At 63.1% G+C, this 57042-nt stretch carries 51 protein-coding genes and 1 pseudogene (2 of these 52 only partly in view); 27 read left to right on the top strand and 25 right to left on the bottom strand.

Translation table 11 applies throughout. From position 1 onward, the window contains the following. The 5 genes from JQ600_RS14655 to hpaR all read right to left on the bottom strand — a co-directional run. A protein-coding gene (locus JQ600_RS14655; RefSeq protein ID WP_212489965.1) for a DUF2126 domain-containing protein crosses the window boundary here: on the bottom strand, positions 1-1864 show its 5' portion. It extends 1412 nt beyond the left edge of the window; 1864 of the gene's 3276 nt are visible here — the first part of the coding sequence; it begins with the start codon at positions 1862-1864; the stop codon falls past the left edge of the window. 238 nt (positions 1865-2102) lie between these two features. Further along, a complete protein-coding gene (locus JQ600_RS14650; RefSeq protein ID WP_212385726.1) occupies positions 2103-3626 on the bottom strand; it encodes a UxaA family hydrolase in 1524 nt (507 codons plus the stop codon). Positions 3627-3765: 139 nt separating this feature from the next. Then, positions 3766-4545: an HpcH/HpaI aldolase/citrate lyase family protein gene (locus JQ600_RS14645; protein ID WP_192737343.1), complete on the bottom strand. Its 780-nt coding sequence runs from the start codon at positions 4543-4545 to the stop codon at positions 3766-3768. A gap of 40 nt (positions 4546-4585) precedes the next feature. After that, the gene (locus JQ600_RS14640) at positions 4586-5683 is read right to left on the bottom strand and encodes a malate/lactate/ureidoglycolate dehydrogenase (RefSeq protein ID WP_212385727.1); all 1098 of its coding nucleotides are present in this window, start codon (positions 5681-5683) and stop codon (positions 4586-4588) included. Positions 5684-5896: 213 nt separating this feature from the next. Next, positions 5897-6427: a homoprotocatechuate degradation operon regulator HpaR gene (gene hpaR, locus JQ600_RS14635; protein ID WP_212265495.1), complete on the bottom strand. Its 531-nt coding sequence runs from the start codon at positions 6425-6427 to the stop codon at positions 5897-5899. 134 nt (positions 6428-6561) lie between these two features. On the opposite strand from hpaR, the gene hpaH reads away from it, so the two are divergent. The 6 genes from hpaH (at position 6562) to JQ600_RS14605 (ending at position 12955) form a co-directional block, all read left to right on the top strand. Further along, positions 6562-7368, top strand: a complete 807-nt coding sequence (gene hpaH, locus JQ600_RS14630) for a 2-oxo-hept-4-ene-1,7-dioate hydratase (protein ID WP_212265496.1) — start codon at positions 6562-6564, stop codon at positions 7366-7368. Between the two features lie 30 nt (positions 7369-7398). Beyond that, on the top strand, positions 7399-7797 hold the full coding sequence (locus JQ600_RS14625; RefSeq protein ID WP_212385728.1) for a 5-carboxymethyl-2-hydroxymuconate Delta-isomerase: 399 nt from the start codon (positions 7399-7401) through the stop codon (positions 7795-7797). Further along, on the top strand, positions 7790-9325 hold the full coding sequence (gene hpaE, locus JQ600_RS14620) for a 5-carboxymethyl-2-hydroxymuconate semialdehyde dehydrogenase (RefSeq protein ID WP_212489964.1): 1536 nt from the start codon (positions 7790-7792) through the stop codon (positions 9323-9325). Before JQ600_RS14625 ends, hpaE begins: the two co-directional genes overlap by 8 nt. A 110-nt stretch (positions 9326-9435) precedes the next feature. Then, a complete protein-coding gene (gene hpaD / locus JQ600_RS14615; protein WP_212385730.1) occupies positions 9436-10419 on the top strand; it encodes a 3,4-dihydroxyphenylacetate 2,3-dioxygenase in 984 nt (327 codons plus the stop codon). A gap of 9 nt (positions 10420-10428) precedes the next feature. Next, on the top strand, positions 10429-11298 hold the full coding sequence (locus tag JQ600_RS14610) for a fumarylacetoacetate hydrolase family protein (protein ID WP_212385731.1): 870 nt from the start codon (positions 10429-10431) through the stop codon (positions 11296-11298). Between the two features lie 28 nt (positions 11299-11326). Next, positions 11327-12955 carry a thiamine pyrophosphate-dependent enzyme gene (locus JQ600_RS14605; protein ID WP_212385732.1) on the top strand — a complete coding sequence of 543 codons (1629 nt, stop codon included), beginning with the start codon at positions 11327-11329 and terminating at the stop codon, positions 12953-12955. An 86-nt stretch (positions 12956-13041) separates the two neighbouring features. Here the strand turns inward: JQ600_RS14605 and JQ600_RS14600 are convergent, their stop codons facing one another. The 3 genes from JQ600_RS14600 to JQ600_RS14590 form a co-directional block, all read right to left on the bottom strand. Further along, the gene (locus tag JQ600_RS14600; protein ID WP_212385733.1) at positions 13042-14280 is read right to left on the bottom strand and encodes an MFS transporter; all 1239 of its coding nucleotides are present in this window, start codon (positions 14278-14280) and stop codon (positions 13042-13044) included. Positions 14281-14348: 68 nt separating this feature from the next. Continuing rightward, on the bottom strand, positions 14349-15002 hold the full coding sequence (gene alkB / locus JQ600_RS14595) for a DNA oxidative demethylase AlkB (protein WP_212385734.1): 654 nt from the start codon (positions 15000-15002) through the stop codon (positions 14349-14351). 29 nt (positions 15003-15031) lie between these two features. After that, positions 15032-15778 (bottom strand): 2OG-Fe(II) oxygenase, encoded by a 747-nt coding sequence (locus JQ600_RS14590; protein WP_212385735.1) that lies wholly within the window; start codon positions 15776-15778, stop codon positions 15032-15034. Positions 15779-15939: 161 nt separating this feature from the next. On the opposite strand from JQ600_RS14590, the gene JQ600_RS14585 reads away from it, so the two are divergent. Then, positions 15940-16713, top strand: a complete 774-nt coding sequence (locus JQ600_RS14585) for a transglycosylase domain-containing protein (protein WP_212385736.1) — start codon at positions 15940-15942, stop codon at positions 16711-16713. Positions 16714-16715: 2 nt separating this feature from the next. Here the strand turns inward: JQ600_RS14585 and JQ600_RS14580 are convergent, their stop codons facing one another. The 4 genes from JQ600_RS14580 to JQ600_RS14565 are packed head-to-tail and all read right to left on the bottom strand — an operon-like array spanning position 16716 to position 20443. Continuing rightward, positions 16716-17402, bottom strand: a complete 687-nt coding sequence (locus JQ600_RS14580) for a DUF2848 domain-containing protein (RefSeq protein WP_212385993.1) — start codon at positions 17400-17402, stop codon at positions 16716-16718. Continuing rightward, the gene (locus JQ600_RS14575) at positions 17395-18750 is read right to left on the bottom strand and encodes an amidase (protein ID WP_212385737.1); all 1356 of its coding nucleotides are present in this window, start codon (positions 18748-18750) and stop codon (positions 17395-17397) included. The genes JQ600_RS14580 and JQ600_RS14575 overlap by 8 nt, the downstream gene beginning before the upstream one ends. 30 nt (positions 18751-18780) lie before the next feature. Next, positions 18781-19101: a hypothetical protein gene (locus JQ600_RS14570; RefSeq protein ID WP_212385738.1), complete on the bottom strand. Its 321-nt coding sequence runs from the start codon at positions 19099-19101 to the stop codon at positions 18781-18783. Position 19102: 1 nt separating this feature from the next. Beyond that, positions 19103-20443, bottom strand: coding sequence for an acyclic terpene utilization AtuA family protein (locus tag JQ600_RS14565; RefSeq protein WP_212385739.1), 1341 nt, complete (start codon positions 20441-20443; stop codon positions 19103-19105). 201 nt (positions 20444-20644) lie between these two features. Between JQ600_RS14565 and JQ600_RS14560 the strand changes: the two genes are divergently transcribed. The 4 genes from JQ600_RS14560 to JQ600_RS14545 all read left to right on the top strand — a co-directional run bounded on the left by JQ600_RS14560 (position 20645) and on the right by JQ600_RS14545 (position 24680). After that, a complete protein-coding gene (locus JQ600_RS14560; RefSeq protein WP_192737329.1) occupies positions 20645-21058 on the top strand; it encodes a Zn-ribbon domain-containing OB-fold protein in 414 nt (137 codons plus the stop codon). Positions 21059-21063: 5 nt separating this feature from the next. Then, positions 21064-22203, top strand: coding sequence for a thiolase C-terminal domain-containing protein (locus JQ600_RS14555; RefSeq protein WP_212385740.1), 1140 nt, complete (start codon positions 21064-21066; stop codon positions 22201-22203). 135 nt (positions 22204-22338) lie between these two features. Further along, the gene (locus JQ600_RS14550) at positions 22339-23253 is read left to right on the top strand and encodes an SDR family oxidoreductase (RefSeq protein ID WP_212000628.1); all 915 of its coding nucleotides are present in this window, start codon (positions 22339-22341) and stop codon (positions 23251-23253) included. A gap of 491 nt (positions 23254-23744) precedes the next feature. Further along, entirely contained in the window at positions 23745-24680 is a 936-nt protein-coding gene (locus JQ600_RS14545) for an SMP-30/gluconolactonase/LRE family protein (RefSeq protein WP_212385741.1), read from the top strand. Between the two features lie 124 nt (positions 24681-24804). Here JQ600_RS14545 and ppc read toward each other — a convergent pair whose 3' ends face one another. From ppc to JQ600_RS14530, 3 genes are all read right to left on the bottom strand, one after another. After that, positions 24805-27588: a phosphoenolpyruvate carboxylase gene (gene ppc / locus JQ600_RS14540; RefSeq protein WP_212385742.1), complete on the bottom strand. Its 2784-nt coding sequence runs from the start codon at positions 27586-27588 to the stop codon at positions 24805-24807. 122 nt (positions 27589-27710) lie between these two features. Continuing rightward, positions 27711-29255, bottom strand: a complete 1545-nt coding sequence (locus JQ600_RS14535; RefSeq protein ID WP_212385743.1) for an acyl-CoA synthetase — start codon at positions 29253-29255, stop codon at positions 27711-27713. A 145-nt stretch (positions 29256-29400) separates the two neighbouring features. Next, the gene (locus tag JQ600_RS14530) at positions 29401-30216 is read right to left on the bottom strand and encodes a crotonase/enoyl-CoA hydratase family protein (protein WP_212385744.1); all 816 of its coding nucleotides are present in this window, start codon (positions 30214-30216) and stop codon (positions 29401-29403) included. Between the two features lie 104 nt (positions 30217-30320). Here JQ600_RS14530 and JQ600_RS14525 point away from each other — a divergent pair, with 104 nt between their 5' ends. Together JQ600_RS14525 and JQ600_RS14520 are read left to right on the top strand one after the other, a co-directional pair. Continuing rightward, positions 30321-31193 carry an SDR family oxidoreductase gene (locus JQ600_RS14525; protein ID WP_212385745.1) on the top strand — a complete coding sequence of 291 codons (873 nt, stop codon included), beginning with the start codon at positions 30321-30323 and terminating at the stop codon, positions 31191-31193. Positions 31194-31394: 201 nt separating this feature from the next. Continuing rightward, positions 31395-32975: a fatty acid--CoA ligase gene (locus JQ600_RS14520; protein ID WP_212385746.1), complete on the top strand. Its 1581-nt coding sequence runs from the start codon at positions 31395-31397 to the stop codon at positions 32973-32975. A 185-nt stretch (positions 32976-33160) separates the two neighbouring features. Here JQ600_RS14520 and JQ600_RS14515 read toward each other — a convergent pair whose 3' ends face one another. Then, entirely contained in the window at positions 33161-34435 is a 1275-nt protein-coding gene (locus JQ600_RS14515; protein ID WP_212000641.1) for an acyl-CoA dehydrogenase family protein, read from the bottom strand. 205 nt (positions 34436-34640) lie between these two features. Between JQ600_RS14515 and JQ600_RS14510 the strand changes: the two genes are divergently transcribed. Continuing rightward, a complete protein-coding gene (locus JQ600_RS14510; RefSeq protein WP_212385747.1) occupies positions 34641-35420 on the top strand; it encodes an enoyl-CoA hydratase-related protein in 780 nt (259 codons plus the stop codon). Positions 35421-35535: 115 nt separating this feature from the next. Here the strand turns inward: JQ600_RS14510 and JQ600_RS14505 are convergent, their stop codons facing one another. Genes JQ600_RS14505 through JQ600_RS14495 form a run of 3 tightly spaced genes read right to left on the bottom strand, consistent with a single transcriptional unit; the run spans position 35536 to position 37686 of the window. Further along, the gene (locus tag JQ600_RS14505; RefSeq protein ID WP_212385748.1) at positions 35536-35910 is read right to left on the bottom strand and encodes a DUF6285 domain-containing protein; all 375 of its coding nucleotides are present in this window, start codon (positions 35908-35910) and stop codon (positions 35536-35538) included. A 1-nt stretch (position 35911) separates the two neighbouring features. Next, positions 35912-36898 carry a phosphotransferase family protein gene (locus tag JQ600_RS14500; protein ID WP_212385749.1) on the bottom strand — a complete coding sequence of 329 codons (987 nt, stop codon included), beginning with the start codon at positions 36896-36898 and terminating at the stop codon, positions 35912-35914. Further along, positions 36895-37686 (bottom strand): enoyl-CoA hydratase/isomerase, encoded by a 792-nt coding sequence (locus JQ600_RS14495; RefSeq protein ID WP_212268328.1) that lies wholly within the window; start codon positions 37684-37686, stop codon positions 36895-36897. The genes JQ600_RS14500 and JQ600_RS14495 overlap by 4 nt, the downstream gene beginning before the upstream one ends. A gap of 241 nt (positions 37687-37927) precedes the next feature. Between JQ600_RS14495 and JQ600_RS14490 the strand changes: the two genes are divergently transcribed. Beyond that, positions 37928-38707, top strand: a complete 780-nt coding sequence (locus tag JQ600_RS14490; RefSeq protein WP_192737315.1) for an SDR family NAD(P)-dependent oxidoreductase — start codon at positions 37928-37930, stop codon at positions 38705-38707. Between the two features lie 512 nt (positions 38708-39219). Beyond that, entirely contained in the window at positions 39220-40425 is a 1206-nt protein-coding gene (locus JQ600_RS14485) for a tyrosine-type recombinase/integrase (protein ID WP_212489963.1), read from the top strand. Between the two features lie 152 nt (positions 40426-40577). On the opposite strand, the gene JQ600_RS14480 is transcribed toward JQ600_RS14485, so the two are convergent. The 3 genes from JQ600_RS14480 to JQ600_RS14470 form a co-directional block, all read right to left on the bottom strand. Then, on the bottom strand, positions 40578-40946 hold the full coding sequence (locus JQ600_RS14480; RefSeq protein ID WP_212489962.1) for a Rap1a/Tai family immunity protein: 369 nt from the start codon (positions 40944-40946) through the stop codon (positions 40578-40580). A 623-nt stretch (positions 40947-41569) separates the two neighbouring features. Further along, positions 41570-42508 carry a zinc metalloprotease HtpX gene (htpX, locus tag JQ600_RS14475; protein WP_212268332.1) on the bottom strand — a complete coding sequence of 313 codons (939 nt, stop codon included), beginning with the start codon at positions 42506-42508 and terminating at the stop codon, positions 41570-41572. Positions 42509-42774: 266 nt separating this feature from the next. Next, positions 42775-43614 carry an outer membrane protein gene (locus tag JQ600_RS14470; RefSeq protein ID WP_212385750.1) on the bottom strand — a complete coding sequence of 280 codons (840 nt, stop codon included), beginning with the start codon at positions 43612-43614 and terminating at the stop codon, positions 42775-42777. 318 nt (positions 43615-43932) lie between these two features. Between JQ600_RS14470 and JQ600_RS14465 the strand changes: the two genes are divergently transcribed. The 9 genes from JQ600_RS14465 (at position 43933) to JQ600_RS14425 (ending at position 53445) form a co-directional block, all read left to right on the top strand. Further along, positions 43933-44304: a hypothetical protein gene (locus JQ600_RS14465; RefSeq protein WP_212489961.1), complete on the top strand. Its 372-nt coding sequence runs from the start codon at positions 43933-43935 to the stop codon at positions 44302-44304. 83 nt (positions 44305-44387) lie between these two features. Then, positions 44388-44795, top strand: coding sequence for a FixH family protein (locus JQ600_RS14460; protein WP_212385752.1), 408 nt, complete (start codon positions 44388-44390; stop codon positions 44793-44795). Continuing rightward, positions 44792-46204 (top strand): efflux RND transporter periplasmic adaptor subunit, encoded by a 1413-nt coding sequence (locus JQ600_RS14455; protein ID WP_212385753.1) that lies wholly within the window; start codon positions 44792-44794, stop codon positions 46202-46204. Before JQ600_RS14460 ends, JQ600_RS14455 begins: the two co-directional genes overlap by 4 nt. Then, the gene (locus JQ600_RS14450) at positions 46201-49365 is read left to right on the top strand and encodes an efflux RND transporter permease subunit (protein ID WP_212385754.1); all 3165 of its coding nucleotides are present in this window, start codon (positions 46201-46203) and stop codon (positions 49363-49365) included. The genes JQ600_RS14455 and JQ600_RS14450 overlap by 4 nt, the downstream gene beginning before the upstream one ends. A 31-nt stretch (positions 49366-49396) precedes the next feature. Then, a complete protein-coding gene (locus tag JQ600_RS14445) occupies positions 49397-50020 on the top strand; it encodes a trans-aconitate 2-methyltransferase (RefSeq protein ID WP_212385755.1) in 624 nt (207 codons plus the stop codon). 173 nt (positions 50021-50193) lie between these two features. Then, positions 50194-50727, top strand: a complete 534-nt coding sequence (locus JQ600_RS14440; RefSeq protein ID WP_212385994.1) for a Spy/CpxP family protein refolding chaperone — start codon at positions 50194-50196, stop codon at positions 50725-50727. A 125-nt stretch (positions 50728-50852) separates the two neighbouring features. Next, on the top strand, positions 50853-52130 hold the full coding sequence (locus JQ600_RS14435; RefSeq protein ID WP_192737444.1) for an acyl-CoA dehydrogenase family protein: 1278 nt from the start codon (positions 50853-50855) through the stop codon (positions 52128-52130). 289 nt (positions 52131-52419) lie between these two features. Then, positions 52420-53037, top strand: coding sequence for a flavin reductase family protein (locus tag JQ600_RS14430; protein WP_212385756.1), 618 nt, complete (start codon positions 52420-52422; stop codon positions 53035-53037). Between the two features lie 126 nt (positions 53038-53163). Continuing rightward, the gene (locus JQ600_RS14425) at positions 53164-53445 is read left to right on the top strand and encodes a GNAT family N-acetyltransferase (RefSeq protein WP_212385757.1); all 282 of its coding nucleotides are present in this window, start codon (positions 53164-53166) and stop codon (positions 53443-53445) included. A gap of 92 nt (positions 53446-53537) precedes the next feature. On the opposite strand, the gene JQ600_RS14420 is transcribed toward JQ600_RS14425, so the two are convergent. Continuing rightward, the gene (locus JQ600_RS14420; RefSeq protein WP_212385758.1) at positions 53538-54293 is read right to left on the bottom strand and encodes an alpha/beta fold hydrolase; all 756 of its coding nucleotides are present in this window, start codon (positions 54291-54293) and stop codon (positions 53538-53540) included. Between the two features lie 126 nt (positions 54294-54419). Next, positions 54420-55316, bottom strand: coding sequence for a glutathione-dependent disulfide-bond oxidoreductase (yghU, locus tag JQ600_RS14415; RefSeq protein ID WP_212268350.1), 897 nt, complete (start codon positions 55314-55316; stop codon positions 54420-54422). Positions 55317-55483: 167 nt separating this feature from the next. On the opposite strand from yghU, the pseudogene JQ600_RS14410 reads away from it, so the two are divergent. Further along, a pseudogene (locus JQ600_RS14410) lies at positions 55484-55720 on the top strand (ABC transporter ATP-binding protein); the annotation flags it as partial. A 19-nt stretch (positions 55721-55739) separates the two neighbouring features. Here JQ600_RS14410 and JQ600_RS14405 read toward each other — a convergent pair. Next, on the bottom strand, positions 55740-56102 hold the full coding sequence (locus JQ600_RS14405; RefSeq protein ID WP_212385759.1) for a hypothetical protein: 363 nt from the start codon (positions 56100-56102) through the stop codon (positions 55740-55742). 185 nt (positions 56103-56287) lie between these two features. Here JQ600_RS14405 and JQ600_RS14400 point away from each other — a divergent pair, with 185 nt between their 5' ends. Next, positions 56288-57042, top strand: partial view of an aminotransferase class V-fold PLP-dependent enzyme gene (locus tag JQ600_RS14400; protein ID WP_212385760.1) — the 5' portion only. The gene runs 397 nt beyond the window's last position; the window shows 755 of its 1152 coding nt (coding positions 1-755); the start codon lies at positions 56288-56290; its stop codon lies beyond the right edge, outside the window.

The raw sequence follows: 57042 nt of genomic DNA, 5'->3' as shown, positions 1-57042 counted from the left end.
CCGCCGTGATCAGCTCCAGATAATCTTCCAGTTTCTCGACCGGCGGCATGAAGGCGCACAAAACGCCGTCGCGGATTTCGATCGACATCGCCGTGCGCACGGGCTCGAGTTTTGGCTTCTCCTTGGCCTTCGCGTCCTTGGCTTTGGTCCCCGTGTCGGAAGCTGCCAGTTCGTCGCGTGGCTCCATCGGATCCTGCTCGACGATGTAGGGATATTCTTCCGGCGGAATGTGTTCCAGCGAAGCGATCGGCAGCCGCAGGCCCAGCGGGGAATCGCCTGGAAACAGGAACAGATAGCCGCGCCGGATCTTCCAGCGTTCGCTGCGCCAGTGCCCGGGCGGGTGCTTGAAGGCCTCGTTCCAGCGCTGGATGGGCAGCACAAATCCCTTGGGCTTGTTGAGCCCGGAATCGAACACCCGCGCCATCCGTGAGCGCTCTTCCGGATCGGCCAATTTGGAGTCGGTCGGATCGACATTCGCCGGCAGCGCCGCTTCCTTCTGCAGCCAATGCGCGGTGTCTTCGAAGGCGGGCAGCACGTAGTCGGTTGTGAGTCCGAGCTTTTGTGCGACGCCTTCGGCAAAATGTTCGGCGTCGGCGATTTCGGCCTTGCGCGGATTTTCGATGTTCGCGATCAGTTCGGCGTTCTTCCAGATCGGCACGCCATCCTTGCGCCAATAGAGCCCGAACGCCCAGCGCGGCAGGCTCTCGCCCGGATACCATTTGCCCTGCCCGTAATGCAGCAGGCCGCCGGATGCAAAGCGCGCCCGCAACTTGCGGATCAGATCGTCGGCCAGCGCGCGCTTGGTCGGGCCGACGGCGGCGATATTCCATTCCGGCGATTCCAGATCGTCGACCGAAACGAAGGTCGGCTCGCCGCCCATCGTCAGCCGCACGTCGTCTTTCTTCAAATCGGCATCGACCGCCTCGCCGAGCTTGTCGAGACGCGACCAGGATTCGTCCGAGAACGGCCGCGTGATCCGCGGCGCCTCGCGGATGCGCTTGACGCTCATCTCGAAGCCGAACTCGACATTGGCAAAGCCGGCGCTGCCCGAGATCGGCGCCGCCGAACGATAATGCGGCGTGGCGGCGACGGGAATGTGCCCCTCGCCCGTCAGCATGCCCGAGGTGACGTCGAAGCCGATCCAGCCCGCGCCCGGCAGATAAACCTCGGCCCAGGCGTGCAGGTCGGTGAAATCGCTCTCGACCTCGCGCGAGCCTTCGACCGGATCGATGTCGGGGCGGAGTTGAATGAGGTAGCCGGAGACAAAACGCGCCGCGAGCCCGAGGTGCCTGAAAATCTGGATCAGGAGCCAGGCGGAGTCGCGGCACGAGCCGGAGCCGGTGGCGAGCGTCTCCTCCGGCGTCTGGATGCCCGGCTCCATGCGGATGACGTAACCGATTTTCTTCTGCAGCTGCGCGTTGAGGTCGACCAGGAAATTGACGGTGCTGTCGGCCTGGCGCGGGATGTCCTTCAGATAAGCGGCAAATAGCGGCCCCTCGTCCGATGTCGCCAGATATGGCGCCAGCTCGGTCTTGAGATCGTCGGTATATTGAAACGGCAAACTGGTGGCATAGGGCTCGACGAAGAAGTCAAACGGATTGACCACGGTCATCTGCGTCGAGAAATCGACCTCGATCTTCAGCTCGGTCGCCTTCTCCGGGAAAACGAATCGCGCCAGCCAGTTGCCTTGCGGATCCTGCTGCCAGTTCACGAAATGATTTGAAGGCGTGACCTTGAGCGAATAGCTCAGGATCGGCGTGCGCGTGTGCGGCGCCGGCCGCAGGCGTACGGTTTGAGGCCCGATGTCGATCGGTCGGTCGTATTTGTAGTGCGTAACGTGATGTAGTGCGACGAAGATCGACACGGACGGGCTACTCCAGCAGCTTTTTTAAGCAGAACACTGGTTCCGGCCGACATCAAGCACTAACAACGGGCACGGGGTGCCTAGGAACTATCCGCGCGTCGTCCCGGCGAAGGCCGGGACCCATACCGCGTGATTTTTCAGTGAGGCAAGATGGCTGACGTCTTCCGCCAAACCAAGGCCGGTGGCTATGGGTCCCGGCCTTCGCCGGGACGACGGAAGAGAGAGCGCGACGCCGAACCTACATCGTCGCCCCAATCACCCACGGCGCAAACTCGGCGCTGCCGAAATCAAAACTCTCGCTCTTGGTCGGCTGGCCCGATGCGGTTTTCAGCATCAGCTCGAAGATGCGCTGGCCGCATTCCTGCACGGTCTCCTGGCCGTCGAGGATGGTGCCGCAATTGACGTCCATGTCCTCTTCCATGCGGGTGTACATCGGCGTGTTGGTCGCAAGCTTGATCGAGGGCGCGGGCTTGCAGCCGAACACGCTGCCGCGGCCGGTGGTGAAGCAGACCAGATTAGCGCCGCCCGCCACCTGCCCGGTCGCCGCGACCGGGTCGTAGCCGGGCGTATCCATGAACACAAAACCCTTCTTGGTGACGGGCTCGGCGTAGTTGAGCACGTCGACCAGATTGGTGGTGCCGGCCTTGGCCATCGCGCCCAGTGACTTTTCCAGAATCGTCGTGAGGCCGCCGGCCTTGTTGCCGGGGCTCGGATTGGCGTTCATCTCGGCGCCTTCCCGCGCCGTGTATTCATCCCACCAGCGCATCAGGCCGACGAGTTTTTCGCCGACCTCACGGCTGACTGCGCGGCGCGTCAACAGATGTTCGGCGCCGTAGGTTTCCGGCGTCTCCGACAGGATCACGGTGCCGCCATGGCGCACCAGAAGATCGCTCGCAGCGCCCAGCGCCGGATTGGCTGACACGCCTGAATAGCCGTCGGAGCCGCCACATTGCAGGGCCACGGTCAGTTCGCTGGCGGGTACCGGCTCGCGCTTCACCTTATTCGCGTCGATCAACGCCTCGCGCACAAAGGCGACGCCGGCTTCCACTGTCTTGCGGGTGCCGCCGACTTCCTGGATGTCCATCGCGCGCAGACGGCCCGCGAGCTTCTGCTCCTGCATCAGCCCGCCGATCTGGTTGACCTCGCAGCCGAGGCCGAGCACCACGACCGCCGAAAAATTCGCATGCCGCGCGTAACCGCCGAGCGTCCGCCGCAGCAGCGCCAGCGGCTCGTCCTGCGTCATGCCGCAGCCGGTCTTGTGGGTCAGCGCCACCACGCCGTCGACATTGGGGAAATCCGCGAGCGGATTGTCGCCGGTGAACGGATTTTTCTTGAAGATGTCGGCGACCATGCCCGCGACATGCGCGCTGCAATTCACCGAGGTGAGGATGCCGATGTAGTTGCGGGTCGCGACCCGCCCGTCGGAACGGCGAATGCCGTCGAAGGTCGCGGGCAGATCGAAATTCGGCGTCGGGGTAACGTCGACGCCGAACGCATAATCCTTGGCGAAATCGCCCATGCCGCAATTCTGGGTGTGGACGTGCTGGCCCGGCGCGATGGGAATCGTCGCAAAGCCGATAATCTGGCCGTAGCGCCGCACCGGCTCGCCGGCCGCGATCGGCTTGATCGCCACCTTGTGGCCGGCGGGAATCCGCTCGACCGTGGTGACGCCGTCGGCCACCACCATGCCCGCCGGCAGGCTGGAGCGTGCAATCAGCACGCCATCATCGGGGTGCAAGCGGATCACTGGGGCTGGGGCCATGACAGGTCTCCTGGCTATCTCAAAACGATCGAGCCCCGGATGCTGGTGATCCGGGGCCCATGTCTTACCACAACAAATCGGTCCCGGCTCTGCGATGCACCGCTAAAGCGGCGCTGCACTGCGTCCGGAAGACCGGAGCTTACGCCTTGCCGGCTGAGTCCTTGCGGGTCTGGTTCACCTGCATCTTGGCGTAGGTCATCATCAGGCCGCTCTCGTTCGACAGCGTCACCAGCTTGAAGCCCATGTTGATCGCGCGGACGGCGCCTTCGGCGCCCGAGCAGTGGATGCCAGCGTGCAGACCGCGCTTGCCGCATTCCTTGATGATCTTCTCGTAGATCTTGAGGATTTCCGGCTCCTCGCGGTCGAGCTTCGGCACCAGGCCATAGGAGAAGCCGAGATCGGAGGGGCCGATATAGACGCCGTTGATGCCCTCGACGTCGAGGATTGCTTCCATGTTCTCGACCGCGGTCTTGGTCTCCATCATCGGCAGCAGCACGATCTCGTCATTTGCGGTCTGCTGATAGGTGCCGGCGGAACCGTACATGCCGGAGCGGATAGGGCCGTTCGAACGCGTGCCCTTCGGCGGATATTTCGCGTACTGAACCAGGTTCTTCGCTTCCTCCGGCGTGTTGATCATCGGGCAGATCACGCCATAGGCGCCGCCGTCGAGCACCTTGCCGATGATGCCGGGCTCGTTCCAGGGAACGCGGACCATCGGCGTCACCGGGTGACCGTTCATCGCCTGGAAACACTGCACCATCGACTGATAGTCCTGCACACCGTGCTGCATATCCACGGTGACGCTGTCGAAGCCGCATTGCGCGATCACTTCGGCCGAAAACCCTGACGGGATGGCCAGCCAGGCGTTGACGACGGCCTTGCCCGAAGCCCAGACTTTCTTGACGTTGTTTGTAGTCATTGATCGCGTTTCCTTTTGTGATCGTTGCAATCGGTGGATTTCACTGAACAGCCTGGCTCACGGCCCGCTGGATACTGACCTCGCTGACACCGACCTCGCGGGCGGTATTGACGATCGCTGCCCAGGTGTCATCAGGCAGCGGCACACCGTTGTTGGTGCGGTCGGCACGCATTTTCTTCTCGGGATCGCCGGGGATCAGCACGGCGTCAACGCCTGAGATCGGCTTGGTGTCCCGGATGAAGTCGACATAGCGCGAGATTTCGCCGTCGAAGAAATTGCTGGTGTCGATCACTTTGGGATCAACATAGATCGCGAGCATGCCGTTGGCGAATTGCCGGTCCGCCGAAGTAGCACCAGTGCCGGTCAATGCGCCGCCGAGCAGTTCGCAGATGAAGGCGAGCCCTGAGCCCTTGTGCTCGCCGAACGCGCGGATCGCGCCGGTACCCTTGGTGTGATCGCGCGGGCCTTCCGCGCTGTGCGGCCCATAGAGCACTGCCGGGTCTTCATTCAGTGTGCCGTCGGCATCAACCAACGCACCCTCAGGCAATTTCTTGCCGCCGCGGCTCGCGACCAGCACCTTGCCTTCGGCGACGACCGAGGTCGCAAAATCGAGCACGATCGGATCCTGGCCCATTCGCGGAATGCCGACGCAATAGGGCGCGGTCGACAGCCGCTTCTCGACGCCGCCATAGGGCGCAACCAGCAGCGAGCCGGCGGCGTTGACGAAATGCACCGACACCAGGCCTTCGGCCGCGGCCATTTCCGCCCAGTCGCCGACGCGGCCGATATGGCCGGCGTTGCGCAGCGCGATCGCGGCCAGCCCCGCCTTCTTGCATTTCTCGATGCCGATCCGCACCGCTTGCGGCGTCACGGTCTGTCCGTACCCGAACTTGCCATCGACGACCGCAAGCGAAGGCGTATCGACCACGATTTCGACGGTCTGATCGGGAACCACCCTTCCCGTTTTCTTCCAGCTGACATAGAGCGGCACCCGGATCACGCCGTGGCTGTCATGGCCGGTGAGATTGGCTGTTGTCAGGTAGGTCGCGATGCGCCTTGCTTCTTCGGCGGAGGATTCCGAACGGGAAAAGACCTCGGCAACGAAATCGATCAAATTGCTGACTTGGATCGTGACCATGTCTGGAGTTCAGCCTGTTCTTCGTCTTTCGGTCCAGCCGCATCATCCCGCGACGAAACCGCTAGCTCCCGCACCGGTTTTCACGACCAGCTTGGCTGCACTTTGAGCGAAAAATGGCGTGCGTGTCTATGGCCTCAGTCGCGCTCGGGCAATGATTGCAATCATTTGCCTGGCCGCTATGCGTGGCGCCGGTAGCATCATGCAAATTTGTGCTCACTCCTCGATCTCGCCGCTTTCCTCGCCTGCCACTTCCATGGCCACGAGGCTGCGTTCCAGCACGCCCAGCATGTCCTGCAATTCGGCAAGTTTGCGGGCACCATATCGGCTGGTGATTTCGGCGTAGATCGCTTCCGAGGTCGGTGCCACCGCCTCGATCAGTTTCAATCCCTTGGCTGATATCGACACCACGGCGCGGCGCAGATCGGCCTTGGCCGTACGGCGCTCGATCAACTGGCGCGCTTCGAGGTCGCGCAGGATGCGCGACAGGCTTGGTCCCAGCAGAAACGCGACACGCGCCAGCTCGGTTACTTCAATGGCATCCACGGTCGTGAGCGCGCGCAGGATCCGCCATTGCTGTTCGGTCAGGCCGTGATTGCGCAAGGAGGGCCGGAACTGCCGCATCACGGCTTCGCGAGCGCGCAGCAGCGACATCGGCAGCGAACGCGAAAAGTCGCGCATCGGCGCGCGCCGCACCGTCTCGGCCGTTTCCGTGCTGGATTCCGTCTGCGATTTCTTCCGTGCCATCCGCCAATCGTCCGCCATCAGTAATGCTGATCAAAGGGAATAAAGTTTTGCGGTGCAGCAAGCGCTAATTCGGTTTGATCGATTTCACTTAACATGTTAATCATCTGCCGGCACCATCTTTTTGCTGAGAGCAAATGGCCCTTTCCACCGACCAGATTCGCGCCGCCGCCGAGCGGCTGGACCATGCGGAAAAGACCCGCACGCAGATCCGGCAGATTTCGCTCGAGCACCCCGCCATCACCATCGCGGACGCCTACGCCATCCAGAAGGCGTGGGTCGAGATGAAGATCGCGCAGGGCCGCATTGTCAAAGGCCACAAGATCGGCCTGACCTCGAAGGCGATGCAGAGCGCGCTCAATATCAACGAGCCGGATTCCGGCATCCTGCTCGACGACATGTTCTTTGCCGATGGGGGTCTCGTGCCATCGGACCGGTTCATCGCGACCCGCGTCGAGGCCGAACTTGCGTTCGTGATGAAGACGCGGCTTTCGGGCCCCGACTGCACGATGTTCGACGTGCTCAACGCCACCGATTTTGTGGTGCCGGCGCTGGAAATTCTCGATACCCGCGTTGAACGCGTCGATCCGCAAACCAAAGCGACACGAAAGATCTTCGACACCATCGCCGACAACGCCGCCAATGCCGGCATCGTGCTCGGCGGCCGGCCGATCCGCCCGATGGACGCCGATCTGCGCTGGATCGGCGCGCTGTGCTTTCGCAACGGCCAGCTGGAAGAGACCGGGCTTGCCGCGGGCGTGCTCAACCATCCCGCAACCTCCGTGGCCTGGCTCGCCAACAAGATCGCGCCCAATGGATTGGCGCTGGAAGCGGGGCAAGTGGTGCTGGCGGGATCCTTCATTCGCCCGATCGAGACCCGCAAAGGCGACACGATCCAGGCCGACTATGGTCCCTACGGCTCGGTGAGCTGTTACTTCGCTTGATATGTTTGCGATAAACGCTGGAGTACCGACATGCCGCATTTCACGATCGAATACTCCGCCAATCTCGATGCGCGCGTCGATATGGGTGCGGTAGTGGAACTGGTGCGCAAGGCCGCGGTTGAAACCGGCATCTTTCCGCTCGGCGGCATCCGGGTCCGCGCGATCAGATGCGAGCACTACGCGATCGCCGACAACAGGCAAAATTACGGCTTCCTCGACATGGTGCTGCGACTCGGTGAAGGCCGCGATCTTGCCACGCGAAAGAAGGCCGGCGAGCACATTTTCAAGACGCTGTCCGCCCACCTCGATCCGGTGTTCAAGGAAACAAAATTCGCGTTGTCGTTCGACATGCAGATCAACGACAAGGAAGCCAGTTGGAAGCGCAACAACATCCACGAAGCTTTGAAGGTGGAGACGGTCAATGGATAAGGTCACCCCGAAAGACGTGTTTCAGGCCAATCGCGACCGCGCAGCTCCCCTGCTCGCGAAACTGAAGGCCGAGGGCATCGGGCACATGATCGATGGCAAGGTGGTGCCGTCGACATCAGGGCAAACTTTCGAGACCAAATCGCCGGTCGATGGCGCGGTGCTGGCCTCCGTTGCGCGTGGCAATCCTGATGATATCGACCGCGCCGCCACGGCGGCGTCGCAGGCGTTCAAATCCTGGCGCGACATGCCGGCGACGACGCGCAAGAAGCTGCTGCATCGCGTCGCCGACGCCATCGAAGACCGCGCCGACGATATCGCCGTGCTCGAATGCATCGATACCGGGCAGGCCCACCGCTTCATGGCCAAGGCGGCGATCCGCGCCGCGGAGAATTTCCGCTTCTTCGCCGATAAATGCGCGGAGGCTCGCGACGGGCTCAACACGCCGAGCGAGGAACATTGGAACATCTCGACCCGGGTGCCGATCGGTCCGGTCGGCGTCATCACGCCGTGGAACACGCCGTTCATGCTGTCGACCTGGAAAATCGCGCCGGCGCTCGCCGCCGGCTGCACCGTCGTGCACAAGCCCGCGGAATGGTCGCCGGTGACGGCTGACCTCCTTGCAAAACTGGTAAAACAGGCCGGCGTGCCCGATGGCGTGCTCAACACCGTGCACGGCATCGGCGAAGAGGCGGGCAAGGCGCTGACCGAACATCCCGCGATCAAGGCGATTGGGTTCGTCGGCGAGAGTTCGACGGGTTCGGCGATCATGGCGCAGGGCGCGCCGACGTTGAAGCGCGTGCATTTCGAGCTCGGCGGCAAGAACCCCGTGATCGTGTTCGACGACGCTGATCTGGACCGTGCGCTCGATGCGGTGGTCTTCATGATCTACTCGCTCAATGGCGAGCGCTGCACCTCGTCGAGCCGACTGCTGGTCCAGCAGGGCATCGCGGGAAAATTCATCGAAAAGCTGACGACGCGCGTGCAGGCTTTGAAGATCGGTCACCCGCTCGATCCCGTGACCGAAATCGGTCCCCTGATCCACGAGCGGCATCTCGCAAAGGTCTGCAGCTATTTCGAGGTCGCACAGAAGGACGGCGCGACCATCGCGGTCGGCGGCAAGCCGCATGACGGCCCCGGCGGCGGGCATTACGTGCAGCCGACGCTGGTCACAGGTGCGCACGCCAAAATGCGTGTCGCGCAGGAAGAGGTGTTCGGCCCGTTCCTGACCGTGATTCCGTTCAAGGACGAGAATGACGCGATCGAAATCGCCAATGGCGTACAGTACGGCCTCACCGGCTACGTCTGGACCGGCGACATGGGCCGCGCGCTGCGCGTCGCGGATTCGCTGGAAGCCGGCATGATCTGGCTCAACTCCGAAAACGTCCGCCATCTGCCCACCCCGTTCGGCGGCATGAAATCGTCCGGCATCGGCCGCGACGGCGGCGATTATTCGTTCGACTTCTACATGGAAACCAAACACGTCTCGCTGGCGCGCGGGACGCACAAGATTCAGAGACTGGGGATTTAACAGTCATCGTCGTTCCGGGATGGTCCGAAGGACCGGACCCGGAACCTCGAGATTCCGGGTCTGGTGCTAGCGCACCATCCCGGAATGACGAAGCCAATCAGGGAAACGCCATGCCGGTACCTACACACATCTTCGATCCGCCGTTCAACATCATCCGCTCCAGCCACGCCGTGCTCGACGTGACGGATTTGAACGCCAGCAGCGATTTTTACGAGAAGACCGTCGGCCTCCATGTCGAGGACCGCGACGACAAGGCGGTCTATTTGCGCGGCGCCGAAGAGCATCAGCATCACTCGCTGGTGCTGCGCAAGGCACAGGCGGCGGCGTGCAACCGGCTCGGCTTCAAGGTCGGCAATGACGGCGATCTCGACAAGGCCGCGAGCTTCTTCTCCGAGAACGGCATCACCTACGCCTTCGCCGAGCAGCCGTTCCAGGGCCGCACGCTGCACTTCACCGATCCTTTCGGCTTCCAGATCGAACTCTATGCGACAATGGAGAAGCGCCCGCACCTGCTGCGGCGCTACGACCTCTACAAGGGCTGCCATCCGCAGCGGCTCGATCACTTCAACGTCTTCGCCGCCGAGGTGCAGGGCACCGTCGATTTCTACGCGCGGCTCGGTTTTCGGCTGACCGAATATGGCGAGGAGGACGGGCCGAACGGACGCATCGCGGCAGCCTGGATGCACCGCAAGGGCAACGTGCACGATTTTGCCATCACCAACGGCAAGGGCCCTCGCCTGCACCATTTCGCTTACTGGGTGCCGACGGCGATGAACGTGCTGCATCTCTGCGACGTGATGGCTTCCAGCGGCTTCCTCAAGAATATCGAGCGCGGCCCCGGCCGCCACGGCATTTCGAACGCCTTTTTCCTCTATATCCGCGACCCCGACGGCCACCGCCTCGAGCTCTATACCAGCGACTATTTTACCGGCGATCACGACCATGAGCCGCTGCGCTGGTCGCTCAGGGATCCGCGCCGGCAAACGCTGTGGGGCGCACCGGCGCCGCGCTCCTGGTTCGAGCAGGGCTCGCCGTTCACGGGGCAAGCCGTGCGCGAACCGGCATTCGTCGCCGACGTCACGATTGCGGATTAGGACACCCAGATGACCTCACCTCGCCTCGCGACCTATTCGATCGGCGGCGTCACCAAATACGGTGCCGTCACCGACACCGGCATCATCGATCTCTCCGCGCGCTTCGGACAAGAATATCCGACGCTGCGTGAAGCCATCGCCGCCGGCGCGCTGATGAAATTGGCCGAGGACGCCGCAAAGCGCTCACCGGATCATGCGCTCGACGCCATCGCTTGGCAGCCGCCGATCCCGGCGCCGGAAAAGATCATCTGCATCGGCGTGAACTACCCGGACCGCAACGCCGAATACAAGGACGGCCAGGACGCACCGAAATTCCCCAGCATGTTCATGCGCACGCCGCGCTCCTTTGTCGGCCACAACGCGCCGCTGGTGCGTCCGCGCGCGTCAGCGCAGCTCGATTACGAGGGCGAACTGGTGCTGGTGATCGGCAAGGCCGGCCGTCATATCAAGGAGAGCGACGCGCTGGATCACATCGCCGCCGTCACGCTGTGCAATGAAGGCACCATCCGCGACTGGGTGCGGCACGCCAAGTTCAATGTCACCCAGGGCAAGAACTTTGATTCCACCGGCAGCCTTGGCCCGTGGCTGGTTCCCTACACCAGTGAATCGCAGATCGCAGATGTCCGCCTGACCACAAAGGTCAACGGCGAGACGCGACAGGACGACCGCACCTCGCGGCTGATTTTCGGCTTCAGTTATCTCCTCAACTACATCTCGACCTTCACCACGCTGGTGCCCGGCGACGTCATCGTGACGGGAACGCCGACGGGGGCCGGCGCACGGTTCGATCCGCCGCGCTACCTCAAGCCCGGCGACGTCATCGAGGTCGAAGCCGAAGGCGTCGGCATGCTGCGCAATGGCGTTGCCGACGAGGCCTGAACAATCTCTGCAATGATGGAACAGTGACATGACTTCAACATCCGGCGGCGAAGCGATCGTCAACGGCCTCCTCGCGCACGGCGTCGATACCGTGTTCGGCCTGCCCGGCGCGCAGGTCTACGGGCTGTTCGACGCCTTCCATCAGGCACAGTTGAAAGTGATCGGCGCGCGGCACGAGCAGGCCTGCGGCTATATGGCCTTTGGCTATGCGCGCGCCAGCGGCAAGCCCGGCGTCTTTAGCGTGGTGCCCGGCCCCGGCGTGCTCAACGCCGGTGCGGCGCTGCTGACGGCGTTCGGTTGTAACGAGCCGGTGCTATGCCTGACCGGCCAGGTGCCGACGGCGTTTCTCGGCAAGGGCCGTGGCCATCTGCACGAGATGCCGGACCAGCTCGCGACGCTGCGCACCTTCGTCAAATGGGCTGATAGAATCGAATATCCGGACGACGCCCCGGCAAAGGTCTCGCGCGCATTCCAGGAAATGCAGTCGGGACGACGCGGCCCGGTGTCGCTGGAAATGCCGTGGGACGTGTTCACGCAGCGTGCGCAGGTCGGCAGTTCAGAACCGTTCAATCCCTTCCCGGCCCCGCAGCCTGACCCTGACCGCATCAAAGCGGCAGCGGCGCTGGTATCCGGCAGCAAGCGGCCGATGATCTTTGTCGGCAGCGGCGCGATCCACGCGCGCGAGGAAATCCTCGAGCTTGCCGAAATGATCGATGCGCCCGTGGTGGCGTTCCGCAGCGGCCGCGGCATCGTCTCCAACGCGCACGAACTCGGGCTAACGATGGCGGCGGCCTACAAATTGTGGCCGCAGACCGATTTGATGATCGGAATCGGGACGCGCATGGAATTGCCAGCTTCGGGATTCCGATGGCCGTTCCAGCCGGCCGGCCTGAAGTCGATCCGTATCGATATCGATCCGTCGGAAATGCGGCGGCTGACGCCGGACGCCGCCGTGGTCGCCGACGCCAAGGCCGGCACCGCCGATCTGGTCGCGGCGGTGAAAAAAGCCGGTTACAGCAGGACCAACGGACGGCGATCCGCGATCCGCGAAGCCACCGCTGCGGCACATCAGGAGATCCAGAAGGTACAGCCGCAGATGGCCTATCTGAACATCCTGCGCGAGGTGCTGCCGCCGAATGCCATCGTCACCGACGAACTGTCGCAGGTCGGCTTCGCCTCCTGGTACGGCTTTCCGATCTATGAGCCGCGCACCTTCATTACTTCGGGCTATCAGGGCACGCTCGGTTCGGGATTCCCGACCGCGCTCGGCGCCAAGGTCGCGCATCCGGACCGGCCGGTGGTCGCGATAACCGGCGACGGCGGCTTCATGTTCGGCGTGCAGGAACTGTCAACCGCCGTGCAGTTCAAGATCGGCGTGGTGACGCTGGTCTTCAACAACAACGCCTACGGCAATGTACGGCGCGACCAGCGCGAACGCTTCGACGGCCGCGTGGTGGCGTCCGATCTGGTCAATCCGGATTTCGTCAAGCTCGCGGAATCCTTCGGCGTCGGTGCCGCGCGCGTTACCTCGCCCGATCATTTTCGTGCGGCGCTGGAAAAGGCGCTGGCCGATGGCGGGCCGTATGTGATTTCGGTGGAAGTGCCGACCGATTCGGAAGTCAGCCCGTGGACGTTCATTCATCCGGCGATGCCGTAAGTGTCGTCATTCCGGGGCGGCGCGAAGCGACGAACCCGGAATCTCGAGATTCCGGGTTCGCGCTAACGCGCGCCCCGGAATGACTGTTAAACTCTCCGCTCCTGCAGGCCGCGCTGCATTCGCGACGCCGCGATCACCAACAGGCCCGCACCCGCGGCCGCCCAGCAGGCGACCGGCGCCCAGTGCAACAGTGGCGCGTATTCCGGCAGCTTTTGCAGGCCGCCAGCGACCGCCGCCATCCGCGCAAAGGTCGCCAGTGCCAACGCTGAAAACATCAGCCCGATCACCTTGCCCTCGGCGCCGGTGTCCCCGATCGCCAGCGCCGCCGATACCGCGCTCATCAGCATGCAACCCCAGGCAGCGCCGGCCACGAACTGCGCAACGATAAGGACGTTGAGGCTGTTAGACAGCTCAGCAGTGAGCACCGCCAGCGCACCGAGCAGGCCGGCCGCTCCCATCACGACCAGCCCGCCGCGGTGCTTGACCACGACGCTTGCGGGAAACATCGCGATGTTGAAGCCGATCCAGAACACCGGCAGCAGCCACTGCAACTGATCTTGCGTCGTGAAACGTAGGAAGAACGACGAACTGTTGAGGCTGAAGTGCAGTTGATAGCCGAGCGACAGGATCACCATCGACGCGATGAAGAACATCGGGATCGTGCCGAGCGCTTTGGCCGGAACCGCCGTCTCGCTCGGGGCAGGCGCTTGCGCCGCAGCATCGCGCTCGACCTTCGACAGCGCCAGCGTGGTGAGCAGCAGGACGACGCCCGAAATCAGGAACGGCAGCCGTGGATCATGGTTGCGCAGCACCGTGCCGAGATAGGGCGAGATCGCGCCGGCCAGGCCATAACCCAGCATCGCCAGCGCCGCCAGCAACGGCACCTGTGACCGCGCGCGATGCTTGCCAAGCAGCGTCAGCGGTGGTGCACGCAACGCGGAGGAGGTCACGACCCAGATCACGATCAGCACGATGAACCAGGCTTGCGCGCCCGGACCCGTGCCGGCCACGAACGGCAACGCTACGAACGCCGCGCAGGAGATCGCGGTCAGGATGCCGACGAAGACACCGAGCCGGCCGATAAAGGGTGCGATCTTGTCGGCCGCAATTCCCATCGCGGTGTCGGTGATGGTGAAGATCGCCTGATCGAGCATCAGGATGAAGATCACCATGCCGGGTGCGATCCCGACCTGCGCTGCGAGCTTCGGCAGGTAGATGACGTAGGTCGTCCAACCCAGCGTGAAGATCAGTTGCAGCACGGCAAGATAAATGCCGGTGCGGCTGGCGCCCGCGCCGCTGTCGGCCTTCGCCTCGATGGTCGTCATATTTCGCTCCCCGCCCGGGGAGAGCATAGACCAGACGAAACTTCGATGGAAAGCGGTTAGCCTATCGTTCAGCGCGCTTTTCGAAAAGTCAGGTTGATGCGCTGGCGGCCGATGGCGGCGTGTTCTCCGTCGGCCAGCGGCGCCACGCCGTGAAAGAACAGCCGCGACGGCCCGCCCCAGACCACGACGTCGCCATGCACCAGCCGAAACCGGGCCGGCTTGTCGCTGCGTTTCAATCCGCCGAACAGGAAGATCGCCGGCAGCCCCAGCGACACCGAGACGATCGGCGCGGCAAAATCCTGCTCGTCCTTGTCCTGATGCAGCGACATGCGAGCGCCCGGCTCGTAGCGGTTGATCAGGCAGGCATCGGGTGAAAAGTGTTCGAAGCCGCCCTCGGTCGCCGCTTCGGCGGCCAGTTCGCGAAACACCGCGGGCATCGCCGGCCACGGCTGGCCGGACTCGGGATCGACGCCGTCATAGCGATAACCGGTGCGATCGGTGACCCATCCGGCATTGCCGCAATTGGTCATCGCCACCGACATCTGATGACCGCCCGGCGTCGACATATGACGAAACGGCGCCTCGGCCACGATCCCGCGCAGCGCCGGAATCAGATCGGCTTCAAAGCGCAGCGCGAAGCCGCGCAGCAGCACGGCACCATCGGCCATCGCTTCCCGCGACGGCTGCACATCGGCGATGGCGTCGAACAAATCTGCAGTCAATTCGCTTCGCACTCACTTGGCGTGGTGAATTACTTGGCGTCGTGAAAGATCACGCCGACGGTATGACGGTGGCCGGAGCGGATCTGGCTGACGCCATGGCGCAGATTAACGCGATAGAACCCGCGCGTCCCCTGCACCGGGCGGTGATGCACAGCAAATGCCACCGCGTCGCCCTGCATGAGCGGCACCACCTCGGGCCGCGACTGCATCCGCGGCCGCTGCTCGGTCAGCACGAATTCACCGCCGGTGAAATCGCGCCCCGGTTCCGAGAGCAGGATCGCAACCTGCAGCGGGAACACATGCTCGCCATAGAGATCCTGATGCAGGCAATTGTAGTCGCCAGTACCGTACTGCAGCAGCAGCGGCGTCGGCCGCACCTGCCCCGCGTCGTGGCAGCGCTTCAGGAACGCCTGATGCGCCAAGGGATAGCGGATATCGATGCCCATCGTCTGGTTCCAGCGATTGGCAATGCCGCACAGCCGCGCATACAGCGCCGCGCGCAGTTCCGCGATCAGATCGGGCAGCGGATAGGAAAAATACTTGTATTCGCCGCGCCCAAATCCGTGACGCCCCATCACGATGCGGCTGCGGAATTTTGTGTCATCGGGATAGAGGGCGGCAAGCGCCTGGCATTCGTCCGGCGCCAGCAATCCCTTCAGCACGGCGCTGCCCTGCCCGTCGAGATCGGCCGTCACCTGCGTCCAGTCGACGGCATCGACCCGGGCGGCGATGTCGGGGAAGGCGTGGTGCTCGGTGGCTTTTGCGGTGGCTTTCATGGCGGGCAGTTTCGCAAAGCGGCGGGCCTTCAGCCACCCGATTTCCGAACAGGGCTGAGCCTGCGGCAATTACAACTACCAGGCTTCAGACGGCCCAATTTCGACGTTTTCCACCATAACAATGTAACCTATGCGGGTAGCACCTCCGCTATTCATGAGCGATGCGCAAGCCATTTATCATCATCGGCAAGTTGGTTGTGGCGCTGCTTTCGGTAGCCGGGACGGGGCTGTTGATACTCGAAGGCTTGCTGATCTGGCACTATGAATACCGCATCGGCCTTCCGGACAAGGACAAACTCGCTACGCTTTCATCGACTGCACCAGCTTGCTCGGTTAGTGACCGGCGAACCTATGTTCCGCTCGCTGAGATACCTCCGCTCGTCCGCCAAGCCGCCATCGCTTACGAGGAGCCCGAGTTTTATGAACGGCTGTCGTTAAATCCGTTAATCGAATTCGGCGCTGCCATGGCCTTCAATCGCCGTCCTCAACCGTCGGGCATAACGACGTCGGTCACAATGTGCCTCATTTCGCTTAGTCCAGAGTGTTGCAGAGGAATCGACTGGCACATCGGGAACATCGTGCTCATGGGCCGCATTGCCCAAATCTTGTCGCGCGACCGCATCCTCGAAATTTATTTGAATGAGAGCTATTTGGGGCGCGCCAGCTATGGCGTCGGTGCTGCTTCGATGGCGTATTTTGATAAGCCGCTCGGACTATTGAGCGTCGACGAAATCGCACTGATCACAGCTTTGCCTAGAGCGCCAGCGCTGCTCGGCCGAAGGAATGACATCGCCCGAGACCGGCGAAACGTTGTCATAGATCGGCTGTCGAAGGCCAACATCATTAGCGAGACCGAGGCCACGACTGCACGCGCACGTCCGCTGCAGTTTCGCGAACCTTCGCCAGACAACGAATCGCAGCAGCGGAAGCTATGAGATCAACCCAGCACCGGCAACGCGATCACATCATACCCGTGGCCGATCTTTCGCTTCAGCACCGGGTCTTCCAGTTCGAACTCGAACCGGCTTGCCGGGCGGATGCCGCCTTTGGCCGCAAAAGTGCCGCCGAACATCGCGCAACCATCCGGCAGGCCTTTGCCGCCAAAGCCGCGCGCGATCAGGTCCTTGACCGGCAGCATGGCATCGAGCGTGCCTTCCTGGTACAGCACCCGCGCGCCGTCGATAACGGCCCAGGAGCGCAGGATCATCTGGTCCCAGTGGCCGATCACGTCCTCCAGCTCCCACAGCACGGAGGCCATCGGCTTGTCGCACATCTGCTTCGAAACCGTGACGCTGTAGGCTTCCACCTTGCGATCGGTATGATCGGAGCCACAGCCGACAAGGATGCGGCCCTGCCAGCCGATCAGCACGAACTCGACCTCGCCGCTGGAATCGCCGCCGCTGACTTCGATGCTGTCAGTGGTGGTGATCCGGCACGCGGAGACGCGATAGTAGATCGGCGTCGAGGCCGGCCGCGCGATGCCGATCGCTTCCAGTTCGGCAATGTGCTTGTCGCGCGCCACCGGATCGCGCCCGGTCCAGCCGGCAATCACGGCCTGATCGATCGCAAGCGTCAGCGGCGTCGGCGCGCCCTTGTCCTGAACAGTAAAGGTAAGATCAACCACGGATGACATTCTCCATTCCGGCCGCGAGTTCAAAGATGCAGCGGTCTCTTCCGCCCGCTCCTGCGAGCATGAGCCCGACCGGTACCTCGCCTTCGCGATGCGCGGGCAGCGAGATCGCGCAGCCGTCGAGCATGTTGATCAGCGTGCAATTGCGGAGCGCGCGCAGGTTTTGCGTCGCGAATGCCTTGTCGTCGGCGAGGTCGGCAATGACAGGCGGAGTGTTGGCCGTGGTCGGCATGACGAGCGCGTCATAGGGCGCGATGCGCGCTTCGGTGTGCGCGATGAACGATTTTCGCGCGCCGAGCAGATCGATATAGTCGGCCGCACTCATGCCTTCGCCGCGCAGGATGCGGACGTGCACGCGGGGATCGTAGACGTCGCCTTTGCTCACGATCAGATAGCGGTGCCACGCATAACTTTCCGACGCCGCAAAGCCACCCTTGGCGTTCATCGCGCCGACATCGAGAAATTCCGGCACCTCGATCCGTTCGATCAGCGCGCCCTGCCGCGATAACGTTTCCAATGCGCGCTCGAACGTCCTGGCGACCTCGTCATCGAGATCATCGAGCGCGACCGTGGTCGGCACCGCCAGCCGCATGCCCCTGATAGGCCGCGGCTGCAACACCGATAGCTCAGGCTCATCAGCCAGCACGGCGTCCATCGTCGCGCAGCACTGCACCGTGCGTGCCAGCGGCCCGAAACTGTCGAGCGAGAAGGACAGCGGCACGCCGCCGTCGAGCGGCACGCGGCGTTGCGTCGGCTTGAAGCCGACGATGCCGTTGAAGGCCGCCGGAATCCGGCAGGAGCCGCCGGTGTCGGTGCCGAGCGCGCCGTGGGCCATGCCGTCCGCGACCGAGACCGCCGCGCCCGAGGACGAGCCACCGGGCACGTGGCCAACGCTGCGGTTCCAGGTGCCTTTCGGCGTGCCGTAATGCGGGTTGATGCCGATGCCGGAATAGGCGAACTCGGTCATGTTGGTGCGGCCGATCACGATGAAGCCGGCACGGCGCAACCGCGCCACCACGGGCGCATCGGCCTCGGCCGGCGTGCAGTCTTCCTCGAGTGCCCGCGAGCCGGCGCGGGTCACCTGCCCCTTGATGTCGAACAGATCCTTGATCGAGACCGGGATGCCGGCGAACGGCGACGGCGCCGCATGGGCCTTGCGCAGCCGATCCATCGCGTCCGCCGCGCCTACGGCGCCTTCCTTGTCGACATGGATGAACGCGCGTGACCCCTCACCCGAGGAGTCGGCGATTTTGGCGAGACATTCCTCGACCAGCTTGCGGGCGGAGGTCGCTCCGCTATCGAGATCGGCGGCGAGTGAGGCAAGTGTTGGTATGTTCGGCATGACTTTCTCTCGCTGCTTCTCTTCGCTACGCTACTTGTCGTCCGATCCTGGCTCAATGTCGAGATCGAGCAGTGCGGAGCTCAACGATTTCCCGTGGGCATCCAGCGCCAGCGAACGGGTGACGCCGCCGCCGAGCGCCTGCGCCATCACGAAATTCAAGGCCGACAGATTGGGCAGTTCGTAGCGAACCACTTCGCCCTCAACGACCCCGGCGAAATGCGCCTTCACCCGTTCGCTGGTGACCTGCTCGCGCAGTAGCGGATAATGCTTCGCGTCATAAGCGATGACGGAAATGTTCGAAATGTTGCCCTTGTCGCCGGTGCGGGAATGGGCAATCTCGCGCAGCTTCACCTTATGCCCCCACGAAACGAACTTGCGGTTTTGCCAATTCGCGCGGCAACAGCACGGACGCCACCGCAACGACATCGCGTGCGGATTTCCAGGCGCCGCCCCCGGCAGCCGGGCCGTTGGTATAGAGCGTTTCGACCTCGTTGCCGATCCTGACCGCCTCGCGCAGATTTTCCGTGCGCCCCGCGACCCGAACGCGCACTTCATAGGGCTCGTTTGCGTGGCTGGAGACTTCCGCACCGTGCAGGGAATCGACGCCGACCAGTTCGAACCGCAGTTCGCTGGATGCAACGCCCGTCAACTTCAGCCGTTCGCGCACGATCTCCAGCGCGAGCCGGCCGCGCGCCAGCGCACCGGGGCCGGCGTAGGAGATCTGCCCTTCGCCGATATAGCTGTCGACGTAGCCGACCGAGACTTTCAGCGTATCGGTTCGCTGGTGGCCGCGCCCGCCGCTGACGCGCACACGATCGGGCCCGATCTCCTCAATGGTCACTTGCGAAAAATCCGCGACCACGTCCGGCTGGAAATACTGCCGGGGATCGTGCACCTCGTAGAGCAACTGCTCCTTGCAGGTCCGTGCCGTTACCGCGCCACCGGAACCCTTCACCTTGGTGATGACAAGGCTGCCGTCCTCGCCGACTTCACCGATCGGAAAACCGAGCCGCGCCAGGTCCGGAACATCCTTGTAGCCAGGATCGGCAAAATAGCCGCCGGTGATCTGGCCCGCACATTCCAGCAGATGCCCGGCGACGGTGCCCTGCCCGAGCAAGTTCCAGTCGTCCATCGCCCAGCCAAAGGCGTGGATCATCGGCGCCAGAAACAGCGCCGGATCGGAAGCCCGCCCGGTGATGACGATATCGGCGCCAGCAATCAGTGCCTCTGCCATCGGCTCGGCGCCGAGATAGGCATTTGCCGACAGCAGGCGGTTACCGAGCTGCTTGATGGTGCCGTCGAATTCCATGATCGGCAGATCGCCGTCCTTGCAGGCATCGAGCACGTCGTCACCGACGATGGCGGCGATCTTCAGCGAGGACAGCCCAAGCGACTTCGCGATCTCGGCGGTCCGGCGTGCGGCGGCTTCCGGATTGGCCGCGCCCATATTGGTGACGATCTTGATACCTTTGGCCCCACAAACCGGCAGCACAGCCCGCATACGCTCTTCGAGCAGCGGATCGTAGCCGCCTTCCGGGTTTTTCATGCGCGCCTGCTGCGCCAATGCTACCGTGCGCTCGCCGAGGCACTCGAACACCAGGTACTGGATGTCGCCCTTTTCGGCGAGTTCGACCGCGGGCTCGATGCGATCGCCCGAATAGCCGGCACCGGATCCTATTCGAATCGTTCGCACATCGTCTCCGTCATCGCGCGCATTCCGTGCGGCGCAATCAGCAACACCCTAGCGCGGGAAATCACTGGCATACAAGCGCCCTTGGCTTGGGGGAATGCGGCCATGCGACAGCGCCGCTGGACCGTTGACGGGGAATGGTCAAATGTCGCATCAAGATCGCAACATGCGGGCCGATGCCCGCCTCAAGGAGGAATGCCTGATATGGCGGAGCCAGCGCGCGCTAAACCGAAGCCGACCCCGGAAACCCAGCATTTTTGGGACGGTACTGCGGCCGGCGAATTGCGCCTGCAGCGCTGCGACGCCTGCGCCAACGTCTATTTCCCGCCGCGCCCGTTCTGCCCGTCCTGCGCCTCACGCAAGGTCAGCGTGTTCAAGGCGAGCGGCAAGGCCAGGCTTTACAGCTATGTCATCAACCATCGCCCCGCCGCGCCCGGCTTTACGCCGCCTTACGCGATCGCCGTCGTCGAACTCGACGAAGGTCCGCGCATGATGAGCAACATCATCGATTGCCCGCAGACGCCCGAAGCGCTCGAACTCGACATGAAGCTCGAGGTCGCCTTCGAAAAGCTCGACGACAAGATCACCCTTCCCCAGTTCCGTCCGGCGAAGGGTTAAGCACCATGCGCAGAAACCAGGTCGCCGTCGTCGGCGCCGCCGAGACCACCGAACTCGGCGTCATCCCGAACATGTCGCAGATCCAGCTGCACGCGGATGCGGCGCTCAACGCCATCGCCGATGCCGGACTGAAACTGTCAGACATCGACGGCATCGCCACCGCGGTGGAAACCCCGCAGCAGATCGCCCATTACCTCGGCATCAAGCCGACCTGGGTCGACGGCACCTCCGTCGGCGGCTGTTCGTTCATGCTGCATGTCCGCCACGCCGCGGCCGCGATCGAGGCAGGCCTCTGCAAGACCGTGCTGATCACGCACGCCGAGAGCGGCAAGTCGATGATCGGAAAGCTGCCGCGCTCGACGCCGCCGGACAGCCTCAACGGCCAGTTCGAGTCGCCGTTCGGCGTGTTCGGTCCGCCCAGCATGTTTCCGATACCCGTGCTGCGCTACATGAAGACCTATGGCATCACCCATGAGCAGATCGCCATGGTCGCGGTGGTGCAGCGCGAATGGGCCGCGAAGAATCCGCGCGCCACCATGAAGGCGCCGATCACGGTCGAGGACGTGCTGAACTCGAAGATGATCGCCTATCCGTTCCGCATCCTGCAATGCTGCCTCGTCACCGACGGCGGCGGCGCGCTGATCCTCACCTCGGCCGGCCGCGCCAAGGATTTTCCGCAGAAGCCGGTCTATATCCTCGGCACCGGCGAGAGTGTGGAAACGCCGATGGTCAGCCAGATGGAGACCTTCAACTCCTCGCGCGCCTTCACGACGGCGGGACCGCTCGCGTTCAAGGAGGCCGGCATCGCCCACAAGGACGTCGATCATCTGATGATCTACGACGCCTTCGCGCATCTGCCGCTGTTCGGTCTCGGCGATCTCGGCTTCATGCCGCACGAAGAAACCGGCAGGTTCATCGCCGAGGGCAACACGCGCCCCGGCGGCAAGCTGCCGCTCAACACCAATGGCGGCGGCCTGAGCTACATGCATTCGGGCATGTACGGCATGTATGCGCTGCAGGAGAGCGTGCGGCAAATGCGCGGCATCGCGCCGGCGCAAGTCAAGGACGCCAGGATATCGGTGTGCCACGGCGTCGGCGGCATGTTCGCGGCGTCCGGCACGATCATTTTTACGAACGAGAAGTGAAAGGTCTGATCTGTCATTGCCGGGCTTGACCCGGCAATCCATCATCCTCCGAAGAAGGATGGATGCGCGGGTCAAGCCCGCGCATGACAAGACCGAGCCTCCTTCAGCTATCGACAAACAGGACGGAGAACCACCATGACCAAATCACTGCAAGACAAAGTCATCATCGTCACCGGCGCGGGCCGGGGCATCGGCAGGGAGATCGCCCTGCTCTGTGCCGCCGAAGGGGCAAAGGTCGTGGTCAACGATCCCGGCGGCGCCGCCGACGGCGCGGGCAACAGCGCAGCTCCCGCCGAGGAAGTGGTGGAAGAAATCAAGAAGCGCGGCGGCACGGCGGTCGCCAATTTCGAGTCGGTTGCGGAAGCGATCCCCGCGAGCAAGATAGTGAAGACGGCGACCGATCATTTCGGCCGGCTCGACGGCGTCGTCAACAATGCCGGCATCCTGCGCGACATGATCTTCCACAAGATGAGCGTCGAAGCGTTCGAATCCGTCATCAAGGTGCATCTGATGGGCTCGTTCTACGTCAGCCACGCCGCGGCGCGGCTGTTCCGCGAACAGGAGAGCGGCTCCTTCGTGCACTTCACCTCGACCTCGGGACTGATCGGCAATTTCGGCCAGGCCAACTACGCCGCCGCCAAGCTCGGCATCGTCGGCCTCTCGAAGTCGATCGCGCTCGACATGGGCCGCTTCAACGTGCGCTCGAACTGCGTCTCGCCATTCGCCTGGACCCGCATGATCGGCACCATCCCGACCGAGACCGAAGCCGAGAAGGCGCGCGTCGCGAAGATCCAGCAGATGGGACCGGAGAAGATCGCGCCGGTCTGCGCCCATCTGCTCAGCGACGACGCCAAGGACGTCACCGGACAGATTTTTGGCGTGCGCATGAACGAGATTTTCCTGTTCGGCCAGCATCGTCCGGTGCGCTCGGTTCACCGCAGCGAAGGCTGGACGCCGCAGACCATCGCCGAGCACGGCATGCCGGCGCTGAAGGGATCATTCTCCAAGCTCGATCGCTCGGCGGACGTCTTCACCTGGGATCCGATCTGAGCGCGACAACGTAGGATGAGCAAAGGCGCGACAGCGCCGTGCCCACCGATCCATCGCAGAACGATGGTGGGCACGCGGGGTCTGTCATCGGGCGCGCATTCGCACGACCAGCATTGCCCACCCTACAAAGCCGGCCCGGCTCCGGCTAAGGACGCGACTTCCGCTTCACCCCCAGGTTGTTCGACGAAACCCGCCTGCTTTATGCCCAATTGCGGGAACATGATTTCCTTCCAACGAAAAACTGGGAGGAAAAAATGACAACTCCGCTACCCCAAAAGCCTCACTCAACTGGCGCCAAGGCGAACGGACTGGATCGCCGTGCGCTCTTGCGCGGTGCAACCGTGCTGGCCACCACGGCCGTAACCATGACAGCGGCCTCCGCGGCAAGCGTAGCCCCGCTGGGCCAATCGGGTGTCCCAACCCCGTCAACCGGCCCGCTCCCCCTGGGTCCGCTACCCGGGGCCCGCTATCCGGATGCCCGCCTCGAGTCGATGAAAAAGAAGGGCGTTTCGTTCGGGCCTACCGGCTTTCCGGCCTTTGCCGGCACCATGGCCGTCGAGCGCGTCGCAACCGGGTTCCGCTGGGCCGAGGGGCCGGTTTACTTTCCGGCTGGACGCTACGTGCTGTTCTCTGACATTCCCAACAACCGCATCATGCGCTTCTCGGAGGATGACGGTCACGTCAGCGTCTACCGCCAGCCGTCGATGAACTCGAACGGCAACACCATCGATCGGGAAGGACGCCTGATCAGCTGCGAACATAGCGGCCGACGGGTGACCCGGACCGAACTCGACGGCTCGATCACCATCATCGCCGACAAGTACAATGGCAAGAAGCTGAACTCGCCGAACGACGCGGTCGTCGCGGCCGATGGTTCGATCTGGTTCTGCGATCCGGCCTACGGTATCGGCGGCTTTTATGAGGGCATCAAAGCCGATGCCGAGCAGGACAAGAAGAATGTCTACCGGGTCGATCCGAAATCCGGCGACATCAAGATGGTCGTCGATGACTTCGTGCAGCCGAACGGCCTTTGCTTCTCGCCCGACGAGAAGAAGCTCTATATCTGCGACACCGGCTTCACGGACGGGCCGGACAACCCGTCGCATATCCGCGTGTTCGATGTGGATCTCGCAGGCGGAAAGCTCTCGAACAGCAAGGTCTTTGCGGAGATGCCTAAGCCCAGCATTACCGACGGGCTTCGCTGCGACACCGCCGGGCGTCTTTGGTGCTCCGTGGGTTGGGGCGATCCGAACGAGGACGGCGTGCGCTGCTACATGCCCGACGGCGATCTGCTCGGCAAGATCCACATCCCGGAGACGGTTGCAAACTTGTGCTTCGGCGGCATGCAGCGCAACCGGCTCTACATCTGCGGCTCGTCATCGCTCTACGCCGTTTACACCAGTGCGCAGGGCGCCATGAAGCCGTAAGGTGAGGAGGCTTCCGCGCGTCATTGCGAGGAGCGAAGCGACGAAGCAATCCATGCATCCACGTGCTCGGAGGGATGGATTGCTTCGCTGCGCTCGCAATGACGGGTGAGGCCGTCGTTCACCCTCACCCGCTATTGCGCAATCCCGCCGAAACGCCGTTGATGGTGATCTGAATGCCGCGCAGCACCTGCTCGTCGGGGTTTTGTGCGCGGTGCTCCTTCAATAGTTCGACCTGCACATGGTTGAGCGGGTCGAGATAGGGAAAGCGGTTGCGGATCGAGCGCTCAAGCAGCGGGTTGCTCTGCAGCAGGCGCTCCTGCTGCATGATCTTCAGCAGCAAATCGATACAGCTATGCCACTCGCCGCGGATGCGCCCGAAAATGCTTTCGCGCAGCGCCACGTCAGGCACCAGTTCGGCATAGCGCGAGGCGATCGCGATCGAGCTCTTGGCCAGCACCATGTCCATGTTCGACAACAGCATCCGGAAGAACGGCCATTCGCGATAGAGCTCCTGCAGGAACGGCATGCCCTGCTCGGGATGTTCCGCAATCCAGGTCTCCACCGCGCTGGCAAAGCCATACCAACCCGGCAGCATCAGGCGGCATTGCGCCCAGCTGAACACCCAGGGGATTGCGCGCAGATCCTCGATCTCGCGGGTTTTCTTGCGTGAGGCCGGGCGGCTGCCGATGTTGAGCGTGGCGATCTCGTTGATGACGGTGGAGCCCCAAAAGTAGTCGGCGAAGCCCTCGGTCTCGTAGACCAGCCCGCGATAAGCCCTGAAGGCCAGTGCGGACAATTCCTCCATCGCCTTCAGATATTCCGGACGCGGCGCGCTGTGCTTCGGCTGCAGCAGGCTCGCCTCCAGCGTCGCCGCCGTCAGAATTTCGAGATTGTTGCGGCCGACTTCGGCGTTGGAATATTTGCTGGAGATGATCTCGCCCTGCTCGGTGATGCGGATCTGGCCGTTCACCGCGCCGCCGGGCTGCGCGATAATCGCGTCATAGCTCGGTCCGCCGCCGCGGCCGACCGATCCGCCGCGGCCGTGGAACAGCCGCAGGCGGACGTGATGGCGTTCGAACACCTCGATCAGGCCGATTTCCGCCTTGTACAGTTCCCATCCCGAGGTGACGAAACCGCCGTCCTTGTTGCTATCGGAATAGCCGAGCATCACTTCCTGAATCGCTCCGCGACTGTCGACCAGTTTGCGGTAATCGTGCAGCGACAAAATGCGATCCATGATGCCGCTGGAGCCCTGAAGGTCCTCGATGGTCTCGAACAGCGGCACGATGTTGATCGCGCAGCGGCCCGAGGGATGAACGAGGCCGGCTTCCTTCAGAAGCAGCGCGACCTCCAGCATGTCGGACACCCCCTTGCACATGGAGATGATGCACTGGGGGATAGCCGCGGAACCATAACGGGCATGCGCCTCGGCGGCCGCATGGAATAGCGCGAGTTCGCCGATCGTCTCCTCGCTGTATTTCACAAAAGCCGACGTCAGCGGACGCGCGTTGCCGAGTTCCTTGACGAGCAAGGCGATCCGCGCCTCCTCATTCAACGCCAGATAGGACATGCCGGGCATCGCCGCGTCGATCAACTCCGCGACAGTGCGTTCGTGCACGGCCGAATTTTGCCTGATATCGAGGCTCGCGAGGTGGAAACCGAAGCAATCCACGGCCCGGCGCAACAGGCGCAATCGCCCGCGCGCAATCACGCCGGAATTGTTTGAGATCAGCGAGCGATAGAGGATATCGAGATCGGCCTTGAATTCCGCGACATCGGCGTAAGGCGCGGCCTCGCCGACCGCCGGGCGTCTGGTCTCCACGTCCAGCCGCGTCGCGGTCGCGGTGAGGCGCGCGTAGATGCCGGATACCGCAAGGCGATAGGGCTCGCCGCTTCGGTGCGGCGACTTATCCGGCGAACGCTCCGCAAGGACACGCAAATCCTTGGAAACATCGGCCAGATGCGCCGCCATCGACAATTCGGCGCCGAGGAGATGCAATTCCTCCAGATAAAACCGCAGCACCCGGCTGGACTGCAATTTCAGCGTCCCGCGCACCACGTCGGCGGTTACGAACGGATTGCCGTCGCGGTCGCCGCCGATCCAGCTTCCCATCTTGAGAAACGAAGCCAGTTCGCCCCTTGAACTGTCGCCCTCGTTCAGCCGGTCCTCCAGCGCGCAATGCAGCCGCGGCACCTCATGCAGGAACGTGTAGTCGTAGAACGACAGGCCATTGGCGACCTCGTCGAGCACCGTGAGCTTGGTCCGGCGCAAGAGGTTGGTCTTCCACAACGTCAGCACCGCGCGGCGCAATTGCTCGTCGCTGGCCTCGACCTCATCGGGCGTCAGTTGCACCCGCTCCTTGCGGTCGAGCAGCGCGGCGATCTCCATTTCGCGATCGATCGTGCTCTTGCGGCGGACTTCGGTCGGATGGGCCGTGAGGACCGGACTGACTTGGGCGCTTGCAAAGAACTTGCGCAGATCGGCGGCGCTGATGCCGGCCGTGCGCGCGTGCGCCAGGGTCTGGGCCAGCATGCTGGCGCGCGGCGCCCCGCCCGGCCCGGTCCGCGCCCGCATCTGGCGGATGTTGTTCTGGTCTTCGGCAATGTTGGCCAGATGCGAGAAATAGCTGAAGGCGCGCACGATCCGCACCGTCTGGCTGATCGACATGCTGTCGAGGATCTGTTCGAGCTCGCGCCGCGCCGGCTTGTCGTCGTCGCGATGGAACCGGATCGAGGTCTGCCGGATACGCTCGACCAGGCCGAAGACGTCGGCGCCTTCCTGGTCACGCACAGTATCGCCGAGAATGCGCCCGAGCAGCCTGATATCGTTCCTCAGCCGGGCGTCCTCCGCGTCTTCGACGCGATTGGCACGGACTTCAGGATCGGAAGGCATGGTCTGGGGTGACATGGCTTGCTACTCCAGAGGGCTTGCCCGGCAAGTTCTGGAGTGTGCAAGTTTTTTGCCGCAGTGCAAGATAAAGATGGAGGCGGTGCAGAAACTAACCGACCTCATCCTGAGGAGCGCGCCCCCTAAATCCGCCGCCCTGCCCGCTCCCAATAGGGATCGCGCAGCCGGCGTTTGAAGATCTTGCCGGAATCTTCCCGCGGCAGATTGGCCTGGATTTCGACGTGCTTGGGCACCTTGTAATCGGCCAGCGAGGTCTTCAGCTGGGCGCGGACCGCGGCGACATCAAGCGTCACGCCCGGTTGCGGCTCCACGACCGCCATCAACGCTTCGCCGAACTCCTCGTCGGGAATGCCGAACACCGCGCAGTCATGGACGCCAGGCACGGCGTGCAGTGCGGCTTCGATTTCCGCCGGGTAGATGTTGACGCCACCCGAAATCACCATGTCGCGCTTGCGGTCGCAGATGAAGACATAGCCGTCCTGATCGATATAGCCGACATCGCCCGAGGTAATGAATCCCTCGCGGTCGATCTCGGAACGCTTCTCCGGCTTGTTGTGGTAGGTGAAATCCGGATTGCCGGATATCCGCGAATAGATTTCGCCGATCTCGCCCGGCGGCAGCACGCGCCCGTCATCGCCGATGAAGCGCAGTTCAGCGCCCGGCGATATCTTGCCGACGGTGCCGGGCTTCTTCAGCGCGTCCTCGGAATTGGCAAAGGTGACGGCGCCGGATTCGGTCGAGCCGTAGAATTCGTAGATCACCGGTCCCCACCATTCGATCATCGCGCGCTTGACGTCGGCCGGACAGGGCGCGGCGGCGTGAATGATATGCCGCAGCGACGACACGTCGTACCTCCTGCGCACTTCCTCCGGCAGCTTCATCAGCCGGATGAACATGGTCGGCACCATGAAGATCGTGTCGACCCGCTCGGTTTCGATCAGCCGCAGGAATTCCTCCGGCTCGAAGCGCGGCATCAATATCAGCGCGCCACCAAGCCGTCCGGCGCGCAGGCCGAACGAGTTCGGCGCGGAGTGATACAGCGGTCCCGGCAGGATCGTGCGCGCGCCCGGCTTGAGGCCGTAGATCATCGCTCGCATGGCTTCGGCATTGGCGCTCTGCGCCGGTGTCGGTGCAAAGCGGCGCACGCCCTTCGGGTGGCCCGTGGTGCCCGAAGTGTAGATCATGTTCTGCGGCTGCGGCACCACCGGCCCGTCATAGCGCGGCTGCTGCCGGAGCCAGGATTCGAAGTCGATCGCGAAATCCGGCGTTGAGAGATGATCGGGGTTGATCTTGTAGTTGGCCAGGATTTCCGGCGGCGTCGGCACGCTGAGCGCGGTGACGCCCGACGGAATCGCGTCCCGCAGCTGATGCAGCATGTCGGCATGCGCGATCAACACCGAAGTGCCGGAATCCTCCAGCACGTAGTTGATTTCCTCCGGCTTGAAGTGCCAGTTCACGGGAACGCCGTAAGCGCCGAGCCGCATCGCGGAATAAGCGGCCTCGATGAAGGCGATGTCGTTGCGCATCAGCATGCATACGCTGTCGCCCGGCTTGACACCGAGCTGATGCAGGCCGCTGGCGATGCGGTCGGTGCGCTCGGCGACCTCGGCGTGCTCGCGCCGGCGCTGGCCGCTGATGATGCCGAGGAAGGGAGTTGGCGTTGTCATTGTCTTTTCCGATCTCTCGCCGGGTTTAGAAGGTACCTGTCATTCCGGGGCGCATCGAAGATGCGAACTAAGGTGTGCAATTGCACACCTGAGAATCTCGAGATTCCGGGTTCTCGCTTCGCGAGCCCCGGAATGACGGAATAATTCACCCCGCATCCGCAAACCGCGGCGCGCGTTTTTCCAGATTGGCGCGCACGGCCTCCTGCTGGTTGGGACCGCCCATCAGCTTCATCTGCTCGACGGATTCGGCGAGCAATGCCGGGCCGGGATCGACGGACAAATTGTTGAGCATGCGCTTGGCGGCGCGGATCGCGTCGGGGCTCTTGCCGGCGATCTCGCGCGCGACCTCGAAGGCGGCGGCGCGCGGGTCGTCGCAGATCCGCGTTGCAAGGCCATAGCTCATCGCTTCCTGCGCCGAGAAGATGCGCCCGGTGTAGGTGAGGTCGCGCAGGATATCGTCGCGCACGAGGCTTGCGAGGATCGGCGTGCCCGCCATATCAGGCACCAGGCCCCACTTGATTTCCATGATCGACATCCGTGCATCAGGGGTGAGGAAGCGCATGTCGGCGCCGAGCGCGAGCTGGAACCCGCCGCCGAAGGCGACGCCCTGAATCGCCGCAATCACCGGCACCGGAAGTTGCCGCCAGCCCCACACCGCCTGCTGTGGAAAATTGGCGAGGCCATGGGTGCGCGCGGAAAGGTCGCGCTTCTCTCCGCCGGCGATCCCGTTACCGCCCTGCTCCTTCATCGCGGCGAAACGGCCCATATCGAGGCCGGCGCAGAACGACCGACCTTCGCCGGACAATACTACCGCCCGGACCCCTTTTTCATGCGCAAGCCGTTCAGTTGCAGCGACAATCGCCTCGAACATCGCGGCATCGAGCGCGTTCATTTTGTCCGCTCGTACCAGCCGGACGTCGGCAATGCCGTCCGAAATCGATATCGAAACGCGCTGCTCCATGAGAATTCTCCTCCACTGCTATTCGCTGTTATCGCTTTACAGAACGGCGTTGTCCGGATTTAGTCAATCGACCAATTAACAGCAATTCCTTTCGGGTGGAAACGATGTTCAACGATCAGCTTCTCGCCGGGCGACGCATTCTCGTGACCGGGGGCGGTACCGGCCTCGGCAAATCCATGGCAGCGCGATTCCTTGAGCTTGGCGCCGAGGTCCATATCTGCGGCCGTCGCAAGAGCGTGTGCGACGAGAGCGCGACCGAATTGATGGATCTGCACGGCGGACGTGTGGTCAGCCACGGCGTCGATATCCGCAACGCGCTTGCGGTCGACGAGATGATCGAACAGATCTGGACCGGCGGTCCGCTCACCGATCTCATCAACAACGCCGCCGGTAATTTCGTCTCGCGCACCCAGGACCTGACGCCACGCGGCTTCGACGCGATTGCCAATATCGTGATGCACGGCACGTTCTATGTCACCCACGCTATCGGCCGCCGCTGGATTGCCGAGAAGCAGCGCGGCAATGTGGTGTCGATCACCGTGACCTGGGTCCGCAACGGTTCGCCCTATGTGGTGCCGTCGGCGATGAGCAAATCGGCGATCCATGCCATGACCATGTCGCTGGCGATGGAATGGGGCAAATACGGCATTCGCCTCAACACCATCGCGCCCGGCGAAATTCCGACCGAGGGCATGAGCAAGCGTCTCAACCCGGGCGATGAACCCGGTGCACGCACCATCGCCAGAAATCCGATGGGCCGCGTCGGCAAGATGGAAGAATTGCAGAACCTTGCCGTGTTCCTGATCTCGGGCGGTTGCGACTGGATCAACGGTGAGACCATTGCGATGGACGGCGCACAGGCGCTGGCAACCGGCGGAAACTTCTACGAGCTGCGCGAGTGGTCCGATGCCGACTGGGAGCATGCGCGCGATTCGATCAAGGCGCAGAACGAAAAGGACCGCGCGGCGAGAGGGTGAACTCTTTTCGTTGTCGTCCCGGCGAACGCCGGGACCCATAACCACGAATGCTAATTTTTCGAAGGCAACTAACTCCATCGCGCAACCGCTAGGCTGCGGCGTATGGGTCCCTGCTTTCGCAGGGACGACGGTGGCGTATTGTTTTTGCTGGCGGATACCGCCAAACTCGGTGCAACGAAAATAAGACACGACGGGAGAAACATGTCCGCCACACAAGCGCCGGCAAACCTTGCCGAGATGGTGCGCGAGCGCGCCAGGAGCCGCGGCAATGCGCTGGTCTATGAATTCGAGGGACGTCAGACCAGCTTCGCCGAGTTCGACATCAAGACCAACCGCGTCGCGAATGCGCTGATCGCGCTTGGCGTCAAGCCGGGCGAGCGCATCGCCTATCTCGGCAAGAACAGCGACATCTATTTCGAACTGCTGATGGGCGCGATGAAGGCCAATGTGGTGATGGCACCGGTGAACTGGCGGCTGGCCGGCCCCGAGGTCGCCTTCATCGTCGCGGACTGCCGGGCGCCGGTGCTGTTCGTCGGACCGGAGTTCATCACGCAAGCCCGCAACATCAAGCCGCAGCTGCCTGACCTCCGCACCGTCATCACCACCGAAGGTGGCGCGCCGGAATGGCCGGATTTCACGGCGTGGCGCGATGCGCAGAGCGGCGATGACCCCAAGGTGCCGATCAGCCCCAAGGACGTCGCGATCCAGCTCTATACGTCGGGCACGACAGGCAAGCCGAAGGGCGCGATGCTGTCGCACGCCAATTTCCTCAACCTGGTGCAGACCGGCAACGAAGCCGAGAAGCCCGACTGGAACAAATGGTCGACCGACGACGTCTCGCTGGTGGCGATGCCGATCTTTCACATCGGCGGCTCCGGCTGGGGCGTGATGGGGCTCTATCACGGCGCCAAGGGCGTGATCGCGCGCGAGTTCGATCCCACCAAGGTGCTGGATTTCTTCGAGCAGTCCGGCATCACCAAATTGTTCATGGTGCCGGCCGCGATGCAGTTCGTGGTGCGGCAGCCGCGCGCGAGACAGGTCGACTTCTCGCGGCTGAAATACATGCTCTACGGTGCCTCGCCGATTCCGGCGGCGCTGCTGAAGGAATGCATCGAGGTCTTCAAATGCGGCTTCGTGCAGATGTACGGCATGACCGAAACGACAGGCACCATCGTCGCGCTGCCGCCGGAGGACCATATCGAAGGCCTCGACCGCATGCGCTCGGCCGGCAAGGCGTTGCCCGGCATTGAGCTTGCGATCCTCGACGCCGACGGCACGCGGCTGCCGCCGGGTGAAGTCGGTGAGATCGCCACGCGTTCGGGCTCCAACATGGTCGGCTACTGGAACCTGCCGGAAGCCACCGCCAAGACACTCGACCGCGACGGCTGGCTGCGCACCGGTGACGCCGGCTACATGGACAAGGACGGCTACCTCTACATCCACGACCGCATCAAGGACATGATCATCTCCGGCGGCGAGAACATCTATCCCGCCGAAGTCGAGAGCGCGATCTGCGATCACCCTGACGTCGCCGAAGCCGCTGTCATCGGCATCCCCGACGACAAATGGGGCGAAGCGGTCAAGGCGATCGTGGTGATGAAGCCGGGCAAGCAAGCTACTGCCACCGACATCATCAACTTCACCCGCGAACGCATCGCCGGCTTCAAGACGCCGAAGTCGGTGGATTTTCTCGAAGCGCTGCCGCGCAATCCGTCGGGCAAGATTTTGCGGCGGAATTTGCGTGATCCCTATTGGACGGGGAAGGACCGGCAGGTGAATTAGGGCGCGCCGCGCGTCACACCCTCGATGTCGTCCCGGCGAACGCCGGGACCCATACGCCGTGACGTTAGTTGTTGCGGGAAGTATTCGTTGCCTCTGTCTAACCAGCGTGCCCCACATTGCGCCCTGTGGTTATGGGTCCCGGCGTTCGCCGGGACGACGAGTTGAGAGAGTGTGCCTCATCCCCCTCAATGCTTCCCCGCCCCCATATACCCGAACAGGAATCCCGCGACTTTCCGCTTCTGGATTTCCTCGCTGCCTTCGGTGATGCGGTAGCGGCGATGGTGGCGGTAGATGTGTTCGAATGGTTTGTGGCGCGAATAACCCATGCCGCCATGGACCTGCATGGCGCGGTCGGCGGCTTCGCAGCAGAGGCGGTTTGCCCAGAAGTTGCACATCGAGACCCGGTCCGAGAGCGTGTGCTCGACCTCCGCCTGGGTCAGCTTGTCCATCTCCCACGCGGTCTTGCGGATCAACAGCCGCAGCATCTCGGCCTGCGTCGCAAGTTCCACCAGCGGCCACTGGATCGCCTGGTTCTCGGCCAGCGCCTTGCCGAACGGCTTTCGCTCGCGCGCGTATTTGACGCTTTCGTTGATGCAATAGACGGCGGCGCCGAGCGAACTCGCCGCCTGCCGGATCCGGTTCTCGTGCACGAAGCATTGCGCCAGCGACAGGCCGCGGCCGACCTCGCCGAACAATGCGTCGTCAGGCACGAACACGTCGGTAAAACTGACGCGGGGGTGATCGGTCGGCATGTTGAAGGTCCACATATATTCCTCGACCTTCACGCCTTCAGCTTTGGCCGGCACCAGGAGACAGGTGATGCCGCGGGCATCGCCGTCATTGCCTGATGTGCGCGCGAACAGCGCGCAATGCGTCGCCACATGCATGCCCGTGGTCCACATCTTCTGGCCGTTGACGATCCAGCCCTTGACGTTGTCACGGGTCGCCGGCACCGCCCTTGTTTCCATGTGCGTGGCGTCGGAGCCGTGCTCGGGTTCCGTGAGGCCAAAGGTGATGCGGTATTTGCCGGTGATCGAGCCGTCGATCATCGCCTTCTGTTCGTCGGTGCCGTAACGGTCGAGCATGGTCACGATCGGGAGGTTGCCGACGATCGAATGCTCGTTCTGCAAATCGTTGTGCAGGCCCAATCCCTGGGACGCGAAATGCTCCCGGATCACCGCCATCCAGAGGTTGGAGCCGTCCTTGCCGCCGTAACGCTTCGGGATCGCAAACCGCAAATGCCCGGCGGCGTCAGCGAGGTTTTTGGCCTTGCGCAGCAGCGCTTCCCATTCATGCCGCGGCAAACCGCCCTTGTCGAAATCGGTGCGGGCCCATTCGCGGCGATGATCGAAGAAGCGGATGTTGTCGTCGGCCTCTTCCAGCGGCTTGATCTCGCGCGCGATGAACTTGTCGAGTTCGTCGAGGTAAGCGACGAGGTCGGCGGGCAATGCAAAATCCACGGCGGTCTCTCCCGAAAATGTCGTTTATTGTGTTTAGTGGCTAGCCGGACCAGGCGGCGCATTTTCGATTAAGGTTGGAATACCCTGGCCAAGTCAAGCAACGGAATATCGCTTGTGACGCGCGGCTCGCTTGCGTAATTGAATGGGTTCCGGCGGCTGGCACCGCGCTATTATTCCTCGTCACAGAAAAACAGCGGGAGCGAACATGGATCTCAAATTCTCCAAGGTCACACGCAAGGGTCCGATCACGATCATCACGTTGAATCGCCCCGAAGTGTACAATGCGCTGCATATCGACGCGCATTTCGAACTCAACAAGGTGTTCGACGATTTCTCCAGTGATCCCGACCAGTGGGTCGCGATCGTTACCGGCGCTGGCGACAAGGCCTTTTGCGCCGGCAACGATCTGAAATGGCAGGCGGCCGGCGGCAAGCGCGGCTGGGACAAGGGCGGCTTTGCCGGATTGACCTCGCGGTTCGACTGCGACAAGCCGATCATCGCCGCCGTCAACGGCGTCGCGATGGGCGGCGGGTTCGAGATCGCGCTGGCCTGCGACCTCATCATTGCCTCGGAGAATGCCACCTTCGCATTGCCCGAACCGCGCGTCGGCCTTGCTGCGCTTGCCGGCGGCGTGCACCGGCTGCCGCGCCAGATCGGCATGAAGCGCGCCATGGGCATGATCCTGACCGCGCGCCACGTCTCGGCCAAGGAGGGCCTTGAACTCGGTTTCGTCAATGAAGTGGTTCCTGCCGGCGAAGCGCTGGCGGCCGCTGAGCGCTGGGCCGAGACCATCGCCAAGAACTCGCCGATGTCGATCCGCGCCTCCAAGCAGGCGATCCAGAAGGGCATGGCGGTCTCGCTGGAACAGGCGATCGCCGAACAGCGCGAATACCCGGCGGTGAAGGCGATGGCGGCCTCGCAGGATTACATCGAGGGACCGAAGGCGTTTTCGGAGAAGCGCGCGCCGAAATGGCTGGGGAAGTAAATTCACTCTCTCCGTCATGCCCGGGCTTGTCCCGGGCATCCACGTCTTTCGTTGCCGACGCCAAGTCGTGGATGGCCGGGACAAGCCCGGCCATGACGATAGAATGGTGCCTACCCTACTTATTCCCCAACTCCCGCTTGTACGACGCGTAGTTGGGCTGATCGACGGCGAGCTTGTCCATCGTGGTCTGCCAGAGATGATCGGCCAGTCCCGGCGTCTGCAGATCCACTTCGCCGCTCGCGATTTTATCCGACAGCGCGCGGTTGAGGTCGAGCAGCGCACCGTCGATGCCGAGCAGTTGCTTGAGCCGCGCGGCCTCTGCGCTTTCGCTATCGCCTTCCAGCGCCAGTTGCCGCGTCACCAGATCGAGCCCGTTGATGGCGACGCGGAGCTTGAAGGCGTTGTGGCCCTTGATGGCGGGCGCGATCTCGTTGCGCAGAAAATCCGCGACCGCCTTGATCAGTTCGGTGGGTGTCGGTTCGTCCTGCATCTTATTTCCCCTTCGGGGCTAGCAATCTCAGCAGATCGATTTCCGTCTCCGACGAGCGGCGGCCGATCATGGCGCGCTCCATCGAATGATCGGGGCCTTGGCGAAACCGCTGCATCATGCCGCAGCACATGATGCCCCAGCGCAGCGTGCCCATCACTTCCCAGAACATCACGCGGTCGGGATCGGCCTTGCGCCCGGCCGCTTCATAGCCGGCGAACAGGTCCTCGCGCGAACCAAAGCCTCCGACCGGCTTGTCGATCTCGCCAAAGCGCCAGGAGTTGACGCAGATCCATCCCAAATCCTCCATCGGGTCGCCGAAATGCGCCAGCTCCCAATCCAGCACGGCGCGGACGCCGTCGGGCCCGATGATGAGGTTGCCGTGGCGGAAGTCGCCGTGCACCAGCGTTACTTCCCTTGACGGGCCGGGATCGCGTTCGCGGAGCCAGCGCAGTGCCAGCTCGAACACCGGACGCGGCCGGCCGAAACTGCGATACTCGCGATCGAGATCGGCGATTTCCTTTGTCGCCGTCATCTCACGCAGCTTTGGCAGTTTTGCCGCCGGCAAGCCGTGGATGCCCGCGACCACCCCACCAAGCTGGCGCGCCAGTATCGGGCGCGCTTGTGCGAATTGTTCGTCGCGCAGAATTTTTCGCGCGATGGTCTCGCCCTCGATCCGCTGCATGATGAAGCCGGTGCCGAGTTCGTCCTCGGGTTTCAAGACATGCATCACGCGCGGCGACGGCAGGCCAGCGTCGTGCGCGAGCTGCATCAGCGTTGCTTCCGCGTCGAGCCCTGCGGCGCGGCCGGGTGACGCGCCATAGCCCGGCGGCGCACGGCGCAGGATCGCGCCGACATTGCCGCTGGGATGCACGATGTCGAACGTCCAGGTTTCCTGGCTGGCGCCGCCGGAAAGTTTTGCCGCGCCAGTGACGCCGGTCGCGCCCGGATACCAGGCGGCGACGCAGCGTCCGAGTTCGGCCTCGATCATTTGCCCCTGAACTTGGCGGGGCGCTTTTCAAGGAACGCGGTGACGCCTTCCTTGAAATCTTCCGCCGAGCCCGCGATGCGTTGCGACTCGAACTCGAGGTTGAGCTGCTCCTCGTAGGAGTTTTCCGGGCTGTCCCAATAGAGTTTTCGGATCAGCGACAGCGCGATCGTGGGACCATTGGCAAGATCCTGCGCCAGCTTCATCGCCTCTTCCATCAAGACCGCATCGTCATGGACGCGGTTGACGAGGCCCCATTCCAGCGCCTTTTCCGCCGGCAGCCGTTCGCCCATCAGCGACAGCTCGACCGAGCGCGCCTTGCCGATCATCCGCGGCAACAACCAGGTCGATCCGCAATCCGGCACCAGGCCGATGCGGCGGAACGCCTGCAGGAAATAGGACGAGCGCGCGCACAGGATCATGTCGCCCATCAGCGCGAAGCTCATGCCGGCGCCGGCGGCGGGGCCGTTGACGGCGGTCACGATCGGGCAATGCAGGTTGCGCAGGCGGCGCAGGAACGGATGAAACGCGGTTTCCAGCGCCGCGCCGGCATTGACCCGGCCCGGCTTGGCGTTGTTGCGGCCCTGCAAATTGGCACCCGTACAGAACGCGCGGCCGGCCCCCGTGATCACAAGGCAGCGCACCTCCGCCTTCCTGTCCTCGATCGCGTCCAGCGCCTCGCCGAGGCCGCCCAGCATGTCGATCGAAACCGCGTTCATGACCTCCTGGTGGTCGAGTTTCAAAATGGCGACCGAGCCATCGAAATCGAGCGTGACGTGCTTGAACTGCATTTGTTTCCTCGCGAGTTGTGTTTACGCGCTATCAGGCTTGCGCGATGGGTCGGATGTGTTGTCTGGGCCCATATTTGATTTTCCTGACGGGCTTGTCCATGGTCGGACTGAACCTCTGCCCACCACTGGGCGCAAACCTTGTTGTCTTGGGCATGATTCTTGTCGGAAAACCGGCGTCCACTTTTCCGGATCATGCCCTAACGCGCGCCAGACCAAATGGAAACACCCAAGGGATACATTCATGAGCATTTTCGACCTCTCCGGCCGTGTCGCTGTCGTCACCGGCGGTAATGGCGGCATCGGTCTCGGCATTGCGCAAGCGCTGAATGCGGCCGGATGCACCGTTTCGATCTGGGGCCGCAACGCCGACAAGAATGCGAGCGCGGCAGCAAGCCTCGCCAAGGGTCCCGGCAAGGTCGACACCCGCATCTGCGATGTCAGTGACCCCGCCTCCGTCAAGGCTGCGATGAAGGCCACGCTGGATGCGCTCGGCCGCGTCGACGGTTGCTTTGCCAATGCCGGCATCGGCGGCGGCGGACGGCGCGCCTTCATCGACCGCACCGAGGAGGAATGGCGAAAAATGTTCGCGACCAATCTCGACGGCGTCTTCCACGTGTTCCAGGCCGCCGCCCGCCACATGACCGAGCGCGCGGAAGCCGGCGACAAGTTCGGCCGTCTGGTCGCGACCTCGAGTCTCGCCTCCCTGTTCGGCACCGCGCGCAACGAGCACTACGCCGGCACCAAGGCCGCACTGAACGCATTGTGCCGCGCGCTCGCGGTCGAACTCGCGCGTCACGGCGTCACCGCGAACGCGATCCTGCCCGGCTGGATCAAAAGCGACATGACGGCGGGCATCATGGCGAATGACAAGTTCGTCGCCAACGTGATGCCGCGCATTCCGGTGCGCCGCTTCGGCGAGCCCAGCGATTTCGGCGGCATCGCGGTGTACATCATGAGCCAGGCGTCGTCGTATCATACGGCGGATTGCTTTGTGATCGATGGCGGGTATACGGCGTTTTGAGATTGGGTGTGGCGAAGCTCTCTCCACTCGTCGTCCCGGCCTTCAGCCGGGACCCATACTCCGCGGCGGATGTTGTTTAGGAAGGTATCTAACGCCAGCGCTCCAACCGATGGGCCGCGGCGTATGGGTCCCGGGTCAAGCCCGGGACGACGGCTGTGTTTGTCGCTACACCACTATCAAAACGCACTTTCGCATTCTCGCGACGCATTGCGCCCGAGCTTTGCCAGAAACTTCCCGCCCTCTCATGAGAGGGCGCAGGGAAGACCGGGTGCGCGCTGCACCCGCGGTCCCGTGTGCGGTTTGCACTAAGTAGGCTGCACACGAGCATACAGGGCAGCGGTGAACACCCGGCCTTCCCTGCGCAAGGGAATTACAGGCTTGATCCAAGACTGATAGCGCTTCATACTCCGGCACTAACCTCTTGATGTCGCGGTGAAATACCCGATATGGCTGTATAGAACTTGATACGGCTTTACACACACCGAAGTGACACAACCGGAGGCACCCGACCGATGGCTCGCAGCCAGCGCCATTCCAAACTCGACAGCCGCACCGCGCGATTGAAGCTCGCGGTCAGACGCAAACCCTATAACGGACTCGCGCTCGCGCGCGGCGTGCTGCTGCTGTATCGCCGCAACAAGGGCAACGGATCGTGGGTGCTCAAACGTGCCACCGGCAAGACTGGCAAGAGCAACACGAGCGGTTACTGGACCAACGCCTTCGCCGAGGCCGACGACTTCGATGCGAGTAACGGCACGAAGATCATGACTTTTTTCGAAGCGCAGAACGAAGCGAAGAAATTGGCGGGCCGCACGGATGATGCCAGTGGTGACACCGCGCCGATCACGCTGGATGGCGCGCTGACGAGCTACAGGGCCGATCTGATCGCGCGCGATGCCAACCCCTACAATGCCGAGCATCCGCGCGTTCACCTCACCAGCGTGCTGTTGTCGAAGCCGGTGCAACTCCTAACGTCCGCCGAGCTGAAGAAATGGCGCGACAGCCTGCTCGACACGATGGCGAAGTCAACGATCAACCGGCTTTGCGGGTGCGTCTGCGCCGCACTGGAGCTAGCCGCGCAGCACGACAAGCGGATTCAGAACCGGGAGGCGTGGGAAACCGGGCTCGCGGCGCTGCCGAATACGCAAGTGGCGCGCAACGTCATCCTGAGTGACGACACGGTGCGCGCGTTCGTCAGCGTCGCCTATGGACTCGATGAAAAGTTTGGGCTGTTCACCGATACGATGGCGGTGACTGGCGCACGGCCGTCGCAGCTCTCGCGATTGTGTGTCGAGGATTTGCGCGATCATCCGGTGCGGCCGAAAGTGATGATGCCGAAGAGCGGCAAAGGCGGAGCCCGAAACCGCGCCGAGAAAAAGCTGGAGCGCTACTCGGTGCCGATCACCGTCGAGCTGGCAGCGCGGCTGAAGCTGGCGGCGAAGGGCCGTGCTGGCCATGCGCCGCTGCTGTTGCAGAGCGACGGCAGGCCATGGGGCGACAATCCGGGCCAGAGCTACCATCGCATGGTGGACAAGATCGTCACCGCCATCGGCTGCGATCCGGACGCGACGATGTACGCGCTCCGGCATTCCAGCATCGTGCGGATGCTGACGGCCAGCGTCCCGATCAGGCTGGTGGCCGCGTTGCACAACACCAGCGTGAAGATGATCGAGAAGCATTACTCGCTCCACATCACCTCCTCAATGGCGTCGTTGTGAACCGGCCGACGCTGCCCCGCCGGAATCGTAGACCGTCGTTGTATTGCTGCTGCTGGACTCGCGGCCGATCACCTTGCCGCGCGCATCGTAGATCGCGCGCTGTTGCGCGGAGGCTGCGGTTGCGAAACCGGCGTCTTGGTCCCTTGGACCGTTCACTTGCACGGAAACGCTTCTTGGAGCGCCCGCAATGCGATGAACGGGAAATCATCATGCAACAGGGCAGGGTTATTGTCGGCATACTTCAGGAATACTAAAATCATTTGCGACCGCGTAACCTTCTCGCCGGGACACATGCCGAGGACGGGCGAACTGGATGTATTTATGATACGTGACATTTTCTGGAGTACGTCAAAAGCTCCCCAACAGAATTGGCCAGCAGGGCCAACCGCGATTTGACCATCGGACCTCAGGCCCTTCACAACTTCCCGGCACGACGCTGTCGCCTGAAGCGCGGTCTCAGCGCTCACGTTTCCTGATGCAGCGAGCAGAACAGCTACAGCCACCGGGAGGATTTTGGTCATGGGATTCGTCATCCGGGGAGCGTAGCCCGACCAGCGCGCCCGGCGCGAAAAAAACTTTACAGGACTTTCTTTGAATCGTTGGTCTCGAAGTGACCCCATGGTGGACACATCAGGCCCACCGCGTTGATATATCGACGTTTTTTGTGCCGATAGCCTCCCTGCGCAATGGCTTTACGGCTTATGCCGTGATCTCCCCGGAGACGAGTTCTTGGTTGACTCCGTCGCTATCGTTTCCGCTCACGCTTCTCCGACAGCTTGACGCCGGCAACGGGCGCCAGGACCACACGGTTTTGCCGTACGCTTAATCCACGCCGTCGTCTCAGCGCAAACAAGCGTCCACCGCATCCCGCCGCGCGTTCGTGACGTGCGCAACGCCCCTCTTGTCGGGCGGGACGCGACGATTCAAACCGCTGATTTGCCCGACGAGGGAAGCGTAATTTTGCCCGTCGGGTTAATTTGTCGCAGATCTCTCCGTCGTCATTCCCCGATGCGCAATTGTGCATCTGAGGGCTCGCGTAGCGAGAGCCCGGAATCCAGCGAGCGACAGCGCATGCGGCCTAATGGATTCCGGGCCCGCGCCAAGTGGCGCGTCCCGGAATGACGAAAGTGGGAGACCTACAGCTTCATCCCCACGGGCCGCGCGAGGCCGAGGGGCGGCCCCACGGACCGCGGCGCGGCGTGTTGCGACCGGCACCAGCGGAAGCCGTGCTGCCCGCGCCCAACTCCGCCGCGAGCTGCTGCAGGGCGGCGATGCGGTTCTCGGTCGAGGGGTGCGTCGTGAACAGATTGTCGACGCCGTGTCCCGAAAGCGGGTTGATGATGAACATGTGCGCCGTCGCCGGATTGCGCTCGGCCTCCATGTTCGGCACCTGGTGCGCCGCGCCGGCAATCTTGGACAGCGCAGACGCAAGCCACATCGGCTGACCCACGATGCGCGCACCGAGATCGTCGGCGGCGTATTCGCGCGTCCGGCTGATCGCCATCTGCACCAGCATGGCGCCGAGCGGCGCCAGGATCATCATCGCGATCGAGCCGATGATGCCGGGGCCGTGGTTGTTGTCGCGGTTGCCGCCGAAGAACGCGCCGAACTGCGCCACCATCGAGATGGCGCCGGCAATGGTCGCGGTGATCGTCATCAGCAACGTGTCGTGGTTCTTGATGTGCGCGAGCTCGTGCGCGATCACGCCGGCCAGTTCCTCGCGGCTGAGCGAGTGCATCAGGCCCGTGGTCACGGCAACCGCCGCGTTCTGCGGATTGCGGCCGGTGGCGAACGCGTTGGGCTGCGCCTCGTCCATCACGAAGACGCGCGGCATCGGCAGGCCGGCGCGCCCGGCAAGCTCAGCCACGAGGTTGTAAAGGTCGGGCGCGGTTTGCCGGTCGACCTCATGGGCGCCGTACATCGACAGCACCATGCGGTCCGAGTTCCAGTAGGCGAACAGATTGGTCGCGGCGGCGATCACAAGCGCGATCATGGCGCCGGTGGCCCCGCCGAAGAGATAGCCGACGCCCATGAAGAGGCCGGTAAGACCGGCCAAGAGAATGGCAGTCTTGAAATAGCTCATACTTGTCTCCCTGCTGCCGCGGCGATGCGCCGTGACAGGCATCCCAGATGTAGGAAGCCCGCCGGGGCCCCTTCAAGAAGCCGTGCTGCGTCGAGGCGCCGCGGCGGGCGAAGCGGGCACGGCGGATTACGGAAATGTAATCCGGTGGAACGGGAACGAAGGCCATTCTGGCGCTTGCGCTGCGCCTTCCATCGATACAAAAAAAAAGCCCCGGCGATGCCGGGGCTTTCGCCTGCTGCGGTCAGCAGGAATATCCAGACGTCAAATCAATATTTGGCGACGACCGGGCCGCCGAACTTGTAGTTGATGCCCACCCGGCCGATGTTCGAGGTCAAATTGACGGTATGGGTGAAGGTCTGGAGCGGCAAGGGAGTCGCACCCGCAAAGACCGACAGGTTGTTGCTGGTCGTGCTGGCCCGGCCGAGATCGACGTAAAGATATTCGGCCTTGATCGACCAACCGTTCATCAGGGCATATTCGCCACCGACGCCGGCGGTCCAGCCATACCGGGTCGAAGAGATCGAGGCGGATTCATTGGCCGCCGCGAAGGTATCGGTGAAGAGGTAGTTGGCCTTCACGTTGGCGACGGCAAGACCGCCGGTGCCGTAGATCAGGAAGGCTGGCGTTGCGAGAAAGCCGACGCGCCCACGAACCGTTGCCAACCAGTCGGTGGATACCGACGAATTAATGGTGAAGGAGGTCGGCGCGCAGCACGGATAGACCGTGGTGTTGGCGGTCGATCCCCTTACGCCGAAATAGTTGAAATCGGCCTCGAGGCCAACCACGGCATTGTTGATCTGCCAGTTGTATCCACCGGTCACGCCGCCGGTGAAACCGGAGCGATTGACCTTCTGCTCGCCGGCAATCCCAATGGCCGTCACGCTGCTGTCGGCAAAGTAGGATGCCACCGGAAACAGCGTCCTGGTGGTCGGATTGGAGTCATTCCAGGCGCCGCCGGCGTTCAGACCGACGTAAAACCCGGTCCAGTTATAGATCGGGGCCACCGCAACGGGCGCCTTGCTATAGGTCCGAGGGCCAAGGTCCGCGGCAGATGCGCCGACAGTACCCGCAGCGACCAAGAGCAGTGCAACAACCAGTTTTTTCACAGTAACCTCCGGTAGATCCGTTCAGGACTCAGTAAATGTACCTAGACTGTATCAGAGCCTTGTGTGCCGGACTGTTGCCAGGGCACAACAGTCCGTAGAATAGCGCTGGCTTGCAACCTCCGCGGGGGCCTTGCGTTCACGGCGCGCGCTTGTGCCGTTTTGGCTCTCCCATCCGGATCCGGGGATGCTGGATCGCCCGCCAGCGGTCGGCCATTTGAGGCAAATCAAGCCGTCCGCTCCGGAATTCTGGCGGATTAGTGATCCGGTTAGGGGTTCGCAGCGGTTTCCTTGGCGGCCGGTTCGTGAGAAAATGCGCCTGTGAAAATCTCGATCCACCTTTCCCGACTGCTGGCGATCTTTGTGATCGCCGGGCTCGTGTTTGCGCCGCTTTCCCGGCCTGTGAATGCGGGCAGCGGGATGGCCATGGCTGCGCCGGTGGCGGCGGAGATGGCTGAAATGGCCGCCGACATGCCATGCTGCCCGGACAAATCCGTGCCCATGGATTGCGACCAGTGCCCGCTGATGGCGCTCTGCATGGTCACCAATTTTCACGCGCCATCGCCGGCCGGAATGATTGAAATTCGGCCCGTCACGGTCCGGCTGCTGGTGCCCGGCAGCGACCCCGAAGCGGATAGCCTCGGCCAACATCCCCCGCCAAGACCTCCCCGACTCCTGGTCCATTCGGCTTAACGCCTGATTTTTCGCGGCGCTTTGGTGCGCCGGTGATCCATGCCGCCAGCGCGGCAGATCCAGGACAATCGAGGATATTGAAAATGAAGACGTTCACCCACGCGCGCGCCTTGCGGGCCGCGCTGATCGTTGCCGCTATCGGCGGCGCAAGTACGGCCGCGCTCGCTGACATCAAGGACTACAAGTTCGAACTCGTCGATCAGGCCGTCCAGGCCGGACCCGACAAGACCATCACCGTTCGGCTGATGAACACAAAGACCGGAAAGCCGGTACCGGATGCCGTCATCTTTGCCACCCGCCTCGACATGGCTCCGGATGGCATGCAGGAAATGGCGACCAAGCTCACGCCGGTGCCGGGTGCCGAGCCAGGTACCTATAAGTTCAAGGCGACATTCGGCATGGCCGGCCGCTGGCAGCTTTCGCTCGGCGCGAAGGTCCAGGGCGAGACCGGTACCATCGACAACAAGCTTGTCATCACGGCGCAGAAATGAACCCCGCCATCATCGCAAGCGCCACCGCCGTGTTGATCGCGGCGGCGGGTGCCGGGCTCGTCCTCGCCGGCGCGCAGGGACTGCCCGCGCGGACCATCGCCATGATCACGCGCGCTGCGGCCGACGAGAGCCGCGCGCCGATCTATTATCAGGATCCGGACGGCAAACCGTCGTATTCGCTGACGCCGAAAAAGACGCCCGACGGCCGCGACTATCGCGCCGTTCCCGCCGGGGCCGACGTGAGTTTCGATCTGGACGCTCTCGAGAAGACAGCGCCGGCCGCGTCCGCCGGCGGCGCTGATCGCAAGATCAAATACTACCGCAACCCGATGGGACTGCCGGACACCTCCCCCACCCCCAAGAAGGATTCGATGGGGATGGACTACATCGCCGTCTATGAGGGCGAAGACAGCGATGACGGCTCGGTAAAGCTGTCGCCGGGGAAAATCCAGCGCACCGGCGTCAGGTCGGAGCCCGCGGCGCCGCGCACCATCCGCAGCACGATCCACGCGCCGGGCACCATTCAGCTCGACGAACGCCGCGTCTCCGTGATCGCGATGCGGGCCGAAAGCTATATCCAGAAGGTCGCGAACGTCACCACCGGGAGCCACGTCGCCCAGGGCCAGCCCTTGATGGAAGTCTACAGTCCGGCGGTTTCGTCGGCGTCGGCCGAGTACATTTCAACCATCAACTCCAAGGCCATCGGGACCGACGCCACCTATGGCAAAGGTTCACGGCAGCGGCTGATGAATCTCGACGTGCCCGAAGCGGCCATCGCGGCGATGGAGAAGAGCCGGACGGTTCCGATCGGCATCGAATGGACTTCACCGCGTGACGGCATCGTGCTCGAGCGCAACGCCATCGAGGGCGCGCGCGCGCAGCCGGGCGAAGTGCTGTTCCGGATCGCCGACCACAGGCAGCTCTGGGCGATCATCGACGTCGCCGAACGCGACATGGGGATGCTCGCGCTCGGGCAACCGGCGACCGTCAAGGCGCGCGGTTTTCCGGGCCGCACATTCACCGGGACGATCAGCGTCATCTATCCGCAGATCAACAAGGAGACACGCACCGGGCGCCTGCGAATAGAGCTTGCCAATCCCGACCTGGTGCTGATCCACGACATGTATGTCGATGCCGAGATCGATATCGGCAGCTCCGCGCCGGTGCTGACAATCCCGGAGAGCGCCGTGATGGACACCGGCCGGCGCCAGGCGGTGCTCGTCGACAAAGGCGAAGGCCGCTTCGAGCCCCGCGAAGTCAAGCTCGGCCATCGCGGCGACGGTTATGTGGAGGTGCGCGACGGCGTCAGCGAAGGCGAGCCGGTAGTGGTCTCGGCGAACTTCCTGATCGATGCGGAAAGCAATCTGAAGGCCGCGCTGAAGGGCTTTGCCGACGGAGCGCAGCAATGATCGCCCGCCTGATCGCGTGGTCGGCCCGCAATCTGCTGCTGGTGCTGTTCGGCGCCGGTTTCGCTACCGCTGCCGGCCTCTATGCGCTGGCGCATCTGCCGCTCGACGCCATTCCCGACCTCTCCGACACCCAGGTGATCGTCTATACCGAGTATCCCGGCCAGGCGCCGCAGGTGATCGAGGACCAGGTCACCTATCCCTTGACCACGGCGATGCTGACGGTGCCGCGCTCAAAGGTGGTGCGCGGGTTCTCGTTCTTCGGCGTGTCGTTCGTCTATGTGATCTTCGAGGACGGCACCGACATCTACTGGGCGCGGTCGCGCGTGCTGGAATTCCTCAACAGCGCTTCGGGGCGCCTGCCCGCGGGCGTGACGCCGACGATGGGACCGGACGCCACCGGCGTCGGCTGGGTCTACCAATACGCCGTGATGTCGAAAGAGCTGAACCTCGCCGACACCCGCGCGATCCAGGACTGGAATCTGAAATTCGCGCTTGCAAAGGCGGAAGGCGTCGCCGAGGTCGCCAGCGTCGGCGGATTCGTCCGGCAATACAACGTGGTGCTCGATCCGCAGCGCATGCGCGACCTCGGCATCACCATGCCCAAGATGCGCGACGCGATCCGCGCCAGCAATGCCGATGTCGGCGGCCGCACCGTCGAACTGTCCGAATTCGAATACGTCATTCGCGGCAAGGGCTACATCAAGGGCATCAACGACCTCGGCAATATCGTGCTCAAGAGTAGCGGCGGCACGCCGGTGCTGCTGAAAGACGTCGCCCGCGTCGAGCTCGGCCCGGACGAGCGGCGCGGCATCACCGAACTCAACGGTGAAGGCGAAGTCGCCAGCGGAATCGTGCTGCAGCGGTTCGGCGTCAACGCGCTGGACGTGATCCAGAACGTCAAGAAGCGGATTACCGAGATCGCCAGCGGCCTGCCGAAATCGGTCGAGATCGTCGCGGTCTATGACCGCTCGGAGCTGATCGTTGCTGCGATCGATACGCTCAAGCGCACCCTGTTCGAAGAGAGCGTGATCGTCGCGCTGGTGTGCATCGTGTTCCTGCTGCATGTCCGCAGCGCCCTGGTCGCGATCCTGATGCTGCCGGTCGGGGTGCTGATGGCGTTCGGCGCCATGAAGCTGCTCGGCCTCGGCTCCAACATCATGAGTCTCGGCGGCATCGCGATCGCGATCGGCGCCATGGTCGATGCGGCCATCGTGATGATCGAAAACGCACACAAGCATCTGGAGCGCGCCGAGCCCGGGCGATCGCGCATCGATGTGCTGATCGAAGCGGCGTCACAGGTGGGGCCGGCGCTGTTCTTCAGCCTGATGATCATCACCGTGTCGTTTATGCCGATATTTACGCTGGAATCGCAGGAAGGCCGGCTGTTCAGCCCGCTCGCCTTCACCAAGACCTTTGCGATGGCGGCGGCGGCGTTGCTGTCGGTGACGCTGGTGCCGGCGTTGATGGTAATCTTCGTGCGCGGCAAGATCATTCCCGAGCACAGGAACCCGATCAACCGCTTCCTGATCTGGGTCTATCGTCCCGTCATCAAGGCCGTGATGCGCGCCAAGGTGCTGGTGATCGTTCTGGCGGTGGCAGTGCTCGCCGTAACGATCTGGCCGGCGCGGCAGCTTGGCACCGAGTTCATGCCTAACCTCAACGAAGGCACTTTGCTCTACATGCCGACGACACTGCCCGGCATATCCGTCACCAAGGCCGGTGAATTGCTGCAGACCCAGGACCGGATCATCCGAAGTTTTCCGGAAGTGGCTTCCGTGTATGGCAAGGCCGGACGCGCCCTGACGGCGACCGATCCCGCCCCCTCCGAAATGTTCGAGACCGTGATCAATCTCAAACCAAAGGCGGAATGGCGGGCCGGCGTCACCGTGGAGAGCCTGACCGCCGATATGGACCGGGCGCTGCAGTTTCCCGGCGTTTCCAACGCCTGGACCCAGCCGATCAAGGCGCGCATCGACATGCTGTCGACCGGCATCCGGACGCCTGTTGGCGTCAAGGTGATCGGCACTGATCTCAACGAGATCGACCGGCTGGCAAAACAGATCGAACAGGTGCTCAAGGCGGTGCCGGGCACGTCGTCGGCCTATGCCGAACGCGGCATCGGCGGCTATTACCTCGACATCGTCCCCGACCGCGCGGCAATGGCGCGCTACGGCATCATGGTGCAGGACGTCAACGACGTGATCGCGACCGCGCTTGGCGGCCAGACCGTCACCACGACCGTCGAGGGACGCCAGCGCTTCGGCGTCAACATGCGCTATCCCCGCGACCTGCGCGGCGATACGCAATCGATCATCCGCGACGTGCTGGTGCCGATGCCGGGCGGCGGCGCGGTGCCGCTCGGCGAAGTCGCCAAGGTCGCACCATCGCGCGGGCCGACCTCGATCCGTACCGAGAACGGACAGCTCGCCGTCTACATCTATGTCGATATCCGCGACCGCGACATCGGCAGCTACGTCGCCGACGCGCAGGCCGCGGTGAAGGCCAGCATCGAGTTCCCGCCGGGCGCCTACGTGATGTGGAGCGGGAGTTACGAATACCTCGAACGCGCCACCGCACGGCTGAAGATCGTGGTGCCGGTGACGCTGATGATCATCTTCCTGCTGCTCTACCTCAACTTCCGCTCGCTGACCGAAACCATGATCGTGATGCTGTCGCTGCCGTTCGCACTGGTCGGCGGGCTCTGGCTGATGTGGTGGCTGGGTTTTAATCTATCGGTCGCCGTCGTCGTCGGCTTCATCGCGCTTGCTGGCGTCGCCGCCGAGACCGGCGTCGTGATGCTGATCTATCTCAACCAGGCGCTCGACGAGATCAGGGCGCGTCGGTCGGCCGAGGGCCGCGCGCTGACCAAGCAGGACCTTTACGATGCAATCATGGAGGGCGCGGTGGAGCGGGTGCGGCCGAAAATGATGACGGTCGTCGCCATCATGGCGGGGCTATTGCCGATCATGTGGAGCACGGGCACGGGTTCTGAAATCATGCAGCGCATCGCGGTGCCGATGATCGGCGGCATGATCTCATCGACGCTGCTGACCCTGATCGTGATTCCCGCGATCTATGCGCTGGTCAAAGGCGCGCGGCTGCAGCGGATTCTCCACCCGGCGATGAATCTCAATGGCAAGCCGGGCGAGGCCGGAATATGATGTTGGCCCCCGCAGGGCGGAGGAGGACGGGATGGAAAGCGAAAGCCGCCAGGCGCACTGGGAGAACGTCTACACCAGCAAAGGCGAGAACGAGGTCAGCTGGTTTCAGGAAAGCCCTGCCCCGTCGCTGGCGCTGATCGCCGAGATCGGGGCCGCGCCCCATCAGGCGATCGTCGACATCGGTGGCGGCGCGTCGCGGCTGGTCGATCACCTCATCGATCAGGGATTTTCCGACATCACCGTGCTCGATCTGTCGGCGGCGGCATTGGAGGCCGCCAAGGCCCGTCTCGGCGAACGCGCGTCGCGCGCGCACTGGCTTGTGGCCGACGCCACCACATGGCAGCCGTCGCGGGCCTATGACATCTGGCATGACCGGGCGGCGTTTCACTTCCTGACCGAGGAGAGTGACCGCGCGGACTACATCGCGCGGTTCAAGCAGGGTTTGAAGATCGGCGGCCGCGCCATCATCGCAACCTTCGCGCTGGACGGACCCGAGAAATGCAGCGGCCTGCCGGTGATGCGCTACGATGCGGCGCGGCTCGGGCAGACGCTGGGACCGGGGTTCAGGCTGCTGCAAAGCCGGCAGAGCGACCATGCCACGCCCTGGGGCTCGCAACAGCACTTTCAATTCAGCGTCTTTCAGCGCGTGGAGTGAACCCTTCCGTCATTGCGAGCGAAGCGAAGCAATCCATCGTGCGACAAAGAAAGAATGGATTGCTTCGTCGCTTCGCTCCTCGCAATGACGTCCCCTGTGGTGACCTGACGGAAGCTTGATGCCTACGGGAGATCCGGATGGGTATGATCAATCCTTCGAAGCAGGAGATATTCATGAAAGCCATTGCCACCGCCATCACCGTCCTCGCCCTCGCTTCGACCGCAGCAATGGCGCAGTCGCCCTATGCGGGGATGCAGGGCCGCTCGATCAAGGCGCTGTCCGCGCAGCAGATCGACGATCTCAAAGCCGGCAAGGGTATGGGCCTGGCGCTGGCGGCCGAACTGAACGGCTACCCCGGCCCGATGCACGTGCTGGAATTGTCCGACAAGCTGGCGCTGTCGGCGGCACAGAAGCAACGGATTCAAACACTGTTTGAAACAATGAAAGCGGAAGCGACACCGATCGGGCTCAGCCTGATCGGGCAGGAAAGCGCGCTCGACCGGCAATTCGCCAACCGTTCGATCACATCAGACGCGCTGAGGGAAGCGACGACGAAGATCGGGCAGACGCAGGCGGAACTGCGCAACGCGCATCTGAAATATCACCTCGAAACGGCGCAAATCCTGCTCCCCGATCAGATGAAGCAATATGCCCAATTGCGGGGATACGCATCCGATTCCCCGGCGCGGCATCACCGCATGCATTAGCGGCAGGGCGCTGCGCGCGGAGCCTCGTCCCGCTTGTGCAGGGACCGCGCAGGCGTCTAGATTGCGGCCCAACAGGCGCGTTCCAAAGATTATCCGCAGAATGGAAAACGCCGCATGGGAGGACCCTGATGAAACACGCCTACATCCCGCGAACGACGACCTACAACCTCAATCCGGGCGAAGAACTCAATGATCTCCGGATGTCGGACGAGGTCCGTCCGCTCTACGAGCACGTCAAGAAGTTCATCCGCGAAACCGTCGACCCGATGTCGGTCGAATTCGCAAAGCTTGGCGAGAAAAAGACCGACCGCTGGAGCTTTACGCCGGAACAGCTTGCGTGCCTGCAGAAGGCCAAGGACAAGGCCAAGGAAGTAGGTTTGTGGAACTTCTTCCTGCCCGACGACGAGACCGGCCAGGGCCTCAAAAACCTCGACTACGCCTATATCGCGGTTGAGCTGGCGAAAAATCCGATGGCGTCGGAGACCATGAACTGCTCGGCGCCCGACACCGGCAACATGGAAGTGCTGGAGCGCGTCGGCACCAAGGCTCAGAAGGAAAAATGGCTGAAGCCGCTGCTGGCCGGTGAAATCCGCTCGGCCTATGCGATGACCGAGCCGAATGTCGCCTCCTCCGACGCCAAGAACATCTCGACCTCGGCAAAGCTCGTCGGCGACGAATGGGTGATCAACGGCGAGAAGTACTACATCTCCGGCGCCGGCGATCCGCGCTGCAAGATCATGATCGTGATGGTGAAGACCAATCCGGATGCACCGCCGAGCAAGCAGCAGTCGCAGATCCTGGTGCCGATCGACACCCCCGGCGTGGAAATCCTGGGCCCGATGCACGTGTTCGGCCACGACCACGCGCCGCGCGGCCACATGCACCTGCGCTTCAACAATTGCCGGGTGCCGAAGGAAAACATGCTGCTCGGCGAAGGCCGCGGCTTTGAGATTTCGCAGGTTCGCTTAGGGCCGGGCCGCATCCATCACTGCATGCGCACCATCGGCAAGGCGGAAAAGGCGCTCGACCTGATGGTGTCGCGCGGCCTCACCCGCGAAGCCTTCGGCAAGAAGATCGCCCATCTCGGCGGCAATCTGCAGATCATCGCGCAGGCGCGCTGCGAAATCGAGGCGATGCGTCTGATGGTGCTCAAGGCCGCCAAGGCGATGGACGTGCTCGGCAACAAGGAAGCGCGGATCTGGGTCAGCATGGTGAAAGCCATGGTGCCCGAGCGCACCTGCAAGATCATCGACCAGGCGATCCAGATGCACGGCGCCACAGGCATTTCGCAATGGAGCCAGCTCGGCGAAATGTACCAGGACGTCCGGCATCTGCGCTTCGCCGACGGTCCGGATGAGGTGCACTGGATGGTGGTCGGACGGCACGAACTGAGCATGCCGTAAGGTTGGTTGGGGGCGCGTTACTGGGAATCCCCGTGGGGCGCCCCCACCCCGCCCTCCCCCGCAAGAGCGGGAGAGGGAGACGAGCACCGCGCGTGACGAGCAGTGAGCTCAATCTCGACCATTGTTATTCTCGATCGTTCGACAAACACCAGCGCGCCCCTCTCCCGCCCTTGCGGGGGTCGAGACGAGCAAAGCTCGCTCTTGGGTTGGGTTGGGGTGGGGGTGCCTCCGCAAATTCGCTCGCAGTGAGTCCCCACGCGCGCCCGACGCGTCAAACAGGAAACGCAGAATGGAATACGCGCCTGAAAACCTGCAACCGCGCGAGCGCTACAAGCTGCTCGCCGGATTCGTGCTGCCGCGGCCGATCGCCTGGGTTACTTCAGTGGGCCCGACCGGCGTGGTCAACGCGGCGCCGTTCAGCTTCTTCAATGTGTTCTGCGAAGACCCGCCGCTGTGCATGTTCGCGGTCAATCTGCGGCCCGACGGACGCGTCAAGGATACGCTGGTCAACATCCAGCGCACCGGCGAATTCGTCGTCAACCTCACCGACGAGCCGCTGGCGCGGGCAATGCACGATTCCAGCGGCGACTTTCCGCCCGATGTCGGCGAGCCCGGCTATCTCGGCTTGAAACTCACCCCCTCGACCCGTGTCGCCGCGCCGCGGCTGGCCGACGCGCCCTGGGCGATGGAGTGCAAGATCTGGAAGACCATCGACGTCAATGGCGACCGCACGCTGATCATGGGCGAAGGCATCAATTTCTACATCCGCGACGAATTGTGGGATGCGCAGACGATGCGCGTGCACATGGAGCGCTACCACCCGATCGGCCGCATGTTCGCCGACCGCTATTGCCGCACCGACGACCGCGTCGTGTTCCCGCCGGCGCCGGAACTTCCGGCGAAGTAGTTCGTAATCTGTAGGTGGATTAGATTGCAGAATGGGTAGAGCGCAGCGAAACCCATCAATAGCTGCCGATTAAGACGGTTGGTTTCGCTTCGCTCTACCCACCCTACGCACCAAACGAGATCGCGCATGACCGACACTTTCCGCGACAATGAAGCCGGCAACCGGTTTGAACTCGAAATCGAAGGCGCGATCGCCTTTGTCACCTATCGGAAATCGCCAGGCGCGATCACACTGGTGCATACCGAAGTGCCGCCGGAGCTCGGCGGCAAAGGCGTCGGCTCCAAACTGGCGCGCACGACGCTCGATGCAGTACGGGCGCAGGGACGCAAGCTCACGGTCGAATGCGAGTTCATCCAGGGTTACATGCGCAAGCATCCGGAAGATAACGACTTGCTGGGCGCTTCGTAGGGTGGGCAAAGGCGCGCTTGCGCCGCGCCCACCATTTTCATTCGAAACGCGGTTGAAATGGTGGGCACGCTTCGCTTTGCCCACCCTACAAGCTACGCCACCGGCCGGTGCGCGCGCAGGAACGAGCGGATCTGGCGTACCGCCAGCGGTATCCGCTCCTTGGGCTCCTTCCACGGAAACATGCTGACTTCCGCGTTCGGCGCCAGCATCGCCGACTCCATCGCGACCGCATAAGGGTGTGCCGGAATATCGTCGGGCAGGATCAGCACCGGTGTCCGGCACTGGCGCACGAAGTCGCGCGTCACCGTGAAGACGAAGTCGGGATTGGTGCGGTACATTTTGGTCAGGAACTTATCTGTTGTCTCCGCGGTGATGTCGGGCCGCTGCTTCAAGAGCTCCGGCGCCCAGCCTTTGGTATTGTTGTCGTAGAACAAATCGCGCATCTCGGGACGCGAGCCTGACGGTTGCGCCAGCACGGCGGCAACGATGCGGTCCGGCGCGCGCTTCAGCAGATTCCAGATCAGGGGGCCGCCGATGCAGAAGCCGAGCACCATGAACTTGTTGATTCCGAGGTGATCCATCAGGCCGAGATGATCGTCGGTGTGGGAATCCCAGGGCCGGTCGATTTCGAGCGGGCCGGTGGATTGCCCGGTATTGGCGTTGCGTAAATCGGCCGCGATACAGCGGTACTCGCCCTTGAACTCCTCGAACGAATCGAACGGCGGGTAACTGCCCGACAGGCCCGCGATCGTCGAGTTCAATCCGCCGCCGGCGATCATCAGTAGCGGAAAGCCGGAGCCGGCCTCCTCGTAGTGGATACGAACGGCGCCTTTTTCGAAAGTAGGCATGCGGTTTCCTCGGTTCGGATTTTTTGTTCGTAGGGTGGGCAAAGCGAGGCGTGCCCACCACTCCAATTATTTGCACGGATAAGCGTGGTGGGCACGGCGCAAGTGCGCCTTTGCCCACCCTACGAACTACGTCGGTGCGTTGCTCGGCTCGCCGATCTTGTCCTGCGTGTTGGTGTCGAAATCGCTGGCTTCATGCCGCTCGTGCAGCTGGCTGGCCGGATCGCCCGAGATCCGGTTGACCATGCGCCCGCGCTTCACCGCCGGGCGCTTTGCAATCGCGTCGGTCCAGCGCTGCACGTTCTTGTATTCGTGCACCGACAGGAATTCGCCGGCGCCGTAGACGAGACCCTTCGCAAGCGCGCCGTACCACGGCCAGGTGGCCATGTCGGCAATCGTGTATTCGCTGCCGGCGAGATATTCATTGTCGGCAAGCCGCCGGTCGAGCACGTCGAGCTGACGCTTCACCTCCATGGCGTAGCGATCGATGGCGTATTCGATCTTGGTCGGCGCGTAGGCGTAGAAATGGCCGAAGCCGCCACCGAGAAACGGCGCGCTGCCCATCTGCCAGAACAGCCATGACAGGCATTCCGCCCGCGCCTCGCCGCCTGCCGGCAGAAAGGCACCGAACTTTTCAGCCAGATGCATCAGGATCGCGCCGGATTCGAACAGCCGGATCGGCTTCGGTCCGCTGCGGTCCATCAGCGCCGGGATCTTGGAGTTCGGATTGACAGCGACAAAGCCGCTGCCGAACTGGTTGCCGTCGATCTTGATCAGCCACGCGTCATACTCGGCGCCGCTGTGACCAGCCGCAAGCAACTCCTCGAACATGACGGTGACCTTGACGCCGTTCGGCGTCGCCAGCGAATAGAGCTGAAACGGATGCCGGCCGACCGGCAGTTCCTTGTCATGCGTGGGGCCTGCGATCGGCCGGTTGATGCTGGCGAAGCGGCCGCCGCTTGCTTTATTCCAGGTCCAGACTTGGGGCGGCACATAGGCGGTGGGGTCGGTAACAACGTCGTTCATTCGTGTTGGCTCCAGGCTTCTTTCGGCCGTGTGATAGAGGCGATCTGCCGCGCGGCGGAATTACAATGCGTGAGTCTGGTATACCTTGGGGCTGTCGCCGCCAACCGCAAGATGCTGCATGGCAGCCCAACAATTCCCGTGGCGGTCCGCGTCAGGTCCATGTCGCGATCATCGACGAGCCGACGGAGGGGCTCGCGCCAAAGCTGGTCGAACAGGTCGGCACCCTGCTCGACGAAATCGCGCGCCGTGGCACCGCGATTCTTCTGGTGGAGCAGAAGCTCACCATCGCACTGAAGATTTCCCGCCGCCTCTATGTGATGGGCCACGGCCGCATCGTGTTCGAGGGAACACCGGCGGAACTCGCCGCCAATGCCGGCGTGCGCAAGGAGTGGCTGGAGGTTTAGGGGGCAGTCCCCCGCCAGACTATCCGAACAGCCAGGACCTGGGATTGACGATCGGTTTGTGCTCGATGCTCAACAAGCCGCCCTTGACGATGCGGATGAGCGACCAGATGAACCACCAGGCAACAATCGGCAGGCCGATCAGCACCAGGCTCAACGGAATGCCGATCGCAAGGTACAGCAGTCCGATCCAGAAGGTCCTGATCTGAAACCGGAAATGCGACTGCATCACGGGGTCGGTATCTTCGACTTTCACATACGCGATGATGACGCCCATCAGCGCTGTAATCCCGGCGAAATATCCTACGCCGTAAAGGACGTAGACCGCGCCGGCGACGATATTGTCCGAGGCGATGGGTCGTTGGGTTTCGTAGGAAAGTGACATGGCCGCCTCTGTTGCCACTGATATCGTGGAGCTCTGCGAACGCCCTTTGGTCGCGCCTGCCATAGCCCAGGTTCAGCAAATAAAATCATGAGGCGCGGCAGAGTTGTACTCGGAGCAATGCCTTTGTGGCTGGCCCGGCCGGGATCGGCCATAATGGACGGGTCACCACAAGAGAGATCTTCCGGATGCTTGCCTCCCAACGCGCTTTGTTCGATATCCCGCGCGAGATTTGCTACCTGAATGCCGCCTCCTACAGCCCCTTGCCGATCCGGACTTTGGAAGCCGGCCGCGCCGCGGTCGGGCGCAAGGGCACGCCATGGACGCTGCCGGCTTCCTTTGCCAACCAGCAGAACGAACGCGCACGCGCCGCTGCTGCCCGCCTGATCAATGCCGAGCCATCCGATATCGCGCTGACTCCCTCGATCAGTTACGGCGTCGCGACGGCGGCTAAGCTTTTGACCATTCCCCGCGGAACGCGCGTGATCGTGCTGGAAAGCGATCACTCCTCCCCGGTGCTGGAATGGCACGCGCGCGCCGAGGCGCAGGGGTTCACGGTCGAGACGGTTCGACAACCCGAAGACGGCGACTGGACGTCGGCGGTGCTGGCCGTGATCGATACATCGGGTGCAGCGCCGGTCAGCCTCGCCTCGATCTCCTCGGTGCACTGGTCGGATGGCGGGCTGGTCGACGTCGACAAAGTGAGCGCGGCGCTCAGGGCGCGCGGCGCGATGTTCCTGATCGACGCCACGCAAGGCGTCGGTGTGCTGGCGATGGACGTCAAGCGTCTCGATCCGGATTTCGTGCTGTTCCCGACCTACAAATGGGTGCTCGGGCCTTACGGCCGCGCCTTTCTCTATGTTGCAAAACGCCATCAGAACGGCATTCCGCTGGAGCAGACCTCAGCCGGCCGCCGCGACGTGCGCGCCGAGAATTCGGTCTA

The sequence above is a fragment of the Bradyrhizobium sp. AUGA SZCCT0176 genome (assembly GCF_018130145.1).
Classification (GTDB): domain Bacteria; phylum Pseudomonadota; class Alphaproteobacteria; order Rhizobiales; family Xanthobacteraceae; genus Bradyrhizobium.
This window is presented reverse-complemented; position numbering and strand designations above follow the sequence as displayed.

What these genes read in the sequence shown, in the direction of transcription:
- JQ600_RS14610 (WP_212385731.1), top strand. Translation starts at nt 10,429, where the DNA reads ATGACCTCACCTCGCCTCGCGACCTATTCGATCGGCGGCGTCACCAAA.
- JQ600_RS14505 (WP_212385748.1), bottom strand. Translation starts at nt 35,910, where the DNA reads ATGCAGGACGAACCGACACCCACCGAACTGATCAAGGCGGTCGCGGAT.
- hpaD (WP_212385730.1), top strand. Translation starts at nt 9,436, where the DNA reads ATGCCGGTACCTACACACATCTTCGATCCGCCGTTCAACATCATCCGC.
- JQ600_RS14485 (WP_212489963.1), top strand. Translation starts at nt 39,220, where the DNA reads ATGGCTCGCAGCCAGCGCCATTCCAAACTCGACAGCCGCACCGCGCGA.
- JQ600_RS14650 (WP_212385726.1), bottom strand. Translation starts at nt 3,626, where the DNA reads ATGGCCCCAGCCCCAGTGATCCGCTTGCACCCCGATGATGGCGTGCTG.
- JQ600_RS14555 (WP_212385740.1), top strand. Translation starts at nt 21,064, where the DNA reads ATGCGCAGAAACCAGGTCGCCGTCGTCGGCGCCGCCGAGACCACCGAA.
- JQ600_RS14530 (WP_212385744.1), bottom strand. Translation starts at nt 30,216, where the DNA reads ATGGAGCAGCGCGTTTCGATATCGATTTCGGACGGCATTGCCGACGTC.
- JQ600_RS14535 (WP_212385743.1), bottom strand. Translation starts at nt 29,255, where the DNA reads ATGACAACGCCAACTCCCTTCCTCGGCATCATCAGCGGCCAGCGCCGG.
- hpaR (WP_212265495.1), bottom strand. Translation starts at nt 6,427, where the DNA reads ATGGCACGGAAGAAATCGCAGACGGAATCCAGCACGGAAACGGCCGAG.
- JQ600_RS14520 (WP_212385746.1), top strand. Translation starts at nt 31,395, where the DNA reads ATGTCCGCCACACAAGCGCCGGCAAACCTTGCCGAGATGGTGCGCGAG.
- hpaH (WP_212265496.1), top strand. Translation starts at nt 6,562, where the DNA reads ATGGCCCTTTCCACCGACCAGATTCGCGCCGCCGCCGAGCGGCTGGAC.
- JQ600_RS14430 (WP_212385756.1), top strand. Translation starts at nt 52,420, where the DNA reads ATGGAATACGCGCCTGAAAACCTGCAACCGCGCGAGCGCTACAAGCTG.
- JQ600_RS14625 (WP_212385728.1), top strand. Translation starts at nt 7,399, where the DNA reads ATGCCGCATTTCACGATCGAATACTCCGCCAATCTCGATGCGCGCGTC.
- ppc (WP_212385742.1), bottom strand. Translation starts at nt 27,588, where the DNA reads ATGTCACCCCAGACCATGCCTTCCGATCCTGAAGTCCGTGCCAATCGC.
- JQ600_RS14500 (WP_212385749.1), bottom strand. Translation starts at nt 36,898, where the DNA reads ATGATCGAGGCCGAACTCGGACGCTGCGTCGCCGCCTGGTATCCGGGC.
- JQ600_RS14420 (WP_212385758.1), bottom strand. Translation starts at nt 54,293, where the DNA reads ATGCCTACTTTCGAAAAAGGCGCCGTTCGTATCCACTACGAGGAGGCC.
- JQ600_RS14585 (WP_212385736.1), top strand. Translation starts at nt 15,940, where the DNA reads ATGCGCAAGCCATTTATCATCATCGGCAAGTTGGTTGTGGCGCTGCTT.
- JQ600_RS14605 (WP_212385732.1), top strand. Translation starts at nt 11,327, where the DNA reads ATGACTTCAACATCCGGCGGCGAAGCGATCGTCAACGGCCTCCTCGCG.
- JQ600_RS14645 (WP_192737343.1), bottom strand. Translation starts at nt 4,545, where the DNA reads ATGACTACAAACAACGTCAAGAAAGTCTGGGCTTCGGGCAAGGCCGTC.
- JQ600_RS14440 (WP_212385994.1), top strand. Translation starts at nt 50,194, where the DNA reads ATGAAAGCCATTGCCACCGCCATCACCGTCCTCGCCCTCGCTTCGACC.
- JQ600_RS14495 (WP_212268328.1), bottom strand. Translation starts at nt 37,686, where the DNA reads ATGCAGTTCAAGCACGTCACGCTCGATTTCGATGGCTCGGTCGCCATT.
- JQ600_RS14640 (WP_212385727.1), bottom strand. Translation starts at nt 5,683, where the DNA reads ATGGTCACGATCCAAGTCAGCAATTTGATCGATTTCGTTGCCGAGGTC.
- JQ600_RS14480 (WP_212489962.1), bottom strand. Translation starts at nt 40,946, where the DNA reads ATGACCAAAATCCTCCCGGTGGCTGTAGCTGTTCTGCTCGCTGCATCA.
- JQ600_RS14460 (WP_212385752.1), top strand. Translation starts at nt 44,388, where the DNA reads ATGAAGACGTTCACCCACGCGCGCGCCTTGCGGGCCGCGCTGATCGTT.
- JQ600_RS14560 (WP_192737329.1), top strand. Translation starts at nt 20,645, where the DNA reads ATGGCGGAGCCAGCGCGCGCTAAACCGAAGCCGACCCCGGAAACCCAG.
- JQ600_RS14590 (WP_212385735.1), bottom strand. Translation starts at nt 15,778, where the DNA reads ATGAAAGCCACCGCAAAAGCCACCGAGCACCACGCCTTCCCCGACATC.
- JQ600_RS14455 (WP_212385753.1), top strand. Translation starts at nt 44,792, where the DNA reads ATGAACCCCGCCATCATCGCAAGCGCCACCGCCGTGTTGATCGCGGCG.
- yghU (WP_212268350.1), bottom strand. Translation starts at nt 55,316, where the DNA reads ATGAACGACGTTGTTACCGACCCCACCGCCTATGTGCCGCCCCAAGTC.
- JQ600_RS14450 (WP_212385754.1), top strand. Translation starts at nt 46,201, where the DNA reads ATGATCGCCCGCCTGATCGCGTGGTCGGCCCGCAATCTGCTGCTGGTG.
- JQ600_RS14545 (WP_212385741.1), top strand. Translation starts at nt 23,745, where the DNA reads ATGAAAAAGAAGGGCGTTTCGTTCGGGCCTACCGGCTTTCCGGCCTTT.
- JQ600_RS14490 (WP_192737315.1), top strand. Translation starts at nt 37,928, where the DNA reads ATGAGCATTTTCGACCTCTCCGGCCGTGTCGCTGTCGTCACCGGCGGT.
- JQ600_RS14525 (WP_212385745.1), top strand. Translation starts at nt 30,321, where the DNA reads ATGTTCAACGATCAGCTTCTCGCCGGGCGACGCATTCTCGTGACCGGG.
- JQ600_RS14510 (WP_212385747.1), top strand. Translation starts at nt 34,641, where the DNA reads ATGGATCTCAAATTCTCCAAGGTCACACGCAAGGGTCCGATCACGATC.
- JQ600_RS14575 (WP_212385737.1), bottom strand. Translation starts at nt 18,750, where the DNA reads ATGCCGAACATACCAACACTTGCCTCACTCGCCGCCGATCTCGATAGC.
- JQ600_RS14405 (WP_212385759.1), bottom strand. Translation starts at nt 56,102, where the DNA reads ATGTCACTTTCCTACGAAACCCAACGACCCATCGCCTCGGACAATATC.
- JQ600_RS14425 (WP_212385757.1), top strand. Translation starts at nt 53,164, where the DNA reads ATGACCGACACTTTCCGCGACAATGAAGCCGGCAACCGGTTTGAACTC.
- JQ600_RS14600 (WP_212385733.1), bottom strand. Translation starts at nt 14,280, where the DNA reads ATGACGACCATCGAGGCGAAGGCCGACAGCGGCGCGGGCGCCAGCCGC.
- hpaE (WP_212489964.1), top strand. Translation starts at nt 7,790, where the DNA reads ATGGATAAGGTCACCCCGAAAGACGTGTTTCAGGCCAATCGCGACCGC.
- JQ600_RS14550 (WP_212000628.1), top strand. Translation starts at nt 22,339, where the DNA reads ATGACCAAATCACTGCAAGACAAAGTCATCATCGTCACCGGCGCGGGC.
- htpX (WP_212268332.1), bottom strand. Translation starts at nt 42,508, where the DNA reads ATGAGCTATTTCAAGACTGCCATTCTCTTGGCCGGTCTTACCGGCCTC.
- JQ600_RS14445 (WP_212385755.1), top strand. Translation starts at nt 49,397, where the DNA reads ATGGAAAGCGAAAGCCGCCAGGCGCACTGGGAGAACGTCTACACCAGC.